The organism is Mycolicibacterium confluentis (genome assembly GCF_010729895.1).
GTDB classification, from domain to species: domain Bacteria; phylum Actinomycetota; class Actinomycetes; order Mycobacteriales; family Mycobacteriaceae; genus Mycobacterium; species Mycobacterium confluentis.
Window position 1 is genome coordinate 2,456,798 of the sequence record NZ_AP022612.1, and the last position, 55,873, is coordinate 2,512,670.

Genomic DNA, 55,873 nt, shown 5'->3' on the forward strand with positions numbered 1-55,873 from the left:
AGTCGGGCGGTGGGACCGCGTGAACGCGCGGAATCCGGCTACCAACTCCCGTCGGTGACGGGGGTGGGGCCGGCACCACTGATCGTGACCACGGTCTTCGGATCGACGGGCACGAACGGATCCTCCTCAACCCCAAGCTTTTCGCCGACACTGGTGACCTTCGCCAGAATCTTCGACGGTGCGAGGTCCTTGGCGTCCGCGTCGTAGTAGTCGAACCACGGCAGACCGGCGCGCACGTATTCGTCTCGGTCCACGGGCGGCCCGGCAGGCTCGCGTGCGGCGTGCCATGCCGCGAGCGCCTCCTCGGTCAGACCGACGGCACGCAGCTGCACTCCACCATGGGTCTCCTCCCCCGTCACCTGACCTTCGACTGTGGCGCCGGACCCGAGCGGCACGGCGACGAACTGGCGGATGAAGCCGTCCCCGGAATTGATTCCGTCCAGCCACGGCTGCTCGGGCAGTGCGACGTAGTTCTGCGGATCACCGATCAGATGGTCGATCCACGGCAGGCCGCTGACCGCGCACACCTTGCCGACGCCGATCTGCAGGGCGGCGGGTTCGGGAGCGTCGAACGACAGCCACATCGCCTCGCGCTGGTAGATCGGCAGCATGACTCCGCCACGCGACAGCCACTCGGGCGGAGCGGTGTCCGGGTAGTCCGAGACGCGCCGCAGTGGGAACTCCCCCAGGCCGGGCGGAAGCGGATGTACCCCCGTCTCGGGGATTCGCAGGGTCCGCTGGAACGACACCGTCGCCGGTCCCAGCCCCAACTGGTCCTGGACGATCTCCACCACTGTCTTGCCCGTCATGACTACCTCCATCTCGGCGTGTTGCCGATATCTGTAGCAGCACGCTCCGACAGGACCGAAACTGTGCCTGACCAGGGCGGTTCGGCTCCAGCGGGCTGATCCCCGACACCGAGATCGGCATTTCTGACCCGGCCGAACCGACGTCAGCCCTACGCTGACCGTGTTGCCAGATGGCAACCGCCGATCGACGCGTGGGGACTCGACGGTCGGCGCCGCACGACGTCGCAATGGGGGGACGGAAGTGGTTGCTGTTGTCGGATTGGTCCCGCGTCTGCTGGCGGCCATGGGCTTGTTGTTGTTCCCCCTGTCCGTGACGCCGACCGCATCGGCGGACCCGTGCCCCGACATCGGAGTGGCCTTCGCGCGAGGCACCGCGGAACAGCCCGGACCGGGTGCGGCGGGCCAACGATTCATCGACTCGCTCAGGGCTCAGGCGTTCCCGCGCACCGTGGGCATGTACGGCGTCAACTATCCCGCCAGCGCCAATTTCGCGGCTGGCCCGGCGTTCACTATGAACGTCGTCGACGGTGTGCGGGACGAAGCCAACCATGTGCGGGGCGTCGTGTCCGTCTGCCCGCAGACCCAGATGGTGCTCGGCGGATACTCCCAGGGCGCCGCGGTGACGGCGCTCGTCACCTCGGGCATCGTGCCGGCCGGGGTGAGCCCCGAGGCCCTCCCGCCTCCGTTGCCGCCGGACGTCGCCGACAACGTGGTCGCGGTGGTGCTCTTCGGTAAACCGGCCGGACCGGCGCTGCCGAAGTATGGCGTGCCCGCGCTCGATGTCGGACCCGTGTACGCGGGGAGAGCTCAGGAGCTGTGTGCACCCGGTGACACGGTGTGCTCCGGCGGCTTCGGCCCGGGGTCTGGCACCGCGCACGTGCAGTACGCGGTCAACGGGATGGCCGATCAGGCAGCTGCTTTCGCGGTCAGTCGGCTCGTGGCGTTGCCTGCGCCGGTGTGATCCGAGAAGCGGCGGCTGCTCAACTAGCTTCTCCAGTCCTCGACAACGATGCGCCACCGCTCCCCCAACTCGTCAGCGAGCCGCTGCAGGGCGCGGGTCAGGCACAGTGTCCCGCGGGCTGAGCCGCCGTCGAGTATCGGTGAGACGATGACACCGTCCACGACGCCAAGCCGCGCCAGGTCCGCCAGATAGGATCCCAGCCCGGCATGCGTACCGTAGTAACGCAGTCGATTCTGTAACTCTGACGACTCCGCATGCTCGACAGGCACCAACTTCTGGGACGAGGCGCAGGCCGCCTCCGCCAAGCCGACGTGCAGATCCAGCAACGACAGGCGCGGTGACGTGTGTTTGATTCGCTCAGCGATCACATACGCACGGCCCAAATGCGGCGCATAGATGACCGACGCCGGACGCCGGACGCCTTGGACGTACACATCTTCAGGCTGGTGGCCCAAGCTGCTCGCAGCGAACCCGGCTGGCCTGCCCTGCTGAGCGATGATCACCGTGAATATCAGCTCCGGCCTGTATGACATGGCCTGTCTTGGGCTGGAGTGCTGTGCGTCAGCTCCGTGTCGTGAAGGATTCGAGCTCATCGGCCGCTGCGATCAGTTGACGGGTGTACTCGAATTCAGGCGATGAGATCAGGTCGGCAGTCGGCTTATCCTCGAGAATCTCGCCGGAGTGAATCACCGCGGTCCGTTGCGCAATGCTGGTGATTACGCCGAGATCATGCGACACGAAGAGAAGAGCCAGTTGGAGCTCCTGGCTGAGTGTCTTCAACATCCGCAGGATCTTTGCCTGCACCGAGACGTCCAGTGCGGAGGTGATCTCATCACAGATCAGGAGTTTCGGCTCCGCAGCCAGTGCTGAGGCGATCATCACCCGCTGCCGTTGACCGCCGGACAACTCGCGCGGCCGGCGTGCCGCCGCGGAGGCATCCAGCTCCACCAGATCGAGATAGCGTCGAACCTCGTCGGCGTTGGCGGCGCGCCGACCACCTCGCCTCAGCTGAATCGGACGACCGACGATCTCGTTCACCGTCAATGCGGGGTTCAAAGACAGCGTCGGATTCTGAAACACAACCTGAATCGAGCGCAGCTGCTCAGTGGAACGATCCTTGTAGCGCAACGGCAGATTCTGTCCGTCGAAGGTGATCGTTCCACCGTTCGCGTCCACGAGCCCACTGATGCAGCGGGTCAGCGTCGTCTTACCGCTGCCTGATTGGCCCGCGATGGCGACCCGCTCGCCCACCCCGATCCGCAGATCTACGTTCCGCAGGATGGGCACGTAGGTTCCCCGGGATCGGTATCCGGCCTGCAGGCCCTGCACAGTCAGGACATCGCCTTGACTGTGCAGCTGGGTATCGGCCGCCGCTCCCCTGCCCTGCGGTTGCGCAGGGCCGGTGACCGAGACGGTGCTAGGCGGGCGGGACGCCACGGGCTCAGGTGCATCGATCCGGGCTCGGTGGCTGGGAATCGCGGCGACCAGGCTCTTGGTGTACTCGTGCTGAGGGTCCTGAAGCACAGTCCGAGCATCGCCGGTCTCCACGATGCGACCCCGATGCATGACACACACGCGGTCCGCCAGATCTGCGACCACGCGGAGATCGTGCGAGACGTACACCATCGCGACGCCCAGTTCGTCTCTCAGCGAGCGGATTTCACGCACGATGAGGGCCTGTGTCAGCAGGTCCAGTCCGGTGGTCGGCTCATCGAACACAACTGCCCCAGGCCGCGCGGCAAGTGCTGCACCGATGGCAAGACGCTGCTGTTGACCACCGGAGAGCTGATGCGGAAACCGCCTGATGAAGTCGCGGTCGGTGGGCAGGTCGACGCGGCTCAGCGCAGCACCGATGCCTGACGAACTCTGGTCGCGGCCCGCATGTGCGGCCAGCATCGAGTTGATCAGCTTGGCGACCCGCATCGAAGGATTCAGGGCAGACGGCGGGTCCTGGGGGACGTAGGCGATCTCCAGACCGCGCACCGCCCGCAGCTGTGCCGGTGTCAGCTCGAGCAGATTCCTTCCGGAGACTTCGACACGGCCGGCGAGCGTCACGCCGGGGGTTGCATAGCCCAGCAACGCCAGAGACGTCGTGGTCTTACCGCTGCCGGACTCTCCGATGATTCCCAGGATCTCACCCGGTGCCACCGAGAACGACACGTCCTCGACGATCTTCGTGCCGTCGTCGAGTTCGGCGGTCAACCCCGCGACGTTGATGAATGCAGTGCCTGTCTTCGCCGGGGAGGTCAATGATTCCGCCGTCACGACTTCGTCCTATCCGCGCGTACGCCAGAGCGTTTCAGTGTGTTGCGACGACGTGTTCGCGCCGCTCGATCGCCGGCGAGGTTGACGCCGAAGATGAACAGGCCGATCAGCACCGCAGGGGCCAAGGTTGCCAGTGGCTGGATGGACAACCCGATCCGATTCTCGGACACCATGAGTGCCCAGTTCGACGACGGCGGGGTCTCACCGAGGCCGAGGAACGTCGCGCCGGCGATGAGGAGAATCGAGGACGCGGTGCGAGTCCCGAAGTCGGCGGCCAGCGTAGGCATGACGTTCGGCCACACGTCCCGACGGGCTATCGCGAACGTACGCTCACCTCTCAGCCAGGAGGCGTCGACATAGCTCGAGAGCACGACGTCACTCGCGCTTGCGCGGGCAAGCCTGCACACCTGCGGGAAGTGGCCGATGATCACCGCCACGACGACGACGGTCACGCCCTTTCCCGCGCTCGTTGCCAGCAGCAGCAGCAACAGGATCGGCGGAAACGCAAGGACGACGTCGTTGAGCCAGGTCATGACCCGTTCGGCACCACCACCGCGCAACGCCATGAAGACGCCCACCGGAGCGGCCAGCAGGTAGGAGACGGCGGTGGCGACGACTCCTGTGACGATCAATCCGAGTCCGCCGTAGAGCACCCGGGACCACACGTCGCGTCCCAGCGCATCCAGGCCGAGCAGCCCGATCTGGGAACTGTAGGGGGTGCCCACCACCTCGGTGGGCGAATACGGCGCGATGAAGCGGCCGAAGACTGCAAACAGGAGGATTCCGGTCAGGATGACGAGCCCGACTTTGCGCTGAGTGGTCATCGCTGTCCCCACCGCCGCGGGGTCACCAGGACGATCAGGGCGTCGTTCAGGGTGTTGACCACGATGTAGACAGCTGCGATCAGCGCTGTCACACCCAGAATGACCGGGAAGTCCCGCTGCAGAGTCGCATTCACGGCCATCAATCCGATTCCCGGGTACTGGAACACGGTCTCCACCAGAACCACTCCACCCACCAGATAGACAAGGATGAACGAGATGCTCTGTATGCAGGGCGCCAGTGAATTGCGGAGCGCGTACTTGAAGACAATGTCACGCTCCTTGACGCCGTTCAGCCTGGCCATCTTCACGTACTCAGACGACATCGCCTCAGCAACGCCGGCCCGCACGATGCGCAGCGCGTAACCCATGTTCACCAAAACCATTGTGAGGACCGGTAGTACGAGGACACGTGGATCGGCGAGCGGACTGCCGTTCGCCGGGAACACCGAGATCGCCGGAATCACGCCGTTGCTCTGCACACCAATCAGATAGGCCAGCAGCGCGCCCAGGGTGAACTCGGGCATCGAAAGGAACCCCAGAGTCGACGTTGAGATGATCCGATCAACGCGAGACCCGGGCGAGGCGCCAGCGTAGGCGCCGAGCACCAGCGCTGCCGGTACGAGCAGCAGTAGCGCGCACCCTGCCAGGATCAACGAATTCGAGATACGTGGCGCAAGAATCGATGTCACTGACTCCTGGGAGACCAGAGACTTGCCGAAGTCACCGGACAACACGCCCGTCAACCAGTTCCAATAACGCTCCAGCAGGGGCTGATTGAGCCCCAGCGACTCCCGGATCGCAGCGATCCGCTCGGGTGAGGCGCTGCGGCCCAGCACCGCGCTGACGGGGTCCCCCGGCAGCAGAGCGGCGGCGAAGAAGGCGAGTGTGAGGACCGTGAACAGCAGCGCGATCCCAGCGCCCACACGCTTGGCTATCACCACTCCGACGGCGATCCAGGGTCTCTGCTGCAGCATCGCCGACACCCGTGCTGCAATTGATCGCTCATCACTGACTTCGTTCGAACTCGTCGGACTCAGCCCGACATCAAGACTCATCGAATGGCTCCTTCAACACAAAGCGGTCGAGCACACAGTCGTGGCGGCCCCGCCCACGACTGTGTTCCTCCTGCGAGCACGTCACCGATCCACACGCTGGCGGTCCCGCTGCCGTACAGCGCGCTCACAGACACCGGCGAACAGTACGGGACGGATGACCCGGGCACAGCGCGTGCTTCGGGTCATGCGCCGATCGTCGTGGTGGCCGGTCATGAATCGCCGGAGTTCGCGGACGGACTCCCTGCGCTTAACGCGTAGCCTCCGCGGTGGTACAGCAGTGCCTCCCGCGCTTGCCGCTCGGAGTGGAAATCGAGGACCCGTCCAACGACCAGATGATGGTCTCCGATCGTGTATTCGGCTTCGAGGCGACAGTCGATCCATCCGAGCACACCGGACAGGACTGGGTTTCCACCAGGGCTCGGGGTCCAGTCCACACCAGCCCACTTGTCGTCGGCCCTCCGGGCAAAGTTGCTCGAGAGGTCGTGTTGCCCCGCGGCCAGGACATTGCAGCAGAACGACCCGTGCTCACGGATGCGGGGGTAGCTCACCGAGGTGATGCTGGGAGCGAACGCGATGTACGGCGGGTCCAACGACAGTGACAGAAAAGACTGGCACGTCATGCCAACGGGGTCGTCGGCATCAGCGGTGACAACCACGATCCCTGAGGGGAAGACACCCATGATGTCGCGCAACTCTCGTTGGTCGAACGACCGACCGGCTTCTCGTTGTTCAGTCACCGGCGGAGAGGTTTCGGGCCATGAGGTTCATCGCGGCGATCCCGTGCGCATTGCTGGTCATCCACTCCTCGATCAGGTCGTCGAGGTGATCGAGTTGACTTGTAGCGACCGGAAATGCTGCCGTCGCCACCGTCGCGCCGAGTTCGACCAGCACGGGACGCAGTTGTGTCTCCGCGGCTAGATAGTGCCGGTCAGACCCGATGGTCATCAGCGGAACTGCGAAGACGCCCGCCAGATCACCGGCCCCGTAATGGTCTAGGAATGCCTTCAGCAGGCCGGTGAAGCTGGCCTTGTACGTCGGGGTCGCGACGACGACCACATCGGCATCGAGCACCCGATGCTTCGCGTCGAGCACCTTCGTGGAGCTGAAATCGAATACTTCAGACGCAATCTCGCTGAGTTCGAGGGTGTGGGGATCGCTGTCACCGAGTTTCTCGGCCAGACGTCTGGCCGCGGCCACGGTCCGTGACCCCGGCTGGGGGTTCCCGCTCACGATCGAGACCTTCAACGCGCTCATCGGGGCATCCTTCCTGGTGTTGTCGAATCGACGGTTCTGTCAGAACGCACGCAGGTTGTCCCGGAGAAACTCGTGGCCATACTCGGTCCTGACCCGACCGCGACGTTGCAGCGCGGGCACCAACCCCTCCGTCACCTCGGCCACGAATCGGCGGTTCAGGCTGTTGGAGCCGGTGTAGATCAGGAACCCATCGCCACCGACCTCGTCGACGATCTCCCCCATCCGGTCAGCAACCTCGTCGGGTGTGCCCACCAGCTCGACGCGAGGCGAGAGGTAGTCGATCGCCAGCTCGCGCAACGTCTTTCCGCTTCCACGCTGCAGAAACATCTCCAGGGCGGACTGTTCGCCGTCGGTCGTGAGGTCCTGTGGCGGCACCTCGTCGAGCGGGAACTGTGAGAAGTCGATGTCGGTCGTGAAGGAGAACTGCGCCAAGATGTTCTCCACCGCGCGATCACTGGTGATGTTCCGCCGGTTAGCCGCCACCGCCTCCTCGGTGGTGGCCCCCAGGACCGGCATCATGATGAACAGGATCTTGATCTCGTCGGGGTTTCGACCGTGCGCGGCGGCACGGGCACGCACATCGTCGCGGAACTTGCGCATGTCCTCGATGCTGCCCGGGTTGGCGACGATCGAATCTGCGTACTTGGCCGCGAAGTCACGGCCTTTGGGTGAGCCACCTGCCTGCACGAACACCGGCTGCCCATTGGGCGGACGAACAGTGGTGAGCGGACCCTTCGAACGGAAGTACTCGCCATCGTGATCCACCGCGCGCACGCTGCCCGGCGCAAAGTACGCACCGGTCTCGCGATCACGGACGATGTTGTCGGCATCCCAGGAGTTCCACAGTTCACGCACCAGATCGATGTACTCGTGGGCGATGTCGTAACGCTTGTCGTGGGGCGGCAGCTTGTCCATGCCGAAGTTCAGTGCGGCCTGATTCTGCGCGGACGTCACGATGTTCCAGCCGAATCGCCCCTTGGCGATGTGGTCCACCGTGGCCACCGTTCGAGCCAGCATGTAGGGCGGATAGAAAGCCGTGGACATGGTTGCGATGATTCCGAGCCGCGACGTGGCAGCTGCGATGACGGCCGCGAGCGGAACCGGATCATGCTTGGGTGCCCACAGGGCGTGCTTGAGATAGGTGTCAAAGGAGCGGCCGTAGGCATCGGGAACGCTGACAGTGTCCTCGAACATCATGTAGTCGAAGCCGGCGCGCTCCAACGACTGCGCCATCTCGACATAGAACTTTCCGTCCCACGGCTCATCTGGCGGCGAGAACGGTCCGGTGAAGTCGTTGGCGACGAATCCAACGAACCAGCCCAGGTGAAACTTCTTGGGAGACAAGTCGTTATCCTTTCGATCGTGCTGATGAGTTTGCAGCTTGTTCGCGCAGCGGCGGCCTGTCGGCTCAGCTGAAAGTCGGTCGGCCGGAACTGTCGCTGTAGCGGCTGCGGCTGCGGTCGAGAGCGGCGGCAGCGGCCAGGGAGTCGATGTCCTGATAGGGCCGGCCGACGAACTGAGCGCTCGTCGGCATCCCGTTCGCATCGAATCCGGTCGGGACCGCCGTCGACGGGCAGCGGCCGAGAATATTGAACGGTCCGGTCATCAGGCCGTCGCGCTCGACGTTGCTGGCGACCTTGCCGTTGATGGTCGGGCCGCGGTCAACATACGACTGACCCGCGTCGAGTGCGATGGTGGCCAACGTGGGGCACAGCAGAATTCGATACTGCTCGAATACTCGCGACAGTGGCCGGTAGAACTGCGCTTCGGCTTCGTAGGTTTCGGCCATCGTCATGGCGGCCGCTCCGGCGGTCGACCGCTCGATGAAGTCGAGCGTGTAGTCGTTGAGCAGGTCGGCGTTGTCCACCGCATGGCGAGCGGCTGCCGCGCCGGCGATGTGACCGAAGTGCGCGTCCAGCATGGCCTTGATCTGCCCGCGTGTCCAGGGCAGTTCGATCTCATCGACGATGAACCCGAGCTGGCGAAGCTGCTCGGCCTCGGCCCGAAGGTTGTCCTCGATGGCCTGCTCGATCTCGTAGTCGCCCAGGTTGACACACAACGCCACTCGCCAGCCGGTCACGTCGGGAAGCCGGGCGGGCATGTCCAGTGTCGGCGCGAGGGTGGCGATATCGTCTGGATGGTGTCCCTGCATGATGCCGAAGAGCAGCGCGGCGTCGTCGACTGTCCTGGCCAAGGGGCCGTTCTGGCAGTAGTGGTCCAGGTTCCATGGCGGTACGTCGGGAACTCGGCCGTACGAGGGTTTGAAGCCGACGACTCCGCAGAACGCGGCGGGGATGCGGATGGAACCGCCAATGTCCGATCCCGTCGCCAGCGTGGTGGTTCCGGCCGCCAGCGCGGCACCCGAGCCTCCGGACGAGCCACCTGCCGACTTGGTGAAATCCCACGGCGTCGGGGTCAGGCCCCACATCCGCGACTGGGTGAATGGCGCACAACAGAACTCGGGTGTGGTCGTCCGTGCATGCATGATGCCGCCGGCATCGAAGATGCGCTGGGCCAGGGGCGCGGTCTCCGTCGCGATATGGCCGGCGTGGGTCAGGGAACCTTCCGTGTGTGAAAGTCCTTGTATTGGGACTTCCTCCTTGATGGCGACGGCAAGACCCTCCAGCGGTCGAGCCCTGTGTCCGTCACCCGCGTATGCATCTGCCGCGCGGCGAGCCATTTCAAGAGCATCGTCGAAGAACGTCTCAGCGAATGCGTTGATCTGGGGTTCGAGCTGCTCGGCCCGGTCAATCAGGGCCTGCATGAGTTCGACGGGAGAAAGCTCCTTGGCGCGAAACAGTTCCAATGCGTCCGCAGCAGAGATATAGGCCAGGTCCTCGACCGTGGTGATGTCGGTACTGCGACCGATAATCGATGTCATTGCATAGCCTTTCACCGCCCTGGGCGGCCGATAAAGTTCAACCAACTGCTGATCTGCCGCTGTCGCAGCACTGGCAACGAAGTGCTGAGCACCCGGTGACCGGGACAGGGGAGAGCGATCGGCAGTGGCGCCCCCAGCACGAGGGCGCCACTGCCGATCCGGGTCACTGATCCAACCAGACCTCGTTGAGTCCGGCCATCCTGAATCCGACCTGCTTGCCGCCGGCATAGGCGTCGAGCCCCTGCACCTTGCCGGCGTGCGCAGTGAGGAAGTCGCCGTATCCCCAGACGATGTAGATGTGCTCCTGCTGAATCTGCTTGGCGAGTTCGGCGTAGGCGGCGTTTCGTGCGTCGGCATCCATCAGCGCCTGTGCTTCGAAGAAGGCCCGGTCGAATTCGGGGTTGGCGAAGCCGACCTCGTCGAAGAACGCGCCGTTGAGCATCGTCATCCGGGCCAGGTACTCGAAGGATGCACCCAGCCATGCGGTCATGCCGAAGTCCCAGGACAGGTATCCGGCATCGGGATTGAACACGTCCTGACCGGGAACGGTGCTGAAGTCAATCGTGATCCCGGCCGCCTTGGCGGACTCTTGGAAGACCTGGGCGCACTCGACCATTCCCGGCCCGCCCGGACCAAGGTGCAGTGTGATGCTGGGATTGTTGATCCCCGCTTTGGCGAGCACGGACTTGGCGCGCTCCGGGTCGTAGCTGATCGTCTCGGCGTCCTTGGGGAAGGACGGGAAGTTCACTCCGAAGAGGTCCGAGGCGACCGTACCCTTGCCCTGCAGAGCGACATCGACACACTTCTGCCGGTCGATGGCCAGCGACAGTGCCTCACGAAGCGCCGGCTGGTTGGTGGGCGCCGAGTCGGCGCGCATGTAGAAGTTCGACGCTGCCGCACCAGTCTTCGCGGCCACGGAGACACCGGCCTGTTCGAACGCCGCCACGGACGTCGGCGACACGTCGACGGAGACATCGACAGCACCGGAGAGTACGGCGTTGACGCGCGCGGTCTCATCGCTCATCGGCATCACCACGAGTTCGTCGAGGTGCGCCTTCGTGCCCCAGTAGTCGTCGTTGCGAACGAAGACGCTGCGATCACCGCGCGTCCATGACTTGAACTTGAACGGACCGGTTCCGACTGGCGCTTCGAAGTTCTCGGTGCCCGACTTGACGATCGATGTCGACGGGTCGACGAAGAACGACGGGAAGTCTCCGGCGGGCTTCTTCAGTTGGAAGACGATGGTGTGATCGTCGACCTTCTCAGTCCGGTCGAAGTCGACAACCGAGAGGGTGGCGGCCGCGGCAGCGCCTGAGTCCACAACCCGGCGAAGCGAATACAGCACGTCTGCGGCCGTGAGCGGTGTGCCGTCATGGAACTTGACGTTCTCACGAACCGACATCGTCCACTCGGTGCCGTCTTCGTTGGGGGTGAACTCGGACGCGAGCAGCATCTGGGGGCTGCCGTCCTGGCCCAGTTCGACGAGCTGATCGTAGAGTGCGCCGAGCCTGGTCTGGTCGGGCGTGTTCGCCCATTTGGTGGGGTCGAGGGTCTCGGTCTGTCCCCCGCCGATCGCGGCGAGCGTGAGCGTGCCGCCGTCCTTTGGAGTTCCCGTCGACTGCTGCCCGGAGTCCTGTGCCGGGGTACCGCAAGCCGGTACCAACACCAGGATCGCCGCGGCCGCGATGAGGCTGCGTGCCCACGGCTTATGGACCAGTGGCTGAATCTTCTTCACGGACCTGCCTTTCCGATTTTTCGGTGTCGCGCAACGCAGAAGCCTTGCGCCCTGCCTTTCTTGACTTGCAGCGCACACTATCAGTACCTTCCGAAATTGAGAACGGTTGTACGAAATATCGACAAACGAAGGGCCGGCATTGGATTCGCGACGGGAAGAACTCACCTCGGTTGACGCCAGGACGGGTGAGGTGGCGTCACTGGCCACATCCAGCACACCACCGGATGAGCTGACGTCGATGGCCCGCGACGCTGCGGCTGCGGTGCCCTATCTGTGCGGCCTGGGCCGGACCGGCCGCGCCGCGCTGCTCAACCAACTGGCCGATGCCCTGGAGCGACGACGGTCGGACATCGTCGACGTCGCCGACAAGGAGACCGCGCTGGGCGGCGTTCGCCTCAACGGTGAGCTCACCCGGACATGTGTGCAGCTGCGATTCATGGCTGAGGTGGTGGCCGAGGGCAGTTACCTCAACGCGTCGATCGATCATCCCGGTGACACCCCGATGGGGGTGCGCCCGGACCTGCGGAGAACATCCATCCCGATGGGCCCCGTGGCGGTCTTCGGGGCCAGTAATTTCCCCCTCGCGTTCAGCGTGCCCGGTGGCGACACCGCATCCGCGCTTGCCGCCGGGTGCCCGGTGATCGCAAAGGCGCATCCCTCCCACGTTGCGACATCGGCGCTGATCGCTGAGATCTGGCTGGATGAACTGCAGCGATTTGGCGCGCCCCCAGGGGTGTTCAGCATCGTTTATGGGATGGACGCCGGAACCGCGTTGATCCTTGACCCGAACATCAAGGCGGTCGGTTTCACGGGATCGCTGGCCGGCGGGCGCGCGCTCTTCGACCTGGCGGGCCGGCGGGAAACGCCGATCCCCTTCTACGGCGAGTTGGGCAGCGTCAATCCACTCGTGGTGACGGCAGCGGCCGCCGATGATCGCGGGGAGTCCATCGGTGCCGGTATCGCGGCATCGATGACACTGGGAGTCGGTCAGTTCTGCACCAAGCCCGGCCTGTTTCTGATCCCGGCCTCCCCCGCGGGCGACCGAGTCGTCGAAGCGCTGGTCTCTGGTCTGCGCGGCGTCGAGCCCGCATACCCGTTGAATGCCGGGATCCGCGAGGCGTACCGCGAAGGAGTCGCTCGGATCGCCACCGTCGCAGAGGTTCTCGTGGGCCAGGCCACGACCGACGGTCGTCAGATCGGGCCAGTGCTGGCAGCCGCTGATGTCGAAGCGGTCGTTGGGGACGGACAACGTCTGCTCACCCACGAGATCTTTGGCCCCTTCGGCCTGTTGGTTCGGTACCGGGAGACAGCCGAAGTCCTCCGCGTGCTCAGAAGCCTTCCGGCCACCCTCACCGGTACCGTGCATGTCGGCGATGCCGATCAGGACGCGGCCGCGATCACCACCGAGCTCGAAAACCTCTCCGGCAGAATTGTTTACAATGGATACCCGACCGGGGTTGCGGTGTCGTGGTCGATGCAGCACGGCGGCCCCTATCCGGCATCCACGGTCTCCGCGTCGACGTCGGTCGGTGCCGCCGCGGTCGGCCGTTGGATCCGCCCACTCTGCTACCAGGACGCGCCTCAGTCGGTGTTGCCCGACGAACTCCGAGACACTCCGTCGCAACCTCTTCCACGCCGGATAGACGGGCGTCTGATCACCCCCACCCCCCAACCAGGAGCCAACTGATGAGCCTCATCCGAGGTGCTATCCCCGTCGTGCCGACAGTGTTCAACGACGAGCACGAACTCGACTGTGCCGGACAACGGAGGGTCGTCGACTTCCTCGTCGACGCCCGCTCGGCCGCCATCTGCGCTATGGCGAACTACTCGGAGCAGTTCTCACTGACCGACACCGAGCGCGACGTCGTCGTCGAAACCACGATCGATCAGGCCGCGGGGCGGATTCCGGTCTGCGTGGCCACCAGTCACTACAGCGCCCGTGTCGCGGCGGAGCGCAGTCGGCGCGCTCAGGAACAGGGTGCGGCACTTGTGATGCTCATGCCCCCGTTCGTCGGCGCCTCGGTGACGGTCGACGAGCGAGGTGTCGTCGAGTACTTCACGCGCGTGGCCGAGGCCATCGACATCCCGATCATGATCCAGGATGCGCCGATGAGTCCGACGCCGTTGTCGGCTGAACTGCTCGCTCGGCTCGCACGCACCATTCCGCACGTGCAGTACGCGAAGATCGAAGTGGCTCATGCCGCCGACAAGATCCGTCGAGTGCACCAGATGGCCGGGGAGGACATGCCCGGCCTCTACGACGGCGAGGAGGCGGTGACGCTCATCCCTGATCTGTTGGCCGGGGCTCAGGGCACGATGAGCAGTTCGATGATCCCAGAGATTCTGGCAGAGGCCATCCGACTGTTCCATGACGGCGAACGCGATGCGGCTCAGGGCGTCTGGGAGGATGCGCTGCCATTGATTCAGTTCGAGAACCGCCAATGCGGCCTGCGGGCAACCAAGATTCTGCTCAAGGAGGGTGGCATCATCGGCAGCGATGCCACGCGCTCACCGATGCGCACAGTGCACCCGGACACCCGGGTCCAGCTCATCGAACTGGCCAAGCGGAAGAACGCACTCATCCTGCGATGGGCGTGACCTCGCGCCATGGCGGTTGGAGCACCATCGCATCGGACGATCCGATCCGGTGAATGCTGCCAGGTGGCCGGCGGGACGGGCTCAGCTCGGGGATCCGAGCTCGAGCCCGATCTCGCGAGCCCCAGTGGTGACCAGGTCCACCCACTCCTGCTCGGGTCGCTGCTTCCAGCGGATGTAGGGCACCGAGACACTCAGCGCGGCAATCAACTTCCCCCGATGATCACGCACAGGCGCGGCCACGCAGGTGACGTCCGGATTGGACTCACCGAACTCGAACGCGACACCACGCTGCCTGATCATCCGGATCTGGGCCATGATCTCCGCCGGATCGGTGATGCTGTTGGGGGTCAGCGATACGAGCGATTCCCGGGTCAGCATCTTGGCCAGCTCGGTGTCGTCGAGTGCTGCCAGGAGCACCTTTCCGATCGCCGTGCAGCTCGCCGGCAGCCGTCCGCCCACCTTCGATATGGTGTGGACGGCGAAGGTGCTGTCGACCTTGCAGAGGTAGACGATGCTGTCGTCGTCGAGCACGCCGAAGTTGACGGTCTCGTTGCAGCGGGCAGCAACTCGCTCCGTCACCCGCTGACCAACCTTGAGCAGGTCAAACTGATCGGCGAAGGCGAAGCCGAGCCGAAACGCGTTGATGCCCAGCTGATAGATCCCGTTGGCGTTGTCGCGTCGCAGATACTTCGTCGCGACCATGGTGGCCAGCAACTCATGAACGGTGGTGCGGGGCAGGCCCGTGTGTTCCACGATCTGCGCAGACGTCAGGCCCTGTCCCCCATCGTCGATGAACATCTCGAGAATGCCGAAAGCGCGCACGAGAGCCGGTGTCAGTCGTGTCATGGTGAGCCTCTCCCCGCATGATTTGAGTGGCACCGCGCAGGGTGCGCCTCCCCAACCTGAGTGGCCGAGTCTACCTATAGTTGTCCAATATATCTGTCCCATTGTCAAAATTTCGAACAAGGTGAAGCGATGCCCACGGCGCAGAACGTCCCCACTCTGATTCAACTCGATCCGCGTGACAGCGTCGGGCTCACTCGTCAGCATCTACCGCGGGGCGCGGTGATCTCCACTGCCGCAGGAGAACTCACGTTGGTCTCGGAGGTTCCCCGCAGTCACAAGGTCGCACTTCGCCCGATCGCCCGAGGCGAAGAGGTCCGACGGTACGGCCAGATCATCGGGTTTGCCGCCGCGGACATCCGAGCGGGCGAGCACGTGCATCTGCACAACCTCGAGTATCAGGAGTTCGATCGCGAATACGAATACTGCGTCGATGCACGGCCTGAAGAGGTGCTGCCCGCCAGTGAGCGTGCGACGTTCCGCGGCTACGTCCGCTCCGACGGGCGGGTCGGCACACGGAACTACATCGGCGTCCTCACCACGGTCAACTGTTCGGCCACCGCGGCCAAGCGGATCGTCGGACAGATCCGGCAGTCCGGCGTTCTCGAGGAGTACCCGAACATCGACGGGATCGTCGCCCTGACGCATGGCACGGGTTGCGGAATGGCTCAGGTCAGCCAGGGGATGGAGATCCTGAGGCGCACGATGCGAGGTTACCTGGGGCACCCTAACTTCGGTGGGTTCCTGGTGCTCGGGTTGGGGTGCGAGGACAACCAGATCAGCATGCTGACCCGGGATGTGTCTCTGCGCGCGGATCTCCCGATCGCCTACTCCACGATCCAGGAGTTGGGCGGTACGGCAAAGACTGTGCAGGCCGGAGTCGCGGTCCTGCAGGGCATGTTCGAGCAGGTCAACCGCGCCCAGAGGGTGACCGTCCCCGCATCGGAGCTCATCCTGGGCACCAACTGCGGTGGGTCCGACGCGTTCTCCGGCATCACGGCAAATCCTGCGCTGGGCAACGCCGTCGATCGGCTGGTCCGGCAGGGCGGCGCGGCGATTGTGGGCGAAACGCCGGAGATCTACGGCACCGAGCACATGTTGGTGCGACGGGCGGCGAGCGAAAGCGTGGCTACGAAGCTCCTCGAACGCATCGAGTGGTGGCGCCGCTACACCGAGATGAATGACGGAACCATGGACAACAATCCGTCGCCCGGGAACAAAGATGGTGGGCTCACGACGATTCTCGAGAAGTCCCTTGGCGCGGTGGCAAAAGGCGGGACGACGACGCTGCGTGAGGTTCTCGAGTACGCCGAACCGGTGACATCCAAGGGCTTCATCTTCATGGACACACCAGGATTCGACCCGGTGTCGGTGACAGGGATCATCGCCGGGGGCGCCAACCTGGTGTGCTTCACGACGGGGCGCGGGTCTGCGTTCGGATGCGCGCCGGTTCCGTCGCTGAAGCTGGCGACCAATTCTGAACTGTATGCCCGGATGACCGATGACATGGACATCAACTGCGGCGGAATCGCCGATGGCACCGCCACTGTGAGCGAGATCGGCGAGCAGATCTTCAACGAGATCCTGCGTGTCGCATCGGGCACCCAGACCAAGAGCGAAGAATTCGGTTACGGCGATGAGGAATTCGTGCCGTGGCTCCTCGGCACAGTGATGTGACGACCCCGATCGATCTGCGTGGCGAAGACCTCCAGCCGGGCCGACCGGTGGTCAGCGACCTCGCGCCAGTCGGTACTGCTGCGCCACCAGATCGAGAATCTCCGGCGTCAGCATGCCGTTGGCGTACTCCACCCAGCACCAACTGCGGGTGATCGCCTGTCCCGACGGCCCCTCGGTCAGGGTGCCGAAGTAGTGCAGCGGACTGCCCATGGTGTCGAATGCGAACGAATAGAGCTTTGCGCCATAGGAAGCCGTCAAGGTGACCAGTCGACCGGCGTCGTCGAACGCGGGTTCCGCGGTGATGTCGTCGCGCGTGGTGGTGATTCCGTTCTTGACCTGATACCCGGGGCCGAACGCCAACTCGTCGCGGCCCTGCCAGAAACTGCCGCCGCCGATCTCGCCGTCGGAGTACTCGTGCAGCCAGGACACCCACATGCCCTGCAGCTTTCGGGCGATGGGCAGTTCGGTGTAGATCATGCCCTCAGGGCCATAGGCGAAGTCCTGGTGTGCGTACCCCGACACCTCGACGCCGTTGACGGTGCCGGTGGCGTACATGAGTTCATGGCGATAGAAGACATCGTGATCGATGCCGTCCTGTGCGGGCACGTGGGTGATCACCGCGTCACTGACGGTGCGGCCGTGGATCTCCCACCGTCCACCCGCGTCGAACCAGTGGAAACCGTCGTTGTCCCGTTCGATGCGCCCACTGGGATAGGTCGTCTGGACGAGTTCGTCACTGGCCGTGTACGTCAGTGGCTCGAACCAGTCGATGCCGGAGTACTCCGGGAAAAGATGTGGGGCGTTAGGGTCCAGAACCTTTGGCAGAGAGCGGAATCCACACACCGGCGACACCACGTGCGCCATGCCTGCGATGAAGTCGTCGGTTCCCCGCAGGCCCCAGTAGTTCTCGCCGCCGGCGTCACTGACGACCGCGCCGATCCAGATCCCGCTGAGATGGGCGCCAGTGTCGGGAGTCCAGTCGCGACGGTAGTGCGCCAAGGTCGGGGTGTGGCGGCGGACCTCGAAGTCAATGGTGTCGGTCAACGTCCTTCTCCCCATGTCTGGTGTGTCATCCCGGTGCGGTCGGTCGCACGTGCCCTTCGGCGGTCGCGTAGATTGGACCGTGAACCGTCGCCGGAAATCCTTCGGGCGAACAGGAATTCACTTCCCACCCACCCGGCCAGCTGCTGTGACCACCATGGTGAGCTGGCGGCGAACTCGAACGCCGTTGTGGTGTACCGCGGGGGCATTCAGCCCAGGACGGACAGCGCGTCGGAACCTGGGCCACCTTCTCGACGAAGGGCCGCAGTGCGACACCGTTCTCCGACACCCACGGCCCGAAGATCACCAGGGCGTCCTCATCGACCAGTTGGTGGAATGCGTCGCGGACCGCCCCAAAAGCACCTTTGGGCAGGCCCTGCACCGCGCGGACGACGAACTCGACTGGACGATCCAGGATTTCGCGGTCGCGGAAGTCATCGGCGACGAGTTGCAGTGTCGGGAGGATGTTCTCGTCGAACCCGCCCTGCTCACCGAGGTAGTCGATCAGCAGACCGACGCGAGCTGGGGTCACTCCTGCCTTCACGGCCCCTCCCTGGACTGGGCGCTCTCGGCCGACGATCACGCTACTACGAGGGGAACGCAACCATGCCGGGATTCCTCAAGGTTCGGCTCAGACAGGTCGCCGCCACCCGAGGTGACCGCGGGAGCGAACTGAGGACGTTCGACCCTCGCCGCATGGGTCGAGGGGTGGGATGGTCAGGGTGGCGAGCAGGAGGTCGTCGACGGACAGGACAATCCCATGGCCAAACACTCCGTGAAATGGCGCAAGTCGCAGAAGGCACCCGCGGTGCAGGACGATGCCGACGACGTGAACAGGCAGGAGCCATCCGGTGCGAGGATTGTGGTCCTCACCGACGATCCGCACCGGCGCGTGGTGATAGTGCCGGGTTGCCACATCGATTCATTGCCGCATGACGCAGGTACCTACTTCCTGGAGGCCGGCAACGAGTTGGTCGGGATGATCGTCGAGGGCGGGACCGTCGAGTATCGGTCCGAAGAACGCACCTACATTGTGCGGCTGTCCGACGTGTGGCATGCCGGTGAGTGACCGTTAGCGGCGTTTCAGAATTCGCAGGAACGACCGGCGCAGCCACCGCTGGACGTGGAATCAGTTTGGGCCAGAACGGGTCGGGCGAAACACCCGGCCAGCAGGCCGAGGTCGGTGCTGTCGTTCATCAATGTCGGCGAGTTGGGCAGGAACTCCAGGCCGCGCATCATCGTCGAGAAACGCTCAGCACACTGCGCCGGCATGCGCGACCTCCCGGTCATTGCCGCGGACTTCGTTGCCTGATCCGAATTCCTACGAAGTCGTGTCGCGGGAGATCTCCGACTGGACCGCTCCGAACCGATGGCGCGCCCGCTCATCGGCGGCCTCCTGCTCCTCATCGGTGACGACGACCGCGTCTGGACCGGGAAACACCGTCGCCACGTGGTCGTTGTCGAGCCAGCGCACCACATACGGTGGCGAACCATCGGCGGAGTGGACCTCAGTGATCAGACCCCGCTGGTCTCGTCGGCCGATGGTCGTGCCCTTGATCACCAGCCAGTCGCCAACCTTCGCCCTCATCAGCAGTCCCCTTCCGGTCGGGGTTCAATCGTGCGCGCACCCGGTACCTCGGCGGCAAGAGCAGCAGGCCACCACGCCCTATGGACCAAGGTCCCTCAGGCCCCTCACATCGCCAGGACCGTGGCCAACGTGGCGCCGAATGCGACCGTGGGCAGGACCATCCCGGCCAGGAAGCTGAGGCCGAACCGTTGCCCACCGGCGGCGAAGGCCAGCACAGTCTTGACGAGCAGGTTGGACCCGAGTGCCGCCCCGATCGCCACCAACGCGGTGTCGACGGTGATGTCGCCGTTGGCGGCGAGGCTGGCGGCCGCGACGGCACCGGCATGGGCGTCGGCCAGGCCCGCAGCGGTCGCCGCCAACACGGTCCCCTTGGCGCCGAACACGTCAGCTCCCCAGCGACCGATGAGTAGAGCCAAAGTCAGCACCGCCGCCAGGACGAGGGCAGGTTTCAGGGCGAAGGGGCGACCCGCGGGCGGAGCCTCGGAGTGTTCACCACCGGGCGCGTCGTCGTGCTGGACCCGCACGCCTCCCCGGTAGACCAGGGCGACGATGATCACCAGCACTGCCGCGCCCGCTGCCACGGGGGGCCACAGCCGGCGAAGGACATCGGTGTCGACGACTCCGATCACCAGGAGCAGTTGGACAAAGGTCGCGAGGCTGGCGGCCAGAGCGCTGGCCAGCGGTGCCCGCAGACTGGCGCTGGAACGGCTCAGGCGACCCATCGATGCCGTCGTGGCACTCGCTGAGACGAACCCGCCGGCCATACCGGTGACGAGCAGACCGCGTTCGGGGCCCAGGGCGCGCACACCGATGTAGCCGACCCAGCCGATGCCGGTGAGCAGCACCACCAGCAGCCACACCTTGGCGGGGTTGAGCACACCGTAGGGGCCGAGAGCCTGATCCGGCAGCAGCGGCAGGATGACGAACGCCACAACCAGGAATTTGATGGCGTCTTCGAGTTCGACCTCGCTGATGATCTCGCGGGCGAAGCGATGAATACGGGTCTTCGACACCAGCAGCACCGCGACGACGACGGCGAGGGCCACGGCGAGCGCCGGGCGACTGAACGCGAGCGCACCGAGCATGTAGGCGGCAAGGCCCGCAATCGTGGTGGTGGTTCCCGGGTCATCCTCGCTGGTGCGGGCATACGCAAGCGCCAGCACCGCGCCCACGGCGGCAAGCCCGGCCACCACGGCCCACTGGTCGAAGCTTGCGGCGATCGCGCCCACGAGCGACAGCAGCGCAAAGGAGCGCGATCCGGCGGGCAGCCTGCGGTTGTGACTGCGTTCGCGCTCCAGGCCGAGCATCAGACCGATCGCCAGGGCGACCAGGAAGGGCTGGATCTGCTGCCAGGTCACAGCGACTCCTAGTCCGACCAACCGCACACACGGTTGGCGTGCGGTTCCGTCACTCTAATCGTTGGCGCCTGTGCGTTTCAGGTGCTACTCGTGATCGAGTGAGGGGGTGCGGGGTCCCGCAGTTCGGCGCGGGTGTCGACGACGCAGTAATAGACCACGTCACGATCGGCCACGGCCTTCGCCAGTGCCTCGGAATCGAACACGTCTCCGTAGAACGTTTCGACGTCCAATCCGTCGATTCCCTTGGTGGAACTGCCCTTCCGCAGCAGGACCCGGACATCGTCACCGCGTTGCACCAGGCGACGCACCACGCAGGAACCCACATTCCCGCTGGCCCCCGTGACCAGTGCCTTGGGCCGATCAGCCGCCATCGCCTCCTCTTTCGTCGCCGTCCTGGCAGCGAGCGCTCCGCGACCGACCACTGGGGTACGCGACGCGGTGCGACGAACTGCGGGCGGTGCAACTGTAAGGGCGACAGTGGGCTGCGAGGTGGGAACGCCGCGGATTGATGGGGCATATGACGACGACAAGGCCCCGCTGCCGGTGCAGCGGGGCCTCGCTGCCCCGTGACCAGTGCCTTGGGCCGATCAGCCGCCATCGCCTCCTCTTTCGTCGCCGTCCTGGCAGCGAGCGCTCCGCGACCGACCACTGGGGTACGCGACGCGGTGCGACGAACTGCGGGCGGTGCAACTGTAAGGGCGACAGTGGGCTGCGAGGTGGGAACGCCGCGGATTGATGGGGCATATGACGACGACAAGGCCCCGCTGCCGGTGCAGCGGGGCCTCGCTGGCCCGATCAGTGCTGTGGCACGCCCGTGTACTCCGGGTTCGGCGGCACCGACAACGCGATCCCGATGCGGTTGGTGGCACCGATGAACGCCGCGATTGAGATGCCCTCCAAGATCAGGTGATCGTCCAGGCCCAACCGGCGCAGACGCTCGAAGTCCTCGTCGCGGATGGACTGCGGATTGTTGTTCACCGCGATCGCCAGGTCCGCGAGCGCGCGCTCCCGGTCGGTCAGCTCGGCGACCTGGTGATGGTCGATGGCCACGCGTTGACCGAAGGACCAGTCCCCCGCGACCTTGCCGAGCTTGTTGGCGTGGTTGGTGTGGCAGTAGGCGCAGCGGTTCTCGCCGGAGACCACGGTGGCGATCACCTCACGCTCGCGGTCTGTGAGTCCACCACGTCCGTCGGTGCCCAGCAGTGGCAGCAGGTAACCGTTGAGGCGGCCCAGATCGTCCTCGTTCAGCGACAGGGCACGGAACCAGTTGGAGGTCAGGCCCTCCTCGCGCTCCTGGCGCGTGAAGAATCCCTTCACCGCGGGGTTCTTCAGTTCCTCGACCTCGGGCACCTCGAGTCGTGAAATCCTGGTCGTGGGCGGGCTGGTGACGTCGTCGTGGCGTTCGGCTGTGGCGGTCATAGGGCCACTGTGCCCGCCCGATCAGAGGGGGCCAATCATTAAGCGTCGGCAGACTTTAATTCGCGACGGCCGAGGCCCGTGGCGTGACTTCTGCCTCGTGACGGATCGCGCTGCCACAGGCGGAGAACCACGACTGATCTCTCGGTCGCTGGTGCGAAACCGGCCGGATCGGTGCAGCCGACGTATAGTCCCACCTGTCAAGCCGGTCGCATGGCCGAAAGCGATAAGGATCGTTATGCCCTACGTTCCCTCTGAGGAGCGGCGCCAGCACTTCATCGACGCTGCCAGAAGGATCATCCAAGAGGAGGGGCTGGCGAAGGCCACGACTCGGCGCATCGCCGATGCTGCGGGCGCCCCATTGGGCAGCCTCCACTACTGCTTCCGGAACAAAGAAGAACTCTTTGAAGCCGTCTCGCAGAGATTCGGCGACGAAGGTCTGGCCATTGCGGCCAGTAATATCACGCCGGGAATGGGCGCGGTCAAAGCGGCCGGCGAGATCCTGCGCACCCTGGCGCGCTGGATCAGCGAGACCCAGAACGCCCAAGTCGGCGAATTCGAATTCCTTTCCTGGGCGATGCGCTCCGAACAGAACAAGGAGATCCCCCGCCGCGTGTACACCCGCTGGGTGAACGGCCTGCGAGACATCATGCAGGCGGCGTCCACCGGCACCGACGGTGATCTCGACCTGGACCTGCTGGCGCGGGCGATGCTGGCGCTCACCGACGGGTTCAACCTGCAGGACCGCCTGCTGAGTGAGTCGCGGATCACCGACAACATGGAGGCGATCATCGCCGGTCTCACGGCCGCCATCGATCATGGCGCCTACCGGCGGTCGGTCTGACCCGTTCGGTCCGCGCGCGGCCGTCGTCGAAAATTCGGTCAGGAATGCCGATTCCGACTGGGACTAATGGGAAATTACTCCTATTCACCCCTGCGTGAATATTCATCAATCGCCACGGAATTGATCGGACCGATTGTTAGGGTGCCTCAGGCACTCGACAAAAGGAATATGAAATGGCAGATATCCGCGTTCTGGTGATTGCGACGACAGTCGGTCTGGCGCTGACGAGTTGCGGAAACTCCGACTCCACAAAGGCCGAAGACGCCGCCGACGCCGCCGAATCGGGGACCACGACGGCGCAGGTCTCCCCTGCCCCGCAGTCCTCGGCGGATCTGCCCGCGCTCATCCCGGCACCGGCAGGCGCACAGGAGACCAAGGGCCCCAATGACATCTCGGACGGCGGCGTGCACGTGTTCTTCCGAGTCGAGGGCGAACCCGGTGCGGTCATGGACGCCTACCAGTCCGAGCTCGAGGCCAAAGGCTGGCAGGTCACGGTCATCACGACATCAGAGGGTGGCAAGGACAGCGGCGGCGGAGGTGCCGTGTTCACCGGGACGCTCGGCGACGCCTACGGAGTCATCGATGGCGGCGGGTACGAGGACAAGACCTTCGTCGATGTGTGTGCATGGCCGTCCAAGCCTGCCAAGCCGGTCTGCGATCGCGGCGGTCGCTGATGCGGGCCTGACGCCGTCAGGCCGCGAAAGGGTCTGTCGCGCTGGCGATTCGCTGTGACGCGTAGGCCAAGACGGCTTCGCCGTGGCCGAAGCCGGCGACCGCAGCCCCAGTCGCGGCGAGTGTGGACAACGCATCGCGTGCCCGCGCTCGATCGACGTTGAACACCCCGAGGATCACCTGCCCGTGGAACTCCGCCACGGCATCACCGGCCAGAACGGCATCGGCCTCGGGAAGATACAGGCCGATACTGCCCGGCGTATGTCCCGGAATGCCGAGCACTTTCGCCCCACCGGCGAAGGCGAGTACGTCGCCGTCGTCGACCGCGCGATCCACCCGACAGGGCGGGCCGTGTGAGGGGTCGGTGAAATCTGGGTGCAGTGTTCGCTCCGCAGCAGTCAGTACGGGCAACGGGCCGCGCTCGACGCCCTGTATATAGGTGACGTCGGGACCGCCGGCCACCACCTCGACGTCCCCCCACGAAGCGATCTCGGCCGCCGATCCGGTGTGGTCCTCGTGGAAATGGGTCAGCACCAGCCTGGCGACATCCTGGCGCCCGCGCCCCAGTGCCGACAACGCGTCGGCGATCAGGCCTGCGCTGTCGGGCCAGCCGCTGTCGACGAGCGTGACCTCGGCGTCGCCGACCCACAGGTAGGTGTTCAGCAGGTGCGCGCGGCTATCGGGAATGCGAAGCCGGTACAGACCTGAGGCCATCTGCTGCAGATCGGGATGCGCCATCCTTCGACGCTAACCCGGATTCGCGCGAGGGCCCCGTGGTTAGCCTCTCAGCGAAAATGGGCACTCCCTCGGAAAAGAGTAGGGGGGCAGGAGTGACCACGCAGGAACCGGTCGCCAAGACCGACGTCGACAAGTCGCTGCTGGGCAGCGCCACCTACCGCAGCCTCGGCGAACAACGGCTGACCCCCAAGGAGGAACGCTTCGAAAAGGCCCGTCGCACCGTCGGACTCTTCCTTGCTCCCGTGGTGACGGTCGCATTTCTCCTTGTCCCACTGGACATCCCACCGCAGCAGCAGAGCCTCGCCGGAGTCCTGCTCGGCGTGATCGTGCTGTGGGTCAGCGAAGCGGTGCCCATCCCCATCGGTGGCCTCCTCGGGGTGGCCGTCGTGGTGTTCCTGGGCGTCGCCCCCGCCGATGACGTCCTCGCGCCTTTCGGCTCTTCCACGATCTTCACGTTCATCGGCGCGTTCATCCTCGCCCAGGCCATGCTCAAACACGGCCTGGCACGACGGTTCGCGTTCCGCGTCCTGGCTCTGCCCCGCGCCGGCAGCTCCACCACGGGCGTCATCCTGTCCTTCGGTGCGATCACCTGCCTGCTGTCCGCGTTCGTCTCCAACACCGCCACCGTGGCGATGCTGCTGCCGACGGCACTCGGCATTCTCGGCGTCATCGCCAAACTGCTGCAGAAACAGGGCAAGGTCGAACCCGACTTCGACCCTCTGCGCCTGAAGGTCGGGGCCGCAATCATGTTGATGCTGGCCTACGCCGCCAGCGTCGGCGGCCTGCTTACGCCGGTCGGAAGCCCGCCCAACCTCATCGGTCGCGGCCTGATCGAGGAGGCCACCGGTGAGCGCATCAGCTTCGGCCAGTGGATGGTCATGGCCGCCCCCATCTGCCTGGTCATGTTCCTCGTCCTGGCGTTCGTGCTGATCAAGCTGAACAAGCCGGAGATCAAGAACATCGAGGGTGTCGGCGACTACGTCGTCCGGGAACGGGAGGAGATGGGCAGACTCTCGCGGGCAGAGAAGAACACCCTCGTCGCATTCGGGATCACGGTGTCACTGTGGATACTCCCCGGCATCGTCGCCCTGGTCGCGGGCAACGATTCAGACGTCTACAAGACCGTCAGCGAACGCCTCGACGAGGGCACCGTGGCGGTGTTCGGTGCGGCCCTGCTGTTCCTTCTTCCCACCGACTGGGAGCAGCGGGAATTCACCCTGCGGTGGCGCGATGCAGCCGGGATCGATTGGGGCACCATCGTTCTGTTCGGCACGGGAATCATCTTCGGGTCGCTGCTGGCCGACACCGGACTGGCCGAGACGATCGGCACGTCGGTCTCGGATGCACTGGGCCTGTCGAGCGTCGTTGCGATCACGGTGTTCGCGGTGCTGCTGGCCATCGTGGTGTCCGAGACGACCAGCAACACCGCATCGGCCGCGGTCGTGGTGCCGATCGTGATCCCGGTGGCGGTCGCCGCGAGTGTCAATCCGTTTGTGCCCGCACTCGCCGCGACCTTCGCGGCGTCGTTCGGTTTCATGCTCCCTGTCTCGACTCCACAGAACGCGATCGTCTACGGATCGGGCGCGGTGCCGATCACCACGATGATTCGGTCAGGGATCACCTTCGACATCGCCGGAGCGATCCTGATCATCGCGTTCCTCCCCTTGATGATCGCGTTGATCGGGCTGGGTGGCTGATCCATCTGATCCGATGCCAGGTCACGCGCTGCGTCGTCCCTCGGCGGCGTCCGGGATGAACCCGCGCTCGCGGGCGAGATCGGCGAGCAGTATGCGCAGTCGAGTCCGGCCGCGGTGCAGTCGTGACATGACCGTGCCGACCGGAATGCCCATGATCTCGGCGACCTCGCGATACGAGCACCCTTCGAGGTCGACGTAGTGCACCGCCATCCGGAACTGCGCAGGCAGTCTGTGCAGAGCTTCTCGGATCTCGGCGTTCGAAAGCGCCTCAAGAGCTTGGACTTCGGCGGAACGCAGCGTCTTCGGAACCACCGGCGAATGCTCGAAGGAGGCCGCCAACTGCCAGTCGGCGACCTCGTCGGTGACGATGAGCGCCGGCTGACGCTGCCTCCGGCGATACCCGCTGATGTAGGCGTTCGTCATGATCCGGTACAACCAGGCGATCAGATTCGTGCCCTCCCGGAACGACTCGAAGGCGGCGTAGCTCTTGAGCATCGTCTCCTGGACCAGATCCTCGGCATCGGCTGGATTGCGTGTCATCCGCAGCGCGCTGGCGTACAGGCGATCGAGCAGCGGTACGGCGTCGCGGGTGAACCGGTCGGCCGACTGGCGGTGGGGTGGCTCCGTGCGGCTCATCAGTGTGCTCCTCCCCTGGCCCGGTTATCGGGCGTGGCTGCCTTCACTCCAGGTGGCGACGACGTCGTCGGCCAACCGCACTCGGTCCAGATCTCCCTTGGCCGTAGTCGGCAGGGTCGATGTGACGAGGATGTGTTCCGGCACCTCGAACGGTGCGAGATGCGCGCGCGCGAACGCGGTGAGAGCGTCGACGTCGACGGCATCCGAGGACATGACGACAGCACACACGCGTTGGCCGTACAGCGAGTCCGGCACTCCGACGACACCGATCCGGCTGACCCCCGGGAACCGGGCCAACACCTGCTCCACCTGTTCGGGAGCGACCTTCTCGCCGCCGCGGTTGATCAGGTTCTTGATGCGACCCGTGATCGTCAGGTTGCCGTGCTCGTCGATGGCCCCGAGATCACCGGTGCGCAGCCACCCCGCCTCGGGGCCTTCTGCGCTGCCGTGTTCACCGAGATACCCCCGGGTGACCGTCGGTCCCGCGATCCAGACCTCCCCGGATCGGATCTCGGCGGTGATTCCGCTGGTTGGTCGTCCCACAGTGGTCAGTCGCACCAACTGGGCATCGGAGGGCCGGACGGAGCTGATCTGGTGGGTGGCCTCGGTCATCCCGTACGCGGCCAGCACCGGGGCGCCGAAGACCCGCTCGATCTGTTGGGTCACTTCGTTGGCCAGCGGTGCGCTGCAGCTGCGGATGAACCGCAGGCGCCCTGCGATACTCGGTTGTCCGGCGGCGGGAGTGTCGAGCAGGATCTGATGGATCGTGGGCACGGCGGTGTACCACGTCGCGCCGACCGCATCCATATCGCTCCAGAACGTGTGCGCGCTGAACCTGCCCTGCGCGGGCAGCATCAAGGAACCGCCGGAGGCCAGCGTCGCGAGCAGGCAGGCCACCAGTCCGTGACCGTGGAACAACGGCATGACGGCCACCGTCGCGTCGGTCGACGACAGTCCGTAGGTCTCGACGACCGACGTGACCGCCACCGCCAGACTGTGGTTGGTCCACGGCACCATCTTGGGTGTCCCGGTGGTGCCGGAGGTGAACATGATCAGGGCATCGTCAGCTCCAATGCCCGCGGGCCGGTCACGCTGGACGGCTGCCGGCCAGTGCGCGGATCCGATGCTCCAGTGTGGCCAATCATCAACCAGCGCAGTGGGATCCGGACCCGTCAGCACGGCGCGAGCGCAGGCAAGTTCCAGCCGCTGCCGCTTCTGCGGTGCGGGCAGTGCGGGATCCAATGGCACGACCACCAAACCGGCGCGGGCGGCGGCAAGCAGGCCGACCACAAACTCCACGCGGTTCTTGGCCTGCACAGCGATCACGTCGCCGGGCGCGAGCCCATGCTCGGTCAGCCGATCGGCCGTCTCCTGAACCTGTTGACGCAGCTGACCATAGCTCAGGGTGGAACGACCCGCGCCGTCGAACAGCGCGACGGCGTCGGGATTGCCGGCCACCGATGCGGCGATCACGTCTGCGAGCTGCCAACCTCTCATCGTCGCCATCATCGAATCCCTTGTGTCAGAGGTGCCCCAATGCCGACGGGGTTGAGGTTGCTCAGGTGTCCGCTCTCGGTGCCGTCGGTGGGGTCGATCAGGCAGTCGATCAATGCCGGGCCCCCGGCCGCGATGGCCTGCTTCAGCGCCAATGCCAGCTCACTCGGTGTCCTGACGAGAAAGCCGGTGGCACCGAATGATTCGGCCATGCGGTCATATCTGGTCGACTGGAGCAGCGAGGTGGGTGCTGGATCGGCGGACTGGGTATTCACGCCGTCGCCACGGTAGATGCCGCCGTTGTTGAACACCAGCACCGTGGCCGGAAGTCGGTACCGGCAGATCGTCTCCATCTCCATCGCGGAGAACCCGAACGCGCTGTCTCCCTCGATGGCCAGAACCGGTCCCCCGGTCTCGACCGCGGCGGCGATCGCGTATCCGAGGCCGATTCCCATCACGCCCCAGGTGCCCGAGTCGAGGCGGTGGCGTGGGTGCTGCATGCCGATCACGTTGCGCGTCAGGTCCAGGGTGTTGGCGCCCTCGTTGACCAGGCGGATGTCGGGGTGTTCGGCGAGCACGTCGCGGACGGCACGAAGTGCGCCGTGGAAACCCATGGGGTGCCGCTCCTCGGCCAACCGCTCGGCCATCTTCGCGGTGTTCGCTGCGACCTTGGCGGCCAACGCCTGTCGCCACTGCGCCGGGGCGGCGATGTCAGGTGTCGACGGGTGCCGATTGAGCGCCTCGAAGACCGAACCGATGTCACCGACGAGTGGCGCGCTGATGGTCTGATTGCTGTCCAGTTCGGTCGGGTCGATCTCGACCTGGACGAACCTCGCCTCAGGATTCCACTGCGGGGCCTCGCCGTGTCCGAGCAGCCAGTTGAGCCGTGCACCCACGAGCATCACGACATCGGCCTCACGCATCGCGAGCGAGCGCGCCGCGGCCACCGACTGTGGGTGGTCGTCGGGTAGCAGGCCCTTGGCCATCGACATGGGCAGGAACGGGATGCCGGTCGTCTCGACGAAGTCGCGGATCTCGGCGTCGGCCTGCGCGTAGGCAGCGCCTTTACCCAGCACGATGAGGGGTTTGTCGGCCTCGGAGAGCAGAGTCAGGGCACGTTCGACGGCATCGGAGCCCGGTGACACCCGGGGTGCCGGGTCGACGACCGTCCGCAGCGAGGCCGCCCCCGCGGCGGCGTCGACCACCTCGCCGAGGACCGCGGCAGGCACGTCGAGATATACCCCGCCGGGCCGGCCCGATGCGGCCGTGCGGATCGCGCGGGCAACGGCCAGACCGATGTCCTGAGCACAGTCGACCCGGTAGGCAGCCTTGGCCAATTGCCGCGCGACCGCCAGCTGATCGAGTTCCTCGTAGTCTCCGCGCTGCAGGTCGACGATCCGGCGCCCACTGGACCCGGCGATCTGAATCATCGGGAAGCAGTTGGTGGTGGCGTTGGCCAGGGCCGCAAGCCCGTTGAGAAAGCCGGGACCGGACGCCGTCAGGCACACCCCGGGCCGGCCCGTGAGAAACCCGGCGGCCGCGGCTGCGTGGCCCGCGGAGCTCTCGTGGCGGAAACCCAGAAATCTCACTCCAGAGGCCTGCGCGATCCGGGCCACGTCGGTGACCGGAATGCCGACCAGGCCGTAGATGGTGCGGACGCCGTTGAGCTTCAGAGCATCGACGAGCAGGTGAGCTCCGTCGGTCTGCGCCGCACGGGAATCGGTCATGGGAAAACCCTGCTCGCCCCGGGTCTCCGTGTCTGCCCGGCTGACCCCAAACGTCGCGGTCGGGTTTTCGTCCGCGTCGTATGGGGGCTACCCGGTATCGGCTCGACGTCGGTTGGCGGGCCGGAACGCCTCGAGGTGCTCCTCCAGGAAGCCCCGCAGTGGCTGCGGGGAGCGACCGATCAGTGCGCCGAGGGCGGATGCGTCGGCGGGTGTCGCCGCTCCGTTGCGGGCGACGGCTTCACCCACTGCGGAGATATGCTGGGCCATCGCCGCATTCACCGGCCCGTCGGGTCTGGCCAGGCTTTGTGCGCGCAGTTCGTCATGCCACTGCTCCCGGCTCACCGACTCGAATCGGATGCGCGCACCGAGCAGGTCGGTCAGCAGATCGGCCACCTCGGAGTGACTGAACTGTTCGGATCCCGGAGGGTAGGCGATCGGGCCGTCGAAGCGTTCCGGATGAAGCAGCGCCGTCAGCGCCAGTTCGGCGGCGTCACCGCCGCTGATCCACGCGATCTCGCCGTTCCCGAACGAGTTGCGGAAGGTTCCGTCGTGCCGGATCGACTCCGCATGCAACACCAGCAGATTCTGATGGAACAGTGCCGGGATCCGCAGGATGGTGAGGTCGAGGCCGGCCCACTGCAGCACCTCCTCGCACAGCCACTGCGCCCTGCCGAGGGCGCTGGGATTTTCCGGGTGTGCGGGCCCCATCGACATCACAACGGTTCTCAGGCTGCGCCCCACCTCGCGCACCGCGGCGGCGTAGTTCGCTGCGGCAGGCACGGCGCCCGCCGCGATCGGATACGTGAAGAACGCGAGGTCGACGTCCGCCAACGCCGGGATCAGGCTGCGCCGGTCGTGGAGATCCCCGATCACGATCTCGGCCCCCCATTCGGCCAGCTCCTCGGTGCGCGTCGAGTGTGACCGCGCGAGTGCACGGACGGCATGGCCCTCCTCAACGAGTCGGCGAACCAGATGTCCGCCGGTATTGCCGTGTCGGCCGGTGGCGCCGAGGACCAGGACGGGGTGTGTCATGACTGCTGTTTTCCTTGCTTCGGATTATGTACACAGATCGGTATACCCTGTTCAGCGGAATCAGCAGAAGGTTTGGATGGCAGGAAAATACAAGGCGTATGAGGAGAGGTATGGCACACAGATCGGTATGCTCTGCGGAATGAGCCCGAACACTGAGTCACGGGGCGGGCGCGGTGCGCGGCAGCGGATCGAACGAGCGGCCGCTGAACTGTTCTACCGACGCGGTATCCACGCGAGTGGCGTCGACCTGCTCACCGAAGAGGCGCACGTCTCGAAACGGACCTTCTATCAGCATTTTCCGAGCAAGAACGACCTTGTTGAAACCTATCTGCGGGCCATTGACGAGCGCGGTGGGTCACCGGCGGAGCGGCAACTCGACAAGGAGCACTCGACGCCCCGTGAGCGTTTACTGGCGATCTTCGACGCCCCGGCGGTGAATCGGTACCGCGGATGCCCGTTCCACAATGCCGCCGTGGAAGCGGCGGGCACACTGCCCGTCGTCGACGACATCGTCCGCTCACATAAGCAGGGCTTCGCCGACAGGCTCGCCTCGGTGGCCGCGGAGGCGGGCGCGGCAGACCCCCATCTTCTGGCCCAGCAAGTGCTGGTGCTGTTCGAGGGCGGTACCTCGTTGGCGACGTCGATGAACGACACCGCCCCCCTGGTGCACGCCAGGACCGCCGCGGCGCAGTTGATCGACGCCGCGTGCGCGTGACTCGCTAGTGCGCGGCGTCGACGGCCTGCTGTTCGGGCCGTACCCCAAATGAGTTGAGCCCCATGGCGAACGTGGTGTATCCGCCCACGGTGAAGATCAGGTCCATGCGCTGCTGATCGTCGAGTCGCTCCCCCAGGGCTTCCCAGGTCGCCGGCGACAGTCCCCAGTACTGCTGCAGTTCGTCCACGGCGGCGATCAGTGCGCGATCGAACTCGTCGTGCGCCGCGCCGCGCCGAAGCGCGACGATGTCCTCGTCGGTGATACCGACCTGTGCGCCCATGTGGACGTGGTGGGCCCACTCGTAGGCGCACCCGGTGTTGTGTGCGACGCGCAGCGTGACCAGTTCCCGCATGCGTGGCGGCAGGGTCGACCGCTCAAGCAGGTGCACGCCGAACGGCAGGTAGGCGGCCGCGAGGTCAGGATGTCGGACCATGGTCGCCAGCGCGTTTCCGGCCCCGTCCGGATGCCTGTGTTCGGGGGCCACCAGGCTGGCCAACGACTCGCGCGCGCGGTCGTCCCATTCGTCCGCGGGCAACGGGCCCAGACCCATCCTGATCCTCCTCGAGCGCGACTCAGCGGCAAGATTTTCCTTGCCGATCGTATAGGAATTCGGCGGCGCAGCCAGACGAGGTGACGGAGGTGACAGGGCTGCGATTTCGGTGCCGCGTGCCACAACGAACCGTCTGCTCGATCCCTGCCTCGTGCCCTGTGAAGGGGCTAGGCTGAAGCGGAGTTGAGCCATCCCGTCGTCCATGTGGAACGGAAACATGTTGTCCGACAACACGATCATGCCAGCGGCGTTCATCGGCCATGGTAGTCCGATGAACGCGTTGGAGGTGAATCGGTACACCTCGGCATGGCGTGCGTTCGGCCGGTCGGTGCCGCGACCGCGTGCGATCCTCGTCGTCAGTGCGCACTGGTACATCAACGCCACAGCCGTCACCGCGATGTCCCGGCCGCGCACGATCCACGACTTCTACGGCTTCCCCGATGAGTTGTTCGCCGTGGACTACCCCGCTCCGGGCCAACCCGATCTGGTCGACGAGATCAGGGAGATCGTCAAGCCGACGTGGGTCGGCGCCGATGTCGACAGCTGGGGCATCGACCACGGCACCTGGTCGGTACTGGTACACGCCTTCCCCGACGCCTCGATTCCCGTGGTCCAACTGTCGATCAACGCCGACAAGCCGCTGCACTACCACCTCGACCTCGGCGCCAGGCTGTCGGTGCTGCGCAGTCGTGGTGTGCTGATCGTGGGCAGTGGCAACATCGTGCACAACCTGGCGGCCATGACCGGCGCACTCCCCGACTCCGGATACGACTGGTCGCAACGATTCGACGCGGATGCCCGCGAGCTTCTGACCAGCACCCCAGACGACATCCTGCGGTTGGGCGCGCACCGTGACTACCGGGCGGCGGTGCCCACGCCGGACCACTTCATCCCCCTGCTCTATCTCGCGGGGGCGGCGGGTGCGGCGTCATCCTCGCTGGACGGACTGGTCGAGGGCCACTGCTACGGATCGCTGTCGATGTCGTCCTACACCCTGGGCGCCTCCGAAATCCCGCAGGATGTCGACGCTGGCGCGGCGGCTCCGCCGCTGGAGGTCGACGCAGGCCAGTCGAACATCTGAGGCCTCATCCGCATACCCGGCGACAGTGCCGACAAGTGGCTATGCTGGCGCCTTTCCGCAGGCGTGGGGTCTCCCGGGGCCCACGGAAGACGGAGGTACAGGTATGGCCGCTGAGTCGACGGCGCCGAACGGCCACATCAGGCTGACCTCCCACCGCGGCGGCGTCGGAGCCCCGCCGCTGACCTGGGCGGCCCCCACGGCGGCCGCGCGCGGTCCCGTGGTCGGTACCACCACCTCGCGCGCCCACCGCAACGTGATCGGAACGCACAGCGGGTCCTACAGCGTGTACCGCGCGCTGGCCGTGGCCGCGGGTGCCCTGTCGCGTGAGCACCGGGCGGACCTGACCAACACGGCGCCGACCGATGACATCGGTCCGTATCCGTCATGGCACGAGCCCGGGGCGATCGTCAGCCTCGATCCCTGGGGTGCGCAGGTGGCCGACGTGTTCGCGGAACATCTGAGCGCCGGGTACGACATCCGCCCCACCATCGCGGTCACGAAGGCGCACGTGATCCTGCCCGAGATCAGCGAGGCGATCAGCAGCGGTCGGCTGCGGCCGGACGGGAAGGTGCTGCTCGACGGCGGTGCCGCGCTCGTCACCAAGGCGGCCGTCGAACCCGTGTGGCATCTGCCGGGTGTCGCGGCGCGGTTCGGTTGCAGTGAGACCGACCTGCGTCGCGTGCTGTTCGAGGAGACCGGCGGGATGTATCCCGAACTCGTGACCCGGTCGGACCTCGAGGTGTTCCTGCCTCCGATCGGTGGCCAGACGGTCTACCTCTTCGGCAGTCCGCGGGATCTCTCGGATCCGTCGGTCGAACTGACCGCGCGGGTGCATGACGAGTGCAACGGCTCCGACGTGTTCGGGTCCGACATCTGCACCTGCCGGCCCTACCTGACCCACGCCATCGAGGAGTGCATCCAGGGCGCGCAACGTGGCGGAGTCGGCCTGGTGGCCTACTCCCGCAAGGAGGGTCGCGCCTTGGGTGAGGTCACCAAGTTCCTGGTGTACAACGCACGCAAACGGCAGAGCGGGGGCGACAGCGCCGATCAGTACTTCGCCCGCACCGAATGCGTTGCGGGCGTGCAGGACATGCGATTCCAGGAGTTGATGCCCGACGTCCTGCACTGGCTGGGAGTGCGCAGGATCCACCGCCTGGTGTCGATGAGCAACATGAAGTACGACGCCATCACGGGGTCCGGAATCACGGTCGACGAGAGGGTCAACATCCCCGACGAGCTGATTCCGCCCGATGCCCGCGTGGAGATCGACGCCAAGACGGCGGCCGGCTACTTCACTCCCGGCGCGGTCCCCGATGCCGTCGAGTTGAAGAAGGCCAAGGGAAGAGGGCTGCCGGCATGACGGTCACCCGCGACCTCGACTCACTTGCGGTGCAGCACTTGCGGACCACAACCGCGATCCGGGAACGTGCGGACTGGCTGCTGGAGCGCGCGCGCCGGGGCGACTCGCGGTGGTTCGAGGTCGACGACGACGGCCTGGAGCGCGCGGCCGACGAGGTGGCCGCCGAGACGCGCCGCCGCCATCCCGGCCTGGACATCCCGTACCACAGCCGGTGGCGCCACTTCGAGGCCGGCGGAGTGGATCGAAAAGCGCTGCTGGACAACGGACTGGCCGCGCAGACGCCCACGCGACGGGCACAGGCCCTCATGGACCTGACCGTCGTCAGCGTGCTGCTGGACGCCGGCGCCGGTGCGTCCTGGCGCTACCGCGAGGCCGACACGGGCGGCATCTTCTCCCGATCCGAGGGACTGGGGGTGGCCAGCTGGCACGCTTTCACCGCCGGTGTGTTCTCCAGCGACCCGGCTGATCCACTGCGCTGCGACGCCGCAGGCCTGCGGGCCCTGACCGCCGCACGTCTGGCCGAAGCGTTCCAGGTGACTCCGGACAATCCGCTGGTCGGATTGGACGGGCGGGTGGCGCTCCTGCACCGACTCGGTGCTGTTCTGGCGCAGCGCACCGACGTGTTCGGTCACCTCGGACGCCCCGGTGGCCTCGTCGACTCCTTCGGTGCCGAACTGGCCGCCCACGACCTGCTGTCCTCGGTCCTGCGGTTGATGTCCGACATCTGGCGGGCGCAGAACATGATCGGCCACTATCCGCTGGGTGACTGCTGGCACCACGACGCCGTGCCCGGCGTCGGATCGAGCCGAGGCTGGATGCCGCTGCACAAGCTGTCCCAGTGGCTCACCTACTCGCTGCTGGAACCGTTCGAATGGGCCGGCCGAACGGTGCACGGACTGGACGACCTGACGGGTCTTGCCGAATACCGCAACGGCGGACTCTTTCTGGACACGGCCGCGTTGAGACTCCGCGACCCCGACTTCGGGACGCGAGTGTGGTCCCCGGCCGACGAGTTGGTCGTCGAGTGGCGAGCACTGACGATCGCGCTGCTCGACGGGCTGGCTCCCCTGGTTCGACAGCGCCTCGGCATCAATGCCGAGCAGATGCCGCTTGCCCGTGTGCTCGAAGGTGGAACCTGGTGGGCTGGGCGAAGACTCGCGGCGCAGTTGCGTGACGGCCTTCCTCCTCTGACGGTCAACAGTGACGGGACGGTGTTCTGACGTGGGTGAAGTGCACATCGTCGACCACCCCCTGGTCCAGCACAAGCTGACGCTGCTGCGTCGGAAAGAGGCCTCCACCAAGAGCTTCCGCGAACTCGTCGGCGAGATCTCGGCCCTGATGAGCTATGAGGTGCTGCGGGACATGCCCATGCACGAGATCGAGATCGACACCCCGCTGGAGCCGATGACCAGCCGGGTCATCGACGGCAAGAAACTGGTCTTCGTCTCGATCCTGCGGGCGGGCAGCGGCATTCTCGACGGCATGCTGTCGGTCGTGCCGAGTGCCCGGGTCGGTCACGTCGGGCTGTACCGCGACCCGAAGACGCTGGTGGCGGTGGAGTACTACTTCAAGCTGCCCGAAGACCTCGAGGAGCGCGACGTCGTGATCGTGGATCCGATGTTGGCCACCGGAAACTCCGCGGTGGCCGCGCTGGACCGGGTCAAGGAGTTCGGGCCGCGGTCGCTGAAGTTCGTGTGCCTGCTCACGTGTCCGGAGGGCCTGGCGGCCATGGACCGATTCCACCCCGATGTGCCGATCTACACCGCGGCGGTCGACCGTCGCCTCGACGATCACGGCTACATCGTGCCGGGCCTCGGAGACGCCGGCGACCGGATCTTTGGTACTAAGTGAACGATGGGCCACTCCCCCGCGACGGTCGTGCACGTCGGCACTCCGGCACCGATGTTCCGCCGGATCGGCCTGGACATCGAGGACCCTGAGGCGCTGCAGGTCGCGCCGGGCCCGGACTCCGCCGTCGGCGTCTACTTTTCGCCGGGCGACCCGGCCGGCCAGGGGCGCAACTACACAGTCCGTCGCCACCGGGGTGCGCGCATCGAGATCGATGTCTTCGTGCAGTCTGACGGGCCCGGAGCGACCTGGGCCAGGACCGCCCGAGAGGGACAGCGCGTCGGCCTCGACCACGCGCGGTCGTGGTACCGGCCGCCTGCGTCCACCCGCTGGCAACTGCTGGTGTGTGACGTTGCGGGACTGCCCGCCGCGACCCGCATCCTCGAGGAACCTGCCCCCGGCACGTCCGTGGTTGTGGTGGCCGAAGTGCTCGACGAGGCGCACCTGAAATGTCTGAGAGTCCGGGCCGACGTCACCGTGGTGTCGAGCGTCGGCACCGGAAATGGCGCGGGCCCGAGTCGGCTGGCCGCGATGGTCCAGGGCCTGACGTTGCCGCAGGGGCCGGGCTACTGCTGGTTCGGTGGTGAGGCCGCTCAGTCGCGGATGGTGCGCAGGCACCTGCGCGACACCGGGTGGAGCATCGACCAGACCGACATCACGGGCTACTGGCGGTGGAACTCCGAAGAGTGGGATGCGCGATACGCCCTCGTCGCCGACACGCTGTTCAAGAGCTATCAGCGCGCCGTCGCCGCTGGCAGAAGCGAAAAAGCCGCGGCCGAGGAGTTCGACGAGGCCCTCGAGCGGGAAGGCCTGTGACATCAACTCGCGGGATTCGGTATCGTCTGAGCATCCAAACGCAACTCTGGTCACACGATCGGTCCCATGACTGAAGCTGGGAACGCGCCACCGCCTGTCGATGAGACGCGGCACCACAACCTGTCTTTGCTGTTGGTCGAGGACGATCGTGGCGACGCCGTCCTCGTCGAGGAGTTGGTCTCCGATGCGCTGATCGACGCCGAGGTGGTCTGGGCTCCGTCGATGGCCCATGCCGAGAAGCTCCTGGCGCGGACCCGACCGGACTGCGTGCTGTTGGACATGAACCTGCCCGATTCCGAGGGCACGGCCGCGCTGCGCCACGTCCTCGAACTGGATTCGACGATGCCCATCGTCGTGCTCACGGGACTGGCCGACGAACACTTCGGCGTCTCCGCCGTCGCCTCCGGTGCCCAGGACTACCTGATCAAGGGACGCGTCGAACCGGACATGTTGCGCCGTGCCGTGCTCTACGCAGTGGAACGCAAGCGCGCCGAGTTGACCGCGGTCGACCTGCACGCCAGCCAACTCCGGGCGCGGGAGAATGCGCGCCTGGAGCGCGGTCTGCTGCCGTCGCCACTGCTGCTCGATGACCCGGGCGTCGACATCGTCGCCCGGTACCGCCCCAGCCGGGCCAACGCGCTGCTTGGCGGCGACTTCTACGACTTCGTGCAGACACCGGACCGCACCGTGCACGTCATGGTCGGCGACGTCGCCGGCCACGGCCCCGACGAGGCCGCCCTCGGCGTCGCACTGCGCATCGCCTGGCGTGCGCTGACGTTCGCGGGCCTGCGCGGTACCGACCGGATGCGCGAGCTCAACCGGATCCTTCGGGTGGAACGCGCAGGCAGCGGACTCTTCGCGACCGTGATGAGCCTCGCGATCCCGCCGACGGGCCCACTGATCTCCGCGGTTCGGGCCGGGCATCCGGGCATGCTCCTGCACCGCGATGGGCAGGTGGACTGGGTGATCCCGCCGGGCGCGCCCGCGCTCGGGGTCCATCTCGGAGATTGGCCGACCGACCGCGTCGAACTGCCCGTCGGCGCGGGACTGGTGCTGCTCACCGACGGCCTGTTCGAGGGACACTCCGGCCGGGGAAACGAGCGCCTTGGCGAGGATGGGCTGCTGGAACTGGCGCGGTCGTTGGCCCACCTCCCCGGTGCGGAATTCGTCGACGCGCTGATCGAGGGTGCCGAGCAGCGTGCGCACGCCAGGGGCGGCATCACTGACGACATCGCAGTGGTCCGCGTCGAGCGATTGACTGCCTGATGCCACGGCGCCGATGGCAGCTGACCGTCCAGGGCTGGCTCGTCGTGGTGCTGTCGGTGATGGGCACTGTGGTGCTGGCCGGCGCGGCGTTCGCCGGGTTCCTGCTCTACCGCTCCGACCAGGTGTCCCACGAGCTGAGCGACGACATCCAACCCGCTCGTGTCGCCGCCTACCGCGTGCAGGCCGCGCTCCGGGATCAGGAGACGGCACTGCGCGGGTACCTGATCTCCGCGGACCGGGATTTCCTCGCGCCGTACTACGACGGCAAGCGGGCCGAGGCCGACGCGGCCGCCGAACTCCGCGATCGCGTTGAGGGCAGGCCCGCATTGATCGCCGACCTGAACGCCATCCAGCAGGCCGCCGCGCGGTGGCGGGCAGATTACGCCGAACCCGCGATCGCTTCCGTCACGCCGGGTGCGACGTCGGTCGTCGACCCCAGGGACCTGCAGACCGGCAAGGACGAATTCGACAAGATCCGCGGCCTTTTTGACAGCCAGAGCCAGCACCTCACTGACGCCCGGTCTGAGGGCATCGCCGAGCTGAACGGGGCGCAGTCTTGGCGCAATGGGGTGCTGCTCGGAGTGCTGCTGATCTTCCTCGTCACCGCGGCGCTGCTGGCGGTGCTGGTGCGCAGTGCGGTCACCCGGCCGCTGGAGGCCCTGGCCGCCGCGTGCCGCCGCATCACCGAAGGTCACTTCAACGAGCGGATCGTGCCGCAGGGGCCGAAAGACATTCGCGCGATCGCCGCGGACGTCGAGGACATGCGGCAGCGCATCGTCGACGAGTTGGAAGTCTCGCGCTCAGCGCGACAGGCCCTCGCCGAGCAGGCCGAGGCCCTCGACGAGCAGGCGATCGAACTGCGGCGTTCCAACGCCGAACTCGAGCAGTTCGCGTACGTCGCCTCGCATGACCTGCAGGAACCGCTGCGCAAGGTCGCGTCGTTCTGCCAGCTGCTGGAGAAACGCTACGGCGACAAACTCGACGATCGTGGACACGAGTACATCAAGTTCGCCGTCGACGGCGCCAAACGCATGCAGATCCTGATCAACGACCTGCTGGCCTTCTCGCGGGTGGGCCGGCTGAACTCGACGCTGAGCGAGGTTCGCCTGGGGGCCGCGCTCGACGTCGCCGTGGAGAACGTGGCCACCGCGATCGAGGAGACACAGGCCGAGATCATCCTACCCGAGGTCGAATTACCCACCGTCACAGGCGATCCCACGCTGCTGACGATGCTGTGGCAGAACCTGGTGAGCAACGCGGTGAAGTTCCGCCGTCCCGATGCGCCACCGCGGATCGTGGTCACCTGCGAGCCGTCCGACGACGGGCCTACGCATCTGGTGACTGTGACAGACAACGGGATCGGGATCGGAAAGGAGTTCGCGGAAAAGGTCTTCGTGATCTTCCAACGCTTACACAGTCGTGACGCTTATGCGGGAACCGGTATCGGGTTGGCATTGTGTAAGAAGATCGTGGAGTATCACGGCGGGGGCATCTGGATCGACACCTCCTACACCGATGGAACACGGATCTGCTTCACATTGCCGCGAGTGGTCGTGCCAGTTGACGCCACCGAGGAAGGAACTCCTGTATGACGCCCGACGTCCGACCGATCGACGTCTTGTTGGTCGAAGACGACCCAGGTGATGAGCTGATCACTCGAGAAGCCTTTGAGCACAACAAGATCAACAACACGTTGCACGTCGCCCGGGACGGCGAGGAGGGCTTGGACTTCCTCTACCGGCGGGGGGTCTACGAGCATGCGCCGCGCCCCGACCTGATCCTCCTCGATCTCAACCTGCCCAAGTACGACGGGCGCCAACTGCTGGAGACCATCAAGTCCGATGCGGACCTGTGCCACATTCCGGTCGTGGTGTTGACCACGTCGTCGGCGGAAGAGGACATCCTGCGCAGCTACAAGCTGCACGCGAACGCCTACGTGACCAAGCCGGTCGATCTGGACCAGTTCATGGGCGCCGTTCGGCAGATCGACGAGTTCTTTGTGCAGGTCGTTCGCCTGCCGTCCTGACGTCGCCCGCTGAGGGGGCTCAGATCGCCTCGATCACCGTCGCCCGGAACTTGTCGACCGCTTCCAGCGCGTGGGTCAGGCTGTCGCCGGGGATGCTCACGTGCACCCACGTCACCCCGGCGTCGGCCAACTGCTGCAGTTCAGCGAGGTGGGCGTCGGCGTTGAAGTCGTCGTCGCCGGGGCCTGCGCGATGGAACGGCGAGATGGCGACGTCCACGCTCTGCGGGTCGCGCCCCGCCTCCTCGAGTCGGCGCCGCAGATCGGCGATCCCCTCCGCAAGCCTTTCGACCGAGTCCAACGGCGCCGTCCTGGCCGCTTGGGCCAGGCCGGCGGGCGCGGGGAAAGGACACCACCCGTCGCCGTGCTCGACCACTCGGCGCCGGGCCGCCGCGGTGTTGCCGCCGATCCAGATCGGCGGATGCGGTGTCGCGACCGGGCGGGGATGCGCGGTGATGCCCTGCGCGGTGAAGTGCTCGCCTTCGAAGGTCAGGTCGTCGGTTGTCCAGACGGCGCGAATGGCCGCCAGCGCCTCGTCGAACAGCGCGGCGCGCTCATCGAATTCGACGCCGAGTGCGGCGAACTCCTTCTTCATATAGCCCACGCCGACCGCGAGGGTGAATCGGCCGTTCGACAGCAGGTCCAGGGACGCGGCGGCCTTGGCGACCACGAACGGGTTCCGGTACGGCAGGACGATGATGTTCGGGACCAACCGCAACGTGGTGGTGTGGGCCGCGGCGAAACTCATCGCGACGAACGGGTCCAGCGCGTCGTGACCGCCGTTCTCGAGCCAGCGGTGGGACGGCGCCGGGTGGTCGGTGAACCCGAAGCCCGCGAAGCCCGCCTTCTCCGCCGCGACGGCCAGGTCGATGATCCCCTGGCCCGAGGCGACTTCGGGGTTGTACGGATGCGAGTGCATCGGGTGGGTGATGGTGAAGCGCATCCCGGTGAGGTCCATAGCGCGGATGACGTTACACGTTGGGTCGTGTTTGTATAGCCGCGTTCAGGCGTTGATGCCCGCCGTGAGGATCGCCGCCAGTTCGCGGTAGGCCGCCGCGTCGTCGAGGCCGGTGTGTTCGTGCACGCGGCCCTGCTGGATGGACACCATCATGGTCGCGGCGAGTTCGGCGGCGAAGGCCGCGTGTACGTCGCGGAACTCCCCTGCCGCGACACCGTCGGCGATCAACTGCTGCACGCGTCGGGACGCGATCCGGGTGTTGGTCTCGTACACCTCCCGGGCCGGGGCGAAGCCGTTGAGGTCGGCCATGAACTGCGGGGAGGCCGCCCCGAGTGCGCGTCCGACCGCCGCGAGGTAACTCGCGATGCGCTCCCGGGCGGGTGCTCCGGGGATGACGGCACATTCGACGTCCTCGGTCGCGGCCCGGAAGAAGTGCACCGTCACGGCGCGCACCAGATCGTCCTTGCTGCGGGCCAGGGTGTACAGCGTGGATTTCGAGCAGTGCAGGCGCGCGGCGATGTCGTCGAGGGTCAGATGGACGAATCCCTGGTCGAGGAACAGCGCGAGCAGTTGATCAAACAGTGCACCGCGGCGTGCCGTGGGAAATGTGGGGGGATCACCTGGGCTCACGGTCTAACAGTACTGGGATGGTTGCTGTAGTACTGTCAGCAGTACTGAATCGTTACCTTCAGTACTGCTGCCTGTGGAGAGGTGACCCTGTGCCCGTCGACCGACTACTTCCCAATGAAGATGCGCGTGACCTGATCGCGCTCGCCCGCGATGTCGCCGACAAGGTCCTTGCCCCGCGCGTGGACGAATGCGAACGCGCCGAGACCTACCCCGACGGGGTGTTCGCCACGCTGGGCGAGGCTGGACTGCTCAGCCTGCCCTACCCCGAGGAGTGGGGCGGTGGCGGCCAACCCTATGAGGTGTACCTCCAGGTCCTCGAGGAGATCGGCGCACGGTGGGCCGCGGTCGCGGTCGCGGTCAGCGTGCACAGCCTGTCCTGCCACCCGCTCACTGCCTTCGGCACCGAGGAGCAGAAGGCGAAGTGGCTCCCGGACATGCTCGGCGGACACACGATCGGCGCCTACAGCCTGTCCGAACCACAGGCCGGTTCGGACGCCGCGGCGCTGTCATGTCGCGCCACGGGCACTGACGACGGTTACACGATCACCGGCGAGAAGGCGTGGATCACCCACGGCGGGATCGCGGACTTCTACAACCTCTTCGCCCGCACAGGCACCGGGTCACAGGGCATCTCGTGCTTCCTGGTGCCTCGGGACACCCCGGGTCTGACGTTCGGCAAGCCCGAGGAGAAGATGGGCCTGCACGCCGTCCCGACGACGGCCGCGCACTACGACAACGTGTCCCTGCCCGCCGAACGCCGCATCGGCGCCGAGGGTCAGGGCCTGCAGATCGCCTTCAGCGCACTGGATTCCGGAAGGCTGGGCATCGCCGCCGTGGCCGTCGGCCTGGCCCAGGCCGCACTCGACGAGGCCGTCTCCTACGCCCAGGAACGAACCACGTTCGGCCGCAAGATCATCGACCATCAGGGTCTCGGATTCCTGCTCGCCGACATGGCGGCCGGGGTGGATTCGGCGCGGGCCACCTACCTCGACGCCGCCCGTCGCCGCGACGCGGGCCTGCCCTACTCCCGGCAGGCGTCGGTGGCGAAGCTGATCGCCACCGACGCCGCCATGAAGGTCACCACCGACGCCGTGCAGGTGCTCGGGGGTGTCGGGTACACCCGTGACTACCGCGTGGAACGGTTCATGCGCGAGGCCAAGATCATGCAGATCTTCGAGGGCACCAACCAGATTCAGCGCCTGGTGATCAGTCGAGACCTGGCCAGACCGCGTTGATCAGTCGGTGAACCGAGTGGCGGGCGGGACGCCGGGTCCCGTCGCGCCACCCTGCTCCGACGCCGACCAGTTGGTGCCAGCGCAGATGAAGTCACCGGGCATCCCCACCTGACCCGGGATCGGGATCGGCAGGCCGGGGATCGTCGGCAGCTTCATACCGGGTGTCGCGAAGCCCGACACGCCCGTCGCCAGCGCCGGGGTCAGCGCGGAGGTGAACGGAGGCAGCGCCGAGGTCGTGACGGTTTGGGCACCCGGGATTCCCGCGAGAGCACCGGGCAGTGCCGCGGTCTTGTCGATGGTTCCGGCACCACCGGGCACTGACGCCGCGCCGCCGGGCACTCCCCCGGTGACGTTGGTGGCCGCGCCGGGCACACCACCGGCTGAACCGGGAACTCCGCCAACGACGTTGGTGGCCGCACCCGGGACGCCGCCGGCGGAACCGGGGACTCCGTTCGCACCGTAGGTCGAGATCATGGCCAACGGTGTGGCGACAGAGTTCGGAATGCCCTGCGAGGGACCACCGGACGTGCCGATCGGCAACGCCAACTGTGCGGCCTGCAGGTCGCGTCCGAACGCGGTCGCGACCGCCTCCGGCGACGACTGCGCCGACAGCTTCCACATTTCAAACTCCGGCATCGTGTACGCCGGATTCCCCGCCCCGTCATGGGCCGGCATCAGCAGGTTCTGCAGGGCCAGATCCTTCGCATGATCGGCGGCCCGGGTGGACGCCTGGTCCAGTGCGGCACCGGCAGCGCCCCCGTCACCACCGGCCAACGCATCACCGACTGGCGGAAGTCCGGCTCCGCCTGCGCCGCGGGCGGCATCGACGACGTCAGCACCACCGGGAGGCAGCGCGGCCGCAACATCCCGCACCACACCGCCGGGCGGCGTACCACCGACCGCGGGAGGAATTGCGGCGGCGTCCTGGACCACGGCGGGCGGCGTACCGCCCACGGCGGGAGGAACCGCGATTGCATCCTGAACCACCGCAGGCGGCACGGCGACATCGACCGGCGGTGCCGCGACGGGCACCGACACGTCCGCACCCGCCGGAGGCACCCCGATCGAGGCCGGGGGCGTACCCGCGGTGTGCGTGATCGTCGAACCGGGAGTCGAGACCGGCGGAACCGGCGGCGAGAAGTTGTTCGCGCCCGGAATCGAGATGCCGGGGATCTCCAGACCCGGGATGTCCGGCGTCTGGATGAAAGAGCCTGGCGTGCCGGGAGTTCCGGGGGTACCGATCGGCGGCACCGACTGCACCACGTCGGTCACCACCGAGTTCGGCGGCGTCACCGTGGTGACCGGGACATTCGTCGCGGCGTTGTCGGAGACCACCGACGGCGGCACGTCGACCGTCGCGCCGGGCGTGTCCACGGGCACCACGGCCGAAGCGGGAGGGGTGTCGACCGCGGCTGGCGGGATCGCCGCCGCGACGTTGTCGGTCACGGCTGCCGGCGGGGTGGCCGCCTCCACCGGAACCACCGCAGCGGCGTCGTCGACCACCGCAGCGGGCGGGGTCGCCACGTCGGCCGGCACGACCGCGGCGGCCTCGTCGACGACGGCCGCGGGTGGGGCGGGGACGTCGGCGGGCACCGCGGCAGCCGCATTCTGATCGATGGCGGCCGGCGGGGCGTCGACCGCGGCCGGTGCCGCTGCACCGGCGTTCTGATCGATGGGGGCTCCCGCGGCGCCGGCGTTCTGGTCGAGCCGAGCGCCGTCGTCACCGGATTCGGGACCGGGCTGGCCGCCGTCACCGCCACCGTGTCCGGCGCCCTGGCCGGCTCCCTCGCCGCCGCCCTCATGGCCGGCACGCCCGGAGTTCGTGTCGATCCGCGCGGCATCGACCGGCGCGCCCGCACCGGCACCGGCGCCGTCACCGGCGCCCGCCCCCGCGGCGGCTGGGTCCGGCGGAATGGCCGCGGGCGCGTCCCCCGCGACGGGGACGCCGCCGCGCGCGCTGCCCGGCGGCACCGCCCCGGCGACGTCGGTGGCGGCAGGAACTGCTCCCGATCCGGACGCCGGCGGGATTGCGGCTGCGACATCGGTCGCGGCGGGCACCGCCCCTGACGCGGACGTGGGCGGAACGGCGGCCGACGCGGAGTCGACGACCGCGGCCGGCGGCGTCGACGCGCTGGCGGGCGGGATGTTGGTGACCACATTCGTGGACGCCGGGGGCACCGTGACCGACGCGGGCGGAGTTCCGGCGGTGACTGATGTGCTTGCGCTCTGCAACGACTCCGTGACGCTGCCCGGGTTCGAGGCCATTTGCTGCAGGATGTTGACGCATGGCACCCCCGGACTCGCCGGCGCTATGGGCCTGGCCGCTGCTGTCCAGCTGAACAGCAGAACGGCACCACACAGGCCACCGGTTGCCACCGCAGTGGCGACCGAACGTCGTACGGTCTCTGACATGGGATACCCCGCCTCTCAGGCATCGGCGTTTGAACTTCCGCCGAAACGTATCCGCCGGGGTGGTTTTGCCCTTTCGTCAAAATGCGGGTTTATCGAAACGATGCCAACCGGTGTCAGGACGGTGTCAGTTGGCGATCAGACCGTTACCAGAACAGTTAGCTGAGGAAACGATCTCAGCTAAACGCCGGTCCAGGCCTCGTCGAGGCGCTCGGCCACGTCGATGATCTGTGCCTGCTGCGATTCCGGGGCGTCGATCTGTTCGGCCACATGAGCCGCGATGAATCGTCGGATCTCGCTGTCGACTCCGCCGATGATCCGCACGATCTCCCCGCGGATGGACTTCGACGACACGTGCACGCTGATGTCCGTCGGGCGCGGTTTGGCCACGTCGATGATGAGCAGCAGCGGTTCGGCGGCCCGTGCGGTGGCGCGCAGCGCGACCTCGCCGTCGACGGTGAACCGCTGCTTGTCCAGCCGCAGGTCCACGAGCAGGTCGATCTCCAGGGGAATGCGGATCGAGAAGGTGATGGTGTCCGCAATGTGCCTGGTGGCGTGCGGTTCGCGGATCTTGACCTTCGCGGTGACGCGTGCGAGTCCACCCGGACCCTGCGACATCGGCCCCATCTCGAACTCGTCACCGGCGATCGCCGCGAAGGCCGCCGCGACCCGCTCCTCGGTGACGGCGACGGCGAAGAAGTTACGTCCCCACTGTTCATAGGTCACGTAGTCGTGCGTGCTCATAGTCTTCCTACCGTCTCATGCCCATCGCCGAGGACCGTCAGCCGCGCCCAAACACAGGGGACACTGATCCGGTGAGCACCCTGCAGAGCGCACCCGCCACGTTCGGGACCCTGATCCGGGAGTGGCGGCGACGGCGGCGGTTGAGCCAACTCGACCTGGCGATCGGCGCTGACGTCTCGTCCCGGCATGTGAGCTTCATCGAGACCGGTCGCTCGATGCCCAGCCGGGCGATGGTGCTGCGCCTCGCCGCGACACTCGGGGTGCCTCCCCGCGAGCAGAACCACCTGCTGCTGGCCGCCGGTCTGGCGCCGGAGTTCACCGAGCGGCGACTCGACGATCCCGAACTCGCGCCTGTGCGGGCCGGCATCGAACGCGTCCTGGCGGCCTACGACCCGCACCCCTGCCTGGTGGTCGATCGAGGATGGAACATCGTGGAAGCGAACGCGGGCACCGCGGTGCTGCTCGACGGCGTCGCCCCCGACCTGCTCGCGGCGCCGAATGCGCTGCGCATCGCCCTGCACCCGGACGGATTGGCGCCGCGGATCCGCAACCTCGCGCAGTGGCGTCATCACCTGCTTGAGCGCCTGCGCCGCGAGGTCACCGCGGCCCCAGGCGGGGAGCTGGCGGCACTGCTCGCCGAACTCGAGGCCTATCCCGGCGGCGGCGAGGCCGATGACCAGTTCGGCGGCGTCGCCGTGCCGTTGCGACTCACGGCCGGGGACGGCAGCGAACTGACCTTTCTGAGCACCGTGACGACGTTCGGAACGGCCCTGGATCTCACGGTGGCCGAGTTGAGTATCGAGGCGTTCCTGCCCGCCGACGAGGCCACCGCGGCGGCGCTGTCCCACTCCGGTACGGTCCGCTGATGACGACCGCGACATTCACCATGCCGCTGCGAGTCCGCTACGTCGAATGCGACATGCAGAATCGCGTCTTCAACGCGCACTACCTCACCTGGGTCGACATGGCCCACACCGAGGCGCTGAGCGAGCTGGTCGGCGGCTATGAGTCGATGGTGGCCGCGGGAGTCGACGTCGTCGTGGTCGGCGCCGAACTGGATTTTCGGGCACCCGCGCGGTTCGATGACCGGCTGGAAGTGCGCACGACCGTCCATCCGCCCGGAAATACCTCCCTGCGAAGCGATTTCGCGATCACCCGAGATGGTGTCCTGCTGGCCGAGTGCCGGATGACCCACGTGTGTGTGGACACCACCACCTACTCGAAGCAGGTGTGGCCGCAGTGGTTGCGTGACAAACTGCCGTCACTGGACTGACTGCAGCCAGTCGGTGATCGCTGCGACGGCGTCCCGGAAGAAGATCCGGTAGGGCCGATCGGCGACATAGCCGATGTGCGGCGTGGCGACCACTCCGGGCAGTGTCCGCAGTGGGTGCTGTGCCGGCAGCGGTTCGACGTCGAACACGTCGAGGCCGGCACCGGCGATACGCCCGTCGCGCATCGCCGACACCAGGGCGTCCTCGTCGACGATCGGGCCACGAGAAGTGTTGACCAACAGGGCCGTCGGCTTCATCGCGGCGAACTCGTCGGCGCCCACCAGACCCCGCGACCGCTCACTGAGCCGCAGATGGATGGTCACCACGTCGGCCGTGCGGAACAGGGTGTCCCGATCCACGAACTCCGCACCGGCGGCCTCCGCGGTGGTCCTGGTCAGATTCGGGCTCCACGCGATGACACGCATACCGAACGCCGCACCTATCCGCGCGACGCGGCTTCCGATGCGCCCCACCCCCAGCACACCGAGCACCTTGCCCTCGAGTTCCTGCCCGACCGAGGTCTGCCAACCCCCGCCGTGCACGGACATGCTCTCCCCCACCAGGTTCCGCGCCGTCGCCAGGATCAGCGCCCAGGTCAGTTCCACGGTTGAGGACGCCGACCCACCCGTCGTGCCGATGTGGATGCCCAGGCGCCCGGCCGCCTCGGTGTCGATCGAGGCGTTGAACGGCCCCGTCGAGGCGATCATCCTCAGCCGAGGCAGGCGCTGCAGGATCTCCGCGGGCAGCGGAGTGCGCTCGCGCATGACGAACACGACGTCGAACGGTTCCAATCGACGGACAAGCTCGTCAGCGTCGCTGACGTGATCGGAGAAGACCGTGATCTCAGCGCGCTCCGCCACGGGTGACCAGTCCGCCATCTCCAATGCCACGTTCTGGTAGTCGTCCAGGATCGCGACCTTCACGCGGCCCACCTTCCATCGGGTAGTCGAGGATGCTGCGCCAATAATCCTCGGGGATCTCGCCACCCGATTTCAGCACGACTGCCAGACCGGTGGCCATCGCGATGCCCAGCAGGCCCAACCACAGGCCCGCAAGACCGATGCTCACCCAGGCCGCGGCGGTCAGCGCGGGCCACGGCGAGAGCACCACCAGCAGTGGGGCGAAGAAGAACCCGGCCCCGATGTACCAGGAGGATCCGGCCCGGTCGGACTTCAGCACGAAACGCAGCCAACCGGGAATGACGGGGGTGGTGTCGGCGCTCCTCATACCTCAACGGTGCGCCGCGCCAAGGCCGCCCGCAATTACCTGGGACGTAACGACGAGGCCCGACGTAGGGTCTCTCCATGGGCCACGACCACGACCATCCCCGCCGTGAACTGCCGCCGGGAATGCTTGAGCAGCTTGAGATCGCCTACTCGGGAATGGTGTCATTCGGACAGCGGCCGTTCCTGACCGAACCCGAGCAGCTGGATGAGTGGCGACCCGATGTCGCGATCGTCGGTGCACCCTTCGACATCGCGACGACCAACCGTCCCGGCGCACGATTCGGCCCGCGCGCGATCCGCTCCACGGCCTATGAACCCGGCACCTACAACCTGGACCTGGGCCTGGAGATCTTCGACTGGCTCGAGGTGGTGGACTTCGGCGACGCGTACTGCCCGCACGGCCAAACCGAGGTGTCCCACGCCAACATCCGGGAACGGGTGCACACCATCGCCTCTCGCGGAATCGTGCCGGTGATCCTGGGCGGCGACCACTCCATCACCTGGCCCGCGGCGACGGCGGTCGCCGACGTGCACGGGTATGGCAATGTCGGCATCGTGCACTTCGACGCGCACGCCGACACCGCGGACGAGATCGAGGGCAATCTGGCCAGCCACGGCACGCCCATGCGTCGGCTGATCGAATCCGGCGCCGTGCCCGGAACGCATTTCGTGCAGGTGGGTCTGCGCGGTTACTGGCCGCCGCAGGACACCTTCGAATGGATGCTCGAGCAGGGCATGACGTGGCACACCATGCAGGAGATCTGGGAGCGCGGCTTCAAGGAGGTCATGCGCACGGCGGTGAGCGAGGCCCTCGCCAAGGCCGAAAAGCTCTATATCTCAGTGGATATCGACGTTTTGGATCCCGCGCACGCACCGGGCACGGGAACCCCGGAACCGGGCGGGATCGCGAGCGTCGATCTGCTGCGGATGGTCCGGCAACTGTGCCTCGAGCACGATGTCGTCGGGGTGGACGTCGTCGAGGTTGCGCCGCCCTACGACCACGCCGAGTTGACCGTCAACGCCGCGCACCGTGTGGTGTTCGAAGCGCTCTCTGGGATGGCGGCCCGGCGCCGCGACGCCGCGGGGCAGCAACCCGGCCCGCCGTCACCCCGCGGTCCGCGCGCCTGACTCACGGGACCGTGCGAACCGCCACCCGCCGTAGAGCACGGCCGCCACGGCGAAGTTGACGAAGTAGGCGATGTCGGCGCCGTGCCACGCGTTGGCGATCGGCCCCTGGATCAGCGAGGTGTTCATGAACGGGATCGCCGCGAGGTAGGACAGCACGAACACGACGACTGCCGCGGCGGCATCAGGGCCCGCGGTCCGTTCCAGCGCCGGGTTGAGACTGCGCCGGCCACCGATTCGCAGCCGCCAGTCGATCACGACGATCGCGACGAACGCCGGGATCCAATAGCCCACCAGCAGAAGCACATCGGTGAATCGCGTGGCGGTGTCGTTGGCGTGCAGCCACATGATGAGCGTGAACGCCAGGACGGTCACGACCACCGCTGAGAAGGGTCTGCGGACCCGGACGCCGAGCGTCTGCAGCGCCAGCGACCCGCTGTAGTCGTTCATCGCGCTCGACCCCACCGAGGCCAACGCGATGGCACCCAGCGCGATCATGCCGAGGATTCCGGTGCCCATGACCGTGCGGACCCCGTCGGCGGTGTGGTCGGCCAGGAGGTCAGCACCGGCGATGCCGATGCCCTGCACGAACAGATAGGCCGACACGATGCCGGCGAAGCTGAAGCCGAACACGCGCAGGGAGGACGATTTCGCGGGCAGGTAACGGCTGAAGTCCGACGCGTAGCTGGCCCACGAGATGGCGAGGCTGAAGGCGATGGTGACCTCGAGGACGAAAGCACCCACCAGATCGGGACCCGAGACCGTCGGCGGGGTGACGACGGGTTGACCCGCCACCAGTTCGACGGCCAGCATGACGAACGTCGCGAACAACACCACCGTCAGCACGGCCTGGACCCGGTGCAGCACCTCATACCCGAAGAACCCGACCACGCCCTGCAGCGCCAACACGATCAGCACCGCGACCCAGAACGGAATGCCGAGCAGCAGCGACAGCGCCTCACCGCCGAACAGCCCGACCAGGCCATCCCAGGCAATCGAGGACAGCCACTGCAGCGCCGCGGGCAGCACGACCGCCGGCCCGAACGCCATGCGCGAATTGGGCAGCTGAGCGGTGCCGGTGCGCGGACCCCAAGTGCACAGATACGCCACCACCAGCGAGCCGAGCACGGTGCCGATCGCCATCGCGAGCAGGCCCAGCCAGAAGCCGAGGCCGAGCACGATGGCCAGCGTTCCGGTGAACACCCCGGTCATCGTGACCTGTGGTGCGAACCAGACCGTGAACATCCGCATCGGGCTGCCGTAGCGCTGATCCTCCGGCACGGGCGCGATGCCGTGCGACTCGACCGACAGGTCCCCCGCAGCGGTGGGGCGATGCCCGGAGAACGCTTCGGCCGTCAATGCGCGGGACTTTTCGGTGTGCACACGCACATTCGACCACGCGCCGACGGTCCCTGGGAGAGGCATGTGCGCGCCGCGCATAATCGAGGGCGTGACGAGGACCGGTGAGCGCAGCAGCACCGCTCCCCTGGTCCTCTCCCTGAGCGTCGTGGCCCTGACGGTGGCCCTGCTGCAGACCGCTGTGGTCCCAGCGCTCGGCGTCATGGCCGAACAGCTGGGCGTGTCCTCGCTGGCGGTCAGCTGGGCCGTCACGGCCAACCTCCTGGCCGCGGCCGCCTCGACACCCCTGATCGGCCGATTCGCCGACCTGCACAACAAGAAGCACGTGCTGTTGGTGGTGCTGGGCGTCGTGCTGGTGGGGTCGGTGTTGGCTGCGGCGACGTCGTCGCTGCCCCTGTTGATCCTGGCGCGCGTCCTGCAGGGCGTGTCGTTCTCGCTCTACCCGATCTGCGTGGCGATCCTGCGCGACGAGCTGCCCGAAGGGCACGTGGTGCGCGCACTGGCCGTGTTGTCGGGCATGCTGGGCTTCGGCGGCGGGGTGGGCCTGGTGGTCACGGGTCTGCTGATGGGCGGGTCCGCGGGCTATCACCGAGTGTTCTGGCTGACCACGGCCTTCACGGTCCTCGTGATCGCCATCGTCGTCGTGATGGTTCCCTCGCGTGCCCGGGACCGGGCCGGGACGATCGACTGGTGGGGCGCGCTGGGGTTGGCCGCGGGCCTGACGGTCGTGCTGCTCGCGATCACCCAGGGCAACTCGTGGGGGTGGCTTTCGGTGCCCACCCTGGCCTGCGCGACCGCCGGCGTCGTGGTGTTGGCCGGGTGGTGGGTCTGGGAGCGGCGATGCGCCTATCCCCTGGTCTCGGTGGCGATGCTGACCCGGCGCGCGATGCTCATGACCAACCTGGCCACGATCTTCGTCGGCATGGGTCTGTACTTCGGCTTTCTCGGCATGACCCAGTTCGTCCAGATGCCCCGCGAGATCACCGGGTACGGCTTCTCGGCCACAGTCCTGACCGCGAGCATCGTCTTCCTGCTGCCGGGGGCGTTCGCCGGTTTCGTGACGGCCACCGGCAGCGGATGGATGATCGACCGGTTCGGTGCGCGACCCGTTCTGGTGACCGGTGCGATCACGGGCGTCATCGGATTCGTGGTGATGGCGCTCGCGCACGTCGCGCCGTGGCAGGTGATCCTGGCCGGGGTCTGGATCAACGCCTACATCAGCCTGGCCTACGGCGCGCTGCCCGCGCTGGTGGTCGCGGGGGCCGAAGCCGGTGAGACCGGTGTGGCCACCGGTGTGAACGCGATCTGCCGCACGGTCGGCAGTGCGGTTGCGGCCGCGGTGGTCGCGGTGCTCCTGGGGCATGTGTCGCCGGCCACCGGGTTGCCTGAGGACAGCAGTTTCACGGTGATCTTCTTCGCCGGCGCGGGCACCGCGGCGCTGGCGACAGTGCTGATCGCGCTGTCCGGATCGCGGGCCAAACGCGTCGAATCACCTGATGCCGAGGTCGATTCGCGGGCCATGAACCACGAGTGGGGCTGATCAGGGGCGCCCGGGAGAGTGCGCGACGCTCAGATACGCAGGCCCTGGAAGGTCTCGGCGGCGAAGTTGATCTGAGCGGCCGGATTGGCCAGGGCCGTCACGAGTCCCGTGCCGAATGGGCCCGCGCTGTCGAACAGGGTGGCTGATCCGACCGAGATCCCCTCGGCGGCGAAGTGGCTGTCAGCCTGGATGCCGATCCAGCTGTCGCGCGGCAGGCGCGACAGCGCGACCGTGACGTCGCCGTTGATGTAGCCGATGCCCCGGGACCCGAGGTGGGTGGTGAGGCTGGTCTGCTCGGCGATCATGGTCGCCCGCACGAACGGGCTGTTGTCCACTCCCGCCACGACATTGAGGCCCCGGTCGAAAAACCGTGTTCGCGAGGCATTCTGGTGATCTCCGACCTTGCGCGTCCACCCCAATTCGTCGCTGCCGGTGTACGGCGCGGTGGATTCGTCGGCAGCATTGAAGTCGACCGGCGGTGTGAAGTCCGTGTCGGATGTCCACAGTTCGCCCGGCGGAGGGGTGGACCGCCGGTACAGCACGAGCGTGGCGCGCGCGACGGTCACCTCACCCTGCACCACATCGGCCTCGGCGCTGCGGATGCGGCGTCCGTCGCGCACCAGGCGCGTGTCGACCCGAGTCGCGACGCCGCGCGCGGGACGCAGCAGGTCGACCGTCAGGCGTGCGGGATGCAGATCGTCGGCACCGAACTGGTTCTCCAGGGTCCGAGCCGCCAGGCCCACCACCGCCGGACCGTTGAGGTGGTCATCACCCCAGTGGCTGTGGGCATACCGGTTGGGGAGGAATGCTCCGTCGACCTGGTTGAAGTGCGCGGGCCGTTCGATCATGCGCGCATCCTCGCATACGGCGCAGGCCAACTCCGCGCTGAGCCTGGACAGCGTCCAGCCGCTCGTCGCCGGGCCCGGCCCGCCGAAGACCTGCCGTTCGGGGCGCTGCCGTCAGCCGGAACCGGCAATCTCTGAGATGTGCTGACTGGGCGCCGCGTGGAAGACGTGGGCGCTGCCGTCCGGCAGAACTCTGCGCGCCACCAGGTAGTCGACCCCCATCCAGCCCTGCCGGATGAAACGGCCGAACCGCAGGCAGGTGCCCGGTGCGCCACTGGCGCTCGGCACCAACTTGATGTCCTCGATCGCGGTCTTCACCCCCTCGCCGGTCAGTGGCCGTGCGCCGGCCAGGCCCAAAACGATGACGGTGGCGACATCGCCGCACAGTCCCGGCATGAAATAGTTGCGCCGCCGGCCGTAGCGGGCCTCGAAACGCTCAAGGAAGTTCTGTCCCACCGGGTTTCGCTCGTCGTAGCTGTCCAGCCCGATCCATCCGGCGAGCTGCTGGAACCAGTCTGCGCTGATGTGCGCCATCTCGAACGCCGTGGTCGTGTAACGCGGCGGATCCCAGTCGGCCGCGGCCAACGCGTCGTTGAACCCCCACAGACCGTGCCCGAACCCGACGTGTACGACAGCGTCGGGAGCGGCGGCCCGCAGACGCGTGACGGCGTCGACCTTGTCAGTCTCCACCTGCGGAATCGGCACCGTGGTGACGACGCTCAGTCCCGCGTCGGCGTAGGCGCGTTCGGCATGGGCGAGATACTCCTTGCCGATCAGCGAACCCTCGTAGGCAATGGCGATGCGGCGATGACCGTCCCCGCGCAGGATCGCTGCGAGCATCCGGCCCTCCTCGGGCATCGACCCGTTGTTGAGCGCGAACGTCCACTCACCCAGCGCCCCCTCGGACCCGGACAGGATGATGTTGGGCACCTTGGCGACTCGGTCCGCGTGCGCACTCAGTGGTACCGCATTGTCGGAGACGTACGGTCCGAAGATGGCGAGGCATCCCTCGTCGACGAGTTCGTCGTAGGCTCGCTCGACCGCGTGGTAGGTGCCGTTCGGCAGTCCGATCACATCCCGCTGCACCAGTTCGATCGGGCGGTCGACGACGCCTGCGGCGACCGCCTCGTCGAACACCATGCGGAGGGCGTCGACGGTGTCGTCGTCGACGTGGGATCGGGTCGGATAATCGTTCAGCAGCCCGACTTTCAGGGGAGCGACCGAGCCGTAAGCACGAATCTCTGCGTCTTCCACAACAGCAACGTACAGTATGAATGTCGGCGGCACGCCCGGCATGACGGGTTCATTCGACAAAAGCGAAAAGCCTTACACCGCTGACGATTCGCGCGCTTGACGGCGGCTAACAGCCCGCCTCGGCAGGTACGGGCGCTCCCCTGGCCCCCGCACGCGCGGCGCCGATTCCGGCGGCCACCACGAATCCGATGCCGAGGATGGCCGACGGGCCCGGGACCTGCGCGAGGATGAGCAGTCCAATGAGCATGGCAATGGCCGGCTCGAGGCTCATCAGAGTTCCGAACGCCGCGGTGGTCAGTCGGCGCAGGGCGACGAGTTCGAGGATGAACGGCACCACGGGCAGCAGCAGCGCGAGCGCCGCGCCGAACAGGAACAACTCGGGGGTGAACGAACCGATCACCGAGGGGCCGACCGTGACGGTGGCGACCAGGCCGGCGACGGGCATCGACACGGCCAGTGCGTTGATGCCGGTC

54 protein-coding genes and 2 pseudogenes (1 of these 56 only partly in view) are annotated in these 55,873 nt (G+C 66.7%); 22 read left to right on the plus strand and 34 right to left on the minus strand.

Annotated elements, in window-relative coordinates; genetic code table 11:
• Window positions 1–38: 38 nt before the first annotated feature.
• Window positions 39–809, minus strand: coding sequence for a hypothetical protein (locus G6N34_RS11400; RefSeq protein ID WP_085151040.1), 771 nt, complete (start codon window positions 807–809; stop codon window positions 39–41).
• A 283-nt stretch (window positions 810–1,092) separates the two neighbouring features.
• On the opposite strand from G6N34_RS11400, the gene G6N34_RS11405 reads away from it, so the two are divergent.
• Window positions 1,093–1,770 (plus strand): cutinase family protein, encoded by a 678-nt coding sequence (locus G6N34_RS11405; protein WP_085151041.1) that lies wholly within the window; start codon window positions 1,093–1,095, stop codon window positions 1,768–1,770.
• A gap of 23 nt (window positions 1,771–1,793) precedes the next feature.
• Here the strand turns inward: G6N34_RS11405 and G6N34_RS11410 are convergent, their stop codons facing one another.
• From G6N34_RS11410 to G6N34_RS11450, 9 genes are all read right to left on the minus strand, one after another.
• Window positions 1,794–2,204, minus strand: a complete 411-nt coding sequence (locus G6N34_RS11410; protein WP_133057733.1) for a hypothetical protein — start codon at window positions 2,202–2,204, stop codon at window positions 1,794–1,796.
• Window positions 2,205–2,331: 127 nt separating this feature from the next.
• Window positions 2,332–4,035 (minus strand): ABC transporter ATP-binding protein, encoded by a 1,704-nt coding sequence (locus G6N34_RS11415; protein WP_085151043.1) that lies wholly within the window; start codon window positions 4,033–4,035, stop codon window positions 2,332–2,334.
• Entirely contained in the window at window positions 4,032–4,859 is an 828-nt protein-coding gene (locus G6N34_RS11420; protein ID WP_085151044.1) for an ABC transporter permease, read from the minus strand. The genes G6N34_RS11415 and G6N34_RS11420 overlap by 4 nt, the downstream gene beginning before the upstream one ends.
• Entirely contained in the window at window positions 4,856–5,914 is a 1,059-nt protein-coding gene (locus tag G6N34_RS11425) for an ABC transporter permease (RefSeq protein ID WP_085151045.1), read from the minus strand. The genes G6N34_RS11420 and G6N34_RS11425 overlap by 4 nt, the downstream gene beginning before the upstream one ends.
• 209 nt (window positions 5,915–6,123) lie before the next feature.
• Window positions 6,124–6,651 carry a flavin reductase family protein gene (locus tag G6N34_RS11430; protein WP_234812829.1) on the minus strand — a complete coding sequence of 176 codons (528 nt, stop codon included), beginning with the start codon at window positions 6,649–6,651 and terminating at the stop codon, window positions 6,124–6,126.
• Window positions 6,644–7,168, minus strand: coding sequence for an NADPH-dependent FMN reductase (locus G6N34_RS11435; RefSeq protein ID WP_085151046.1), 525 nt, complete (start codon window positions 7,166–7,168; stop codon window positions 6,644–6,646). Before G6N34_RS11435 ends, G6N34_RS11430 begins: the two co-directional genes overlap by 8 nt.
• A gap of 39 nt (window positions 7,169–7,207) precedes the next feature.
• Window positions 7,208–8,512, minus strand: a complete 1,305-nt coding sequence (locus G6N34_RS11440) for an NtaA/DmoA family FMN-dependent monooxygenase (RefSeq protein WP_109788395.1) — start codon at window positions 8,510–8,512, stop codon at window positions 7,208–7,210.
• A 64-nt stretch (window positions 8,513–8,576) separates the two neighbouring features.
• Complete coding sequence (locus G6N34_RS11445) at window positions 8,577–10,049, minus strand: amidase (protein ID WP_085151048.1); 1,473 nt, start codon at window positions 10,047–10,049, stop codon at window positions 8,577–8,579.
• A 163-nt stretch (window positions 10,050–10,212) separates the two neighbouring features.
• Window positions 10,213–11,784, minus strand: a complete 1,572-nt coding sequence (locus tag G6N34_RS11450; RefSeq protein ID WP_085151049.1) for an ABC transporter substrate-binding protein — start codon at window positions 11,782–11,784, stop codon at window positions 10,213–10,215.
• A gap of 139 nt (window positions 11,785–11,923) precedes the next feature.
• Here G6N34_RS11450 and G6N34_RS11455 point away from each other — a divergent pair, with 139 nt between their 5' ends.
• Both G6N34_RS11455 and G6N34_RS11460 read left to right on the plus strand, forming a co-directional pair.
• On the plus strand, window positions 11,924–13,471 hold the full coding sequence (locus tag G6N34_RS11455) for an aldehyde dehydrogenase (NADP(+)) (RefSeq protein WP_085151050.1): 1,548 nt from the start codon (window positions 11,924–11,926) through the stop codon (window positions 13,469–13,471).
• Window positions 13,471–14,382: a dihydrodipicolinate synthase family protein gene (locus tag G6N34_RS11460; protein WP_085151051.1), complete on the plus strand. Its 912-nt coding sequence runs from the start codon at window positions 13,471–13,473 to the stop codon at window positions 14,380–14,382. Before G6N34_RS11455 ends, G6N34_RS11460 begins: the two co-directional genes overlap by 1 nt.
• Window positions 14,383–14,463: 81 nt before the next feature.
• Here the strand turns inward: G6N34_RS11460 and G6N34_RS11465 are convergent, their stop codons facing one another.
• On the minus strand, window positions 14,464–15,228 hold the full coding sequence (locus G6N34_RS11465; RefSeq protein ID WP_163645372.1) for an IclR family transcriptional regulator: 765 nt from the start codon (window positions 15,226–15,228) through the stop codon (window positions 14,464–14,466).
• A 129-nt stretch (window positions 15,229–15,357) separates the two neighbouring features.
• Between G6N34_RS11465 and G6N34_RS11470 the strand changes: the two genes are divergently transcribed.
• Window positions 15,358–16,902, plus strand: coding sequence for a D-arabinonate dehydratase (locus tag G6N34_RS11470; protein ID WP_085151053.1), 1,545 nt, complete (start codon window positions 15,358–15,360; stop codon window positions 16,900–16,902).
• A gap of 51 nt (window positions 16,903–16,953) precedes the next feature.
• On the opposite strand, the gene G6N34_RS11475 is transcribed toward G6N34_RS11470, so the two are convergent.
• Window positions 16,954–17,946 carry a hypothetical protein gene (locus G6N34_RS11475; protein WP_109788397.1) on the minus strand — a complete coding sequence of 331 codons (993 nt, stop codon included), beginning with the start codon at window positions 17,944–17,946 and terminating at the stop codon, window positions 16,954–16,956.
• Window positions 17,947–17,971: 25 nt separating this feature from the next.
• Window positions 17,972–18,487 carry an ABC transporter substrate-binding protein gene (locus G6N34_RS11480; protein WP_085151055.1) on the minus strand — a complete coding sequence of 172 codons (516 nt, stop codon included), beginning with the start codon at window positions 18,485–18,487 and terminating at the stop codon, window positions 17,972–17,974.
• Window positions 18,488–18,703: 216 nt separating this feature from the next.
• On the opposite strand from G6N34_RS11480, the gene G6N34_RS11485 reads away from it, so the two are divergent.
• Entirely contained in the window at window positions 18,704–19,012 is a 309-nt protein-coding gene (locus G6N34_RS11485; RefSeq protein WP_085151056.1) for a hypothetical protein, read from the plus strand.
• 74 nt (window positions 19,013–19,086) lie between these two features.
• On the opposite strand, the pseudogene G6N34_RS27970 reads toward G6N34_RS11485, so the two are convergent.
• From G6N34_RS27970 to G6N34_RS11505, 5 genes and pseudogenes are all read right to left on the minus strand, one after another.
• Window positions 19,087–19,200 (minus strand): annotated as a pseudogene (locus G6N34_RS27970) (hypothetical protein); the annotation flags it as partial.
• Between the two features lie 64 nt (window positions 19,201–19,264).
• Complete coding sequence (locus tag G6N34_RS11490; protein ID WP_085151058.1) at window positions 19,265–19,531, minus strand: DUF1918 domain-containing protein; 267 nt, start codon at window positions 19,529–19,531, stop codon at window positions 19,265–19,267.
• A 104-nt stretch (window positions 19,532–19,635) separates the two neighbouring features.
• Window positions 19,636–20,889, minus strand: a complete 1,254-nt coding sequence (locus tag G6N34_RS11495; RefSeq protein ID WP_085151059.1) for an MgtC/SapB family protein — start codon at window positions 20,887–20,889, stop codon at window positions 19,636–19,638.
• Window positions 20,890–20,993: 104 nt separating this feature from the next.
• Window positions 20,994–21,260: pseudogene (locus G6N34_RS11500) on the minus strand (NAD(P)H-binding protein); the annotation flags it as partial.
• A gap of 424 nt (window positions 21,261–21,684) precedes the next feature.
• The gene (locus tag G6N34_RS11505; protein ID WP_085151061.1) at window positions 21,685–22,308 is read right to left on the minus strand and encodes a peroxidase-related enzyme; all 624 of its coding nucleotides are present in this window, start codon (window positions 22,306–22,308) and stop codon (window positions 21,685–21,687) included.
• A gap of 235 nt (window positions 22,309–22,543) precedes the next feature.
• Here G6N34_RS11505 and G6N34_RS11510 point away from each other — a divergent pair, with 235 nt between their 5' ends.
• Entirely contained in the window at window positions 22,544–23,149 is a 606-nt protein-coding gene (locus G6N34_RS11510) for a TetR/AcrR family transcriptional regulator (RefSeq protein ID WP_085151062.1), read from the plus strand.
• Between the two features lie 173 nt (window positions 23,150–23,322).
• Complete coding sequence (locus G6N34_RS11515; protein ID WP_085151063.1) at window positions 23,323–23,823, plus strand: hypothetical protein; 501 nt, start codon at window positions 23,323–23,325, stop codon at window positions 23,821–23,823.
• Window positions 23,824–23,839: 16 nt separating this feature from the next.
• Here G6N34_RS11515 and G6N34_RS11520 read toward each other — a convergent pair whose 3' ends face one another.
• Window positions 23,840–24,559, minus strand: a complete 720-nt coding sequence (locus G6N34_RS11520; protein ID WP_085151064.1) for an MBL fold metallo-hydrolase — start codon at window positions 24,557–24,559, stop codon at window positions 23,840–23,842.
• Window positions 24,560–24,651: 92 nt separating this feature from the next.
• Here G6N34_RS11520 and G6N34_RS11525 point away from each other — a divergent pair, with 92 nt between their 5' ends.
• Window positions 24,652–26,256: an SLC13 family permease gene (locus G6N34_RS11525; RefSeq protein WP_407663222.1), complete on the plus strand. Its 1,605-nt coding sequence runs from the start codon at window positions 24,652–24,654 to the stop codon at window positions 26,254–26,256.
• Window positions 26,257–26,277: 21 nt separating this feature from the next.
• Here the strand turns inward: G6N34_RS11525 and G6N34_RS27725 are convergent, their stop codons facing one another.
• The 4 genes from G6N34_RS27725 to G6N34_RS11540 all read right to left on the minus strand — a co-directional run bounded on the left by G6N34_RS27725 (window position 26,278) and on the right by G6N34_RS11540 (window position 31,145).
• Complete coding sequence (locus tag G6N34_RS27725) at window positions 26,278–26,892, minus strand: sigma-70 family RNA polymerase sigma factor (RefSeq protein ID WP_179965745.1); 615 nt, start codon at window positions 26,890–26,892, stop codon at window positions 26,278–26,280.
• A gap of 24 nt (window positions 26,893–26,916) precedes the next feature.
• On the minus strand, window positions 26,917–28,389 hold the full coding sequence (locus G6N34_RS11530; RefSeq protein WP_234812830.1) for an AMP-binding protein: 1,473 nt from the start codon (window positions 28,387–28,389) through the stop codon (window positions 26,917–26,919).
• Between the two features lie 8 nt (window positions 28,390–28,397).
• Entirely contained in the window at window positions 28,398–30,113 is a 1,716-nt protein-coding gene (gene oxc / locus G6N34_RS11535) for an oxalyl-CoA decarboxylase (protein WP_085151066.1), read from the minus strand.
• Between the two features lie 87 nt (window positions 30,114–30,200).
• Entirely contained in the window at window positions 30,201–31,145 is a 945-nt protein-coding gene (locus tag G6N34_RS11540) for an NmrA family NAD(P)-binding protein (protein ID WP_085151067.1), read from the minus strand.
• 139 nt (window positions 31,146–31,284) lie between these two features.
• Here G6N34_RS11540 and G6N34_RS11545 point away from each other — a divergent pair, with 139 nt between their 5' ends.
• Window positions 31,285–31,860, plus strand: a complete 576-nt coding sequence (locus tag G6N34_RS11545; RefSeq protein WP_109788398.1) for a TetR/AcrR family transcriptional regulator — start codon at window positions 31,285–31,287, stop codon at window positions 31,858–31,860.
• A gap of 4 nt (window positions 31,861–31,864) precedes the next feature.
• On the opposite strand, the gene G6N34_RS11550 is transcribed toward G6N34_RS11545, so the two are convergent.
• Window positions 31,865–32,410, minus strand: coding sequence for a carboxymuconolactone decarboxylase family protein (locus tag G6N34_RS11550; protein WP_085151069.1), 546 nt, complete (start codon window positions 32,408–32,410; stop codon window positions 31,865–31,867).
• Window positions 32,411–32,648: 238 nt separating this feature from the next.
• On the opposite strand from G6N34_RS11550, the gene ygiD reads away from it, so the two are divergent.
• From ygiD to G6N34_RS11590, 8 genes are all read left to right on the plus strand, one after another.
• Complete coding sequence (ygiD, locus tag G6N34_RS11555; protein WP_085151224.1) at window positions 32,649–33,491, plus strand: 4,5-DOPA-extradiol-dioxygenase; 843 nt, start codon at window positions 32,649–32,651, stop codon at window positions 33,489–33,491.
• Between the two features lie 103 nt (window positions 33,492–33,594).
• Complete coding sequence (locus tag G6N34_RS11560; protein ID WP_085151070.1) at window positions 33,595–34,851, plus strand: GTP cyclohydrolase II; 1,257 nt, start codon at window positions 33,595–33,597, stop codon at window positions 34,849–34,851.
• Window positions 34,848–36,071 (plus strand): URC4/urg3 family protein, encoded by a 1,224-nt coding sequence (locus G6N34_RS11565; protein ID WP_085151071.1) that lies wholly within the window; start codon window positions 34,848–34,850, stop codon window positions 36,069–36,071. The genes G6N34_RS11560 and G6N34_RS11565 overlap by 4 nt, the downstream gene beginning before the upstream one ends.
• Before the next feature lies 1 nt (window position 36,072).
• On the plus strand, window positions 36,073–36,702 hold the full coding sequence (gene upp, locus G6N34_RS11570; RefSeq protein WP_085151072.1) for a uracil phosphoribosyltransferase: 630 nt from the start codon (window positions 36,073–36,075) through the stop codon (window positions 36,700–36,702).
• 3 nt (window positions 36,703–36,705) lie between these two features.
• Window positions 36,706–37,515 (plus strand): siderophore-interacting protein, encoded by an 810-nt coding sequence (locus tag G6N34_RS11575; protein WP_085151073.1) that lies wholly within the window; start codon window positions 36,706–36,708, stop codon window positions 37,513–37,515.
• Between the two features lie 66 nt (window positions 37,516–37,581).
• A complete protein-coding gene (locus tag G6N34_RS11580; RefSeq protein WP_085151074.1) occupies window positions 37,582–38,781 on the plus strand; it encodes a PP2C family protein-serine/threonine phosphatase in 1,200 nt (399 codons plus the stop codon).
• Window positions 38,781–40,373, plus strand: coding sequence for a sensor histidine kinase (locus tag G6N34_RS11585; RefSeq protein WP_085151075.1), 1,593 nt, complete (start codon window positions 38,781–38,783; stop codon window positions 40,371–40,373). The genes G6N34_RS11580 and G6N34_RS11585 overlap by 1 nt, the downstream gene beginning before the upstream one ends.
• On the plus strand, window positions 40,370–40,807 hold the full coding sequence (locus tag G6N34_RS11590; protein ID WP_085151076.1) for a response regulator: 438 nt from the start codon (window positions 40,370–40,372) through the stop codon (window positions 40,805–40,807). The genes G6N34_RS11585 and G6N34_RS11590 overlap by 4 nt, the downstream gene beginning before the upstream one ends.
• A gap of 19 nt (window positions 40,808–40,826) precedes the next feature.
• On the opposite strand, the gene G6N34_RS11595 is transcribed toward G6N34_RS11590, so the two are convergent.
• Both G6N34_RS11595 and G6N34_RS11600 read right to left on the minus strand, forming a co-directional pair.
• Window positions 40,827–41,747 carry an LLM class F420-dependent oxidoreductase gene (locus tag G6N34_RS11595; RefSeq protein ID WP_085151225.1) on the minus strand — a complete coding sequence of 307 codons (921 nt, stop codon included), beginning with the start codon at window positions 41,745–41,747 and terminating at the stop codon, window positions 40,827–40,829.
• 60 nt (window positions 41,748–41,807) lie between these two features.
• Window positions 41,808–42,392 (minus strand): TetR/AcrR family transcriptional regulator, encoded by a 585-nt coding sequence (locus tag G6N34_RS11600; RefSeq protein WP_085151077.1) that lies wholly within the window; start codon window positions 42,390–42,392, stop codon window positions 41,808–41,810.
• Between the two features lie 89 nt (window positions 42,393–42,481).
• Between G6N34_RS11600 and G6N34_RS11605 the strand changes: the two genes are divergently transcribed.
• Window positions 42,482–43,627: an acyl-CoA dehydrogenase family protein gene (locus tag G6N34_RS11605; RefSeq protein WP_085151078.1), complete on the plus strand. Its 1,146-nt coding sequence runs from the start codon at window positions 42,482–42,484 to the stop codon at window positions 43,625–43,627.
• Here the strand turns inward: G6N34_RS11605 and G6N34_RS28280 are convergent, their stop codons facing one another.
• Window positions 43,628–45,892, minus strand: coding sequence for a hypothetical protein (locus G6N34_RS28280; RefSeq protein WP_133057736.1), 2,265 nt, complete (start codon window positions 45,890–45,892; stop codon window positions 43,628–43,630).
• A gap of 324 nt (window positions 45,893–46,216) precedes the next feature.
• A complete protein-coding gene (locus G6N34_RS11615; RefSeq protein WP_085151083.1) occupies window positions 46,217–46,780 on the minus strand; it encodes a hypothetical protein in 564 nt (187 codons plus the stop codon).
• Between the two features lie 71 nt (window positions 46,781–46,851).
• Between G6N34_RS11615 and G6N34_RS11620 the strand changes: the two genes are divergently transcribed.
• Window positions 46,852–47,646 (plus strand): helix-turn-helix domain-containing protein, encoded by a 795-nt coding sequence (locus tag G6N34_RS11620; protein WP_085151084.1) that lies wholly within the window; start codon window positions 46,852–46,854, stop codon window positions 47,644–47,646.
• Window positions 47,646–48,053, plus strand: a complete 408-nt coding sequence (locus tag G6N34_RS11625; protein WP_085151085.1) for an acyl-CoA thioesterase — start codon at window positions 47,646–47,648, stop codon at window positions 48,051–48,053. Before G6N34_RS11620 ends, G6N34_RS11625 begins: the two co-directional genes overlap by 1 nt.
• On the opposite strand, the gene G6N34_RS11630 is transcribed toward G6N34_RS11625, so the two are convergent.
• A complete protein-coding gene (locus G6N34_RS11630; protein ID WP_085151086.1) occupies window positions 48,042–48,929 on the minus strand; it encodes a D-2-hydroxyacid dehydrogenase family protein in 888 nt (295 codons plus the stop codon). The two genes, G6N34_RS11625 and G6N34_RS11630, sit on opposite strands and share 12 nt — an antisense overlap.
• Window positions 48,895–49,278 carry a hypothetical protein gene (locus G6N34_RS11635; RefSeq protein WP_234812832.1) on the minus strand — a complete coding sequence of 128 codons (384 nt, stop codon included), beginning with the start codon at window positions 49,276–49,278 and terminating at the stop codon, window positions 48,895–48,897. The genes G6N34_RS11630 and G6N34_RS11635 overlap by 35 nt, the downstream gene beginning before the upstream one ends.
• Before the next feature lie 77 nt (window positions 49,279–49,355).
• Between G6N34_RS11635 and speB the strand changes: the two genes are divergently transcribed.
• A complete protein-coding gene (speB, locus tag G6N34_RS11640; protein ID WP_085151087.1) occupies window positions 49,356–50,405 on the plus strand; it encodes an agmatinase in 1,050 nt (349 codons plus the stop codon).
• On the opposite strand, the gene G6N34_RS11645 is transcribed toward speB, so the two are convergent.
• Entirely contained in the window at window positions 50,382–51,827 is a 1,446-nt protein-coding gene (locus G6N34_RS11645; protein WP_085151088.1) for a purine-cytosine permease family protein, read from the minus strand. The genes speB and G6N34_RS11645 overlap by 24 nt on opposite strands.
• Between G6N34_RS11645 and G6N34_RS11650 the strand changes: the two genes are divergently transcribed.
• Window positions 51,826–53,301 carry an MFS transporter gene (locus G6N34_RS11650; protein ID WP_085151089.1) on the plus strand — a complete coding sequence of 492 codons (1,476 nt, stop codon included), beginning with the start codon at window positions 51,826–51,828 and terminating at the stop codon, window positions 53,299–53,301. The genes G6N34_RS11645 and G6N34_RS11650 overlap by 2 nt on opposite strands.
• Before the next feature lie 29 nt (window positions 53,302–53,330).
• On the opposite strand, the gene G6N34_RS11655 is transcribed toward G6N34_RS11650, so the two are convergent.
• The 3 genes from G6N34_RS11655 to G6N34_RS11665 all read right to left on the minus strand — a co-directional run.
• Entirely contained in the window at window positions 53,331–54,149 is an 819-nt protein-coding gene (locus G6N34_RS11655) for an acyl-CoA thioesterase domain-containing protein (RefSeq protein WP_085151090.1), read from the minus strand.
• 111 nt (window positions 54,150–54,260) lie between these two features.
• Window positions 54,261–55,442: an ABC transporter substrate-binding protein gene (locus tag G6N34_RS11660; protein ID WP_276061735.1), complete on the minus strand. Its 1,182-nt coding sequence runs from the start codon at window positions 55,440–55,442 to the stop codon at window positions 54,261–54,263.
• Between the two features lie 64 nt (window positions 55,443–55,506).
• A protein-coding gene (locus tag G6N34_RS11665; protein WP_276061736.1) for an EamA family transporter crosses the window boundary here: on the minus strand, window positions 55,507–55,873 show its 3' portion. The gene runs 527 nt beyond the window's last position; only the last 367 of its 894 coding nucleotides appear in the window; its start codon lies beyond the right edge, outside the window — the gene reads right to left on this strand; the stop codon is at window positions 55,507–55,509.

What these genes read in the sequence shown, in the direction of transcription:
- G6N34_RS11400 (WP_085151040.1), bottom strand. Translation starts at nt 809, where the DNA reads ATGACGGGCAAGACAGTGGTGGAGATCGTCCAGGACCAGTTGGGGCTG.
- G6N34_RS11405 (WP_085151041.1), top strand. Translation starts at nt 1,093, where the DNA reads ATGGGCTTGTTGTTGTTCCCCCTGTCCGTGACGCCGACCGCATCGGCG.
- G6N34_RS11420 (WP_085151044.1), bottom strand. Translation starts at nt 4,859, where the DNA reads ATGACCACTCAGCGCAAAGTCGGGCTCGTCATCCTGACCGGAATCCTC.
- G6N34_RS11425 (WP_085151045.1), bottom strand. Translation starts at nt 5,914, where the DNA reads ATGAGTCTTGATGTCGGGCTGAGTCCGACGAGTTCGAACGAAGTCAGT.
- G6N34_RS11435 (WP_085151046.1), bottom strand. Translation starts at nt 7,168, where the DNA reads ATGAGCGCGTTGAAGGTCTCGATCGTGAGCGGGAACCCCCAGCCGGGG.
- G6N34_RS11445 (WP_085151048.1), bottom strand. Translation starts at nt 10,049, where the DNA reads ATGACATCGATTATCGGTCGCAGTACCGACATCACCACGGTCGAGGAC.
- G6N34_RS11460 (WP_085151051.1), top strand. Translation starts at nt 13,471, where the DNA reads ATGAGCCTCATCCGAGGTGCTATCCCCGTCGTGCCGACAGTGTTCAAC.
- G6N34_RS11465 (WP_163645372.1), bottom strand. Translation starts at nt 15,228, where the DNA reads ATGACACGACTGACACCGGCTCTCGTGCGCGCTTTCGGCATTCTCGAG.
- G6N34_RS11470 (WP_085151053.1), top strand. Translation starts at nt 15,358, where the DNA reads ATGCCCACGGCGCAGAACGTCCCCACTCTGATTCAACTCGATCCGCGT.
- G6N34_RS11485 (WP_085151056.1), top strand. Translation starts at nt 18,704, where the DNA reads ATGGCCAAACACTCCGTGAAATGGCGCAAGTCGCAGAAGGCACCCGCG.
- G6N34_RS11490 (WP_085151058.1), bottom strand. Translation starts at nt 19,531, where the DNA reads ATGAGGGCGAAGGTTGGCGACTGGCTGGTGATCAAGGGCACGACCATC.
- G6N34_RS11505 (WP_085151061.1), bottom strand. Translation starts at nt 22,308, where the DNA reads ATGACCGCCACAGCCGAACGCCACGACGACGTCACCAGCCCGCCCACG.
- G6N34_RS11510 (WP_085151062.1), top strand. Translation starts at nt 22,544, where the DNA reads ATGCCCTACGTTCCCTCTGAGGAGCGGCGCCAGCACTTCATCGACGCT.
- G6N34_RS11515 (WP_085151063.1), top strand. Translation starts at nt 23,323, where the DNA reads ATGGCAGATATCCGCGTTCTGGTGATTGCGACGACAGTCGGTCTGGCG.
- G6N34_RS11520 (WP_085151064.1), bottom strand. Translation starts at nt 24,559, where the DNA reads ATGGCGCATCCCGATCTGCAGCAGATGGCCTCAGGTCTGTACCGGCTT.
- G6N34_RS27725 (WP_179965745.1), bottom strand. Translation starts at nt 26,892, where the DNA reads ATGAGCCGCACGGAGCCACCCCACCGCCAGTCGGCCGACCGGTTCACC.
- G6N34_RS11530 (WP_234812830.1), bottom strand. Translation starts at nt 28,389, where the DNA reads ATGAGAGGTTGGCAGCTCGCAGACGTGATCGCCGCATCGGTGGCCGGC.
- oxc (WP_085151066.1), bottom strand. Translation starts at nt 30,113, where the DNA reads ATGACCGATTCCCGTGCGGCGCAGACCGACGGAGCTCACCTGCTCGTC.
- G6N34_RS11540 (WP_085151067.1), bottom strand. Translation starts at nt 31,145, where the DNA reads ATGACACACCCCGTCCTGGTCCTCGGCGCCACCGGCCGACACGGCAAT.
- G6N34_RS11545 (WP_109788398.1), top strand. Translation starts at nt 31,285, where the DNA reads ATGAGCCCGAACACTGAGTCACGGGGCGGGCGCGGTGCGCGGCAGCGG.
- G6N34_RS11550 (WP_085151069.1), bottom strand. Translation starts at nt 32,410, where the DNA reads ATGGGTCTGGGCCCGTTGCCCGCGGACGAATGGGACGACCGCGCGCGC.
- ygiD (WP_085151224.1), top strand. Translation starts at nt 32,649, where the DNA reads ATGCCAGCGGCGTTCATCGGCCATGGTAGTCCGATGAACGCGTTGGAG.
- G6N34_RS11560 (WP_085151070.1), top strand. Translation starts at nt 33,595, where the DNA reads ATGGCCGCTGAGTCGACGGCGCCGAACGGCCACATCAGGCTGACCTCC.
- G6N34_RS11565 (WP_085151071.1), top strand. Translation starts at nt 34,848, where the DNA reads ATGACGGTCACCCGCGACCTCGACTCACTTGCGGTGCAGCACTTGCGG.
- G6N34_RS11575 (WP_085151073.1), top strand. Translation starts at nt 36,706, where the DNA reads ATGGGCCACTCCCCCGCGACGGTCGTGCACGTCGGCACTCCGGCACCG.
- G6N34_RS11580 (WP_085151074.1), top strand. Translation starts at nt 37,582, where the DNA reads ATGACTGAAGCTGGGAACGCGCCACCGCCTGTCGATGAGACGCGGCAC.
- G6N34_RS11585 (WP_085151075.1), top strand. Translation starts at nt 38,781, where the DNA reads ATGCCACGGCGCCGATGGCAGCTGACCGTCCAGGGCTGGCTCGTCGTG.
- G6N34_RS11590 (WP_085151076.1), top strand. Translation starts at nt 40,370, where the DNA reads ATGACGCCCGACGTCCGACCGATCGACGTCTTGTTGGTCGAAGACGAC.
- G6N34_RS11595 (WP_085151225.1), bottom strand. Translation starts at nt 41,747, where the DNA reads ATGCGCTTCACCATCACCCACCCGATGCACTCGCATCCGTACAACCCC.
- G6N34_RS28280 (WP_133057736.1), bottom strand. Translation starts at nt 45,892, where the DNA reads ATGGCCTCGAACCCGGGCAGCGTCACGGAGTCGTTGCAGAGCGCAAGC.
- G6N34_RS11615 (WP_085151083.1), bottom strand. Translation starts at nt 46,780, where the DNA reads ATGAGCACGCACGACTACGTGACCTATGAACAGTGGGGACGTAACTTC.
- G6N34_RS11625 (WP_085151085.1), top strand. Translation starts at nt 47,646, where the DNA reads ATGACGACCGCGACATTCACCATGCCGCTGCGAGTCCGCTACGTCGAA.
- G6N34_RS11630 (WP_085151086.1), bottom strand. Translation starts at nt 48,929, where the DNA reads ATGGCGGACTGGTCACCCGTGGCGGAGCGCGCTGAGATCACGGTCTTC.
- G6N34_RS11635 (WP_234812832.1), bottom strand. Translation starts at nt 49,278, where the DNA reads ATGAGGAGCGCCGACACCACCCCCGTCATTCCCGGTTGGCTGCGTTTC.
- speB (WP_085151087.1), top strand. Translation starts at nt 49,356, where the DNA reads ATGGGCCACGACCACGACCATCCCCGCCGTGAACTGCCGCCGGGAATG.
- G6N34_RS11650 (WP_085151089.1), top strand. Translation starts at nt 51,826, where the DNA reads ATGTGCGCGCCGCGCATAATCGAGGGCGTGACGAGGACCGGTGAGCGC.
- G6N34_RS11645 (WP_085151088.1), bottom strand. Translation starts at nt 51,827, where the DNA reads ATGCCTCTCCCAGGGACCGTCGGCGCGTGGTCGAATGTGCGTGTGCAC.
- G6N34_RS11655 (WP_085151090.1), bottom strand. Translation starts at nt 54,149, where the DNA reads ATGATCGAACGGCCCGCGCACTTCAACCAGGTCGACGGAGCATTCCTC.
- G6N34_RS11660 (WP_276061735.1), bottom strand. Translation starts at nt 55,442, where the DNA reads ATGCCGGGCGTGCCGCCGACATTCATACTGTACGTTGCTGTTGTGGAA.